Source organism: Burkholderia sp. S171 (assembly GCF_009766085.1).
Lineage (GTDB): Bacteria > Pseudomonadota > Gammaproteobacteria > Burkholderiales > Burkholderiaceae > Caballeronia.
This window is the reverse complement of sequence record NZ_LMUF01000016.1, coordinates 1-56,917: the sequence shown is the minus strand read 5'-3', so window position 1 is coordinate 56,917 and position 56,917 is coordinate 1. Positions and strand designations below refer to the sequence as shown.

Below are 56,917 nucleotides of genomic sequence, written 5' to 3'. Positions count from 1 at the left end.
CACTTACGATCTGACGTTCGCGGTCGGCCGGACCTTGTCGCGTCTTAATCCGGACATGACTTTCTCGTACGTGACGGGAGCGGGAACCGATACCACCGAGCGCGGAAGCAGCATGTGGGCGCGCATAAAAGGCCGCACGGAAAACGCGCTGCTGCGCATGCCGTTCAAAGCCGCCTATATGTATCGTCCCGGCATGATCCAGCCGATGGACGGCATTCGCTCGAAGACTGCCGTGTATCAGATGGCAATCTCTGTGCTGCGCCCCTTGTTCCCCGTGATGCGGCGCGCGTTCCCGAACGCTATTACAACGACCAGCCAGTTGGGGCGGGCGATGATCGCCGTGGCCAAGGAAGGCGCCGCGTCGCGCGTGCTGGAGACGCGGGACATTACCCGGTACTAGGATGGACAATCGGTCGAGCCCAGGCATTCACGCCGAAGGCCCAAACGACAAATCAATTACCGCGCAGCATCGCCCCAGCGGTATTCCACCGTGGCGTCGTCCAACTGCGCCTTGAGTTCGTCATTCAGCACGAGATCGATCGCAGCCAGTGTATCCGTGAGCTGGTCGGGCCGGCTCGCGCCAATAATGGCCGACGTAATCACCGGATTCGCCAGCACCCACGCGACCGATGTCTTCGTCAACGACTCACCGGTTGCGCTCACGATCTTCTTCAATTTTTCGATGGTTTCAAACTCGCGCTCATGCCAGTAGCGCTGGTGATACATCGCTCCCGCTCGGCCGACGGCCGCGGTAAACCGGCCCTCCGACGGCGCTGCATCGTGTTTATGTTTTCCCGTCAGCAAGCCCCCCGCGAGCGGGTTATACGGGATCACGGCCAGATGTTCGTCTGTCGAGAGTGGTAGCAATTCACGCTCGATCTGCCTGAACAGCAAGTTGTAACGCGGCTGGACGGACACGAAGCGCGCCACGCGCAAGAAATCGGAGCGGCCCAGCGCAGTGGCAAGCCGGTAGGCCAGGAAATTCGATACCCCCACGTAGCGTGCCTTGCCGTGACGCACGATGGTATCGAGTGCTTCCAGGGTTTCGTCGAGCGGCGTGTTGAGATCGTCGGAATGCAGTTGGTACAGGTCGACGTAATCGGTATTCAGACGTTTGAGCGATGCATCGATAGCGTCCAGCAAATGCTTGCGCGATGCCCCCTGATCCCACGCCGAAGGCCCCATCTTGCCGACCGCCTTGGTCGCCAGAATGAACTGGCTGCGGCGCGTGGGCGTGTCCTTCAACCAGCGGCCGACGATCTCCTCGGTGCGCCCGGCCACGTCTTCCGTGCTGCCGAGCGGATAGACGTCGGCGGTATCGATGAAATTGACTCCTGCCTCAGCCGCACGATCCATGATGCTGCGCGACACATCCTCTTCAGTCTGCAAACCGAAGGTCATCGTGCCAAGGCACAAACGCGAGACGTTCAAACCGGTACGGCCAAATTTACGATACTGCATGGCGAACTCCTTGGGCGGGTTGCGTGTTGAATATCCAGCCAGCTTAAACGTTCAGGCCGGAGCCTGCATTTGCGCGGCTGCGTACTATGAGGTCTATGAGGTTGCTGCGGCCTGCGGCGCCGGGCGCGGCGGCACGGCATCGAGGAAACGAAAAACAATGGCCGACGCCAGCGTCACCAGGCCCACGCAGACAAACGCGATCCGGAACGCAAGCGCTGCCGAGCCGAGGCTCTCCGAGAACACCGACACCAAACCACCGCCAATCGAGACGCCGAGGCCAATGGCCAGCATCTGCACCATCGAAAAGAGGCTGTTGCCGCTGCCCGCGTCCTTGATCGACAAGCCCTTGAGCGTGACGCTGTTCATCGCGGCGAACTGCATGGAATTGCACGCGCCGAATACGGCGAGGATCGCAATCTCGAGCGCGAGCGGCGTGCTCAACGAGAACGAAGCGAAGCCGACTATCGAGGCCCCGACAAGAATGGTGTTCCACAGCAGGAAGTTATCGTAGCCATAACGCTTCACGAGCGGCGAGATCCAGCCCTTTGCAACGGTGCCGGCGAACGCGGCGGGCAACATCATCAAGCCTGAGTGCAGCGGCGTATAACCGAGCTGCAATTGCATCAGCAGCGGCAGGAGAAACGGCACGGCGCTTGATCCGATCCGGCACAGCAGGTTGCCGATCAAGCCCACGCTGAAGTTCGGCTCGCTGAACAAGGACAGCTTAAAAAGCGGGTTGGCCCGGCGTTTTGCATACGGAATGTAAGCAAGCGCGGCGACCGCGGAGAGCACGAACAGTCCGCCCGACACCAGCAGTTTGTGCGTGTGCGCGGGACTGTCGAGCGCCATTGAAAACGCGACCATGCAGAGCGACAGCAACGCGCAGCCGATAAAGTCAAAAGGACCGGCCTCTGTAATGGCATCGTTGGGAAGAAAACGATGCACCGCGAACAAACCCACTGCGCCAATCGGCACGTTAATCAGGAAAATCCAGTGCCACGTAAACGATTCGACGAACCAGCCGCCGAGCGTCGGTCCGAGAATCGGGCCGACCTGGCCCGCAATTGAAATGACCGCCAGCGCGGAGACATACGCTTCGCCTGTCACGCTGCGCAGCACGGCCAGCCGGCCGATAGGCAGCAGCATGGAGCCGCCGATCCCCTGGATCACGCGAGCCACGATCAGTTGATTCAACGATTGCGCGTTTGCGCAGCACATCGAGCCGATGACGAACAACAGGATGGCGACGAAGTAGACGCGCCGGGTGCCGAAGCGGTCGGCGAGCCAGCCGGAGGCAGGCGTGAGGAGCGCCATGGTCAGCGTGTAGGCAACCACGATAGGCTGCATCGCGAGCGGTTGCGCGTGCAGGCTGCGCGCAATGGAGGGCAGGGCCGTATTGACGATGGTCGTGTCGAGGGCTTGCATGAAAAAGCCAACGGCCACGATCCACAAAAGCGCCGTGTGTGAGTTTTTTGAAGTCATCGATTGCAGCAGGAACAATGTCGCGCAGGTTTAACGCGATATGACGATTTTAAGACTCCCATTGGCAATCGGGAACCCCTCTAGCCGCATTGACTATCATCGATAAATCCGATCACAATGCGTCATGCTCAATCCAGTCTGGCTGAACACGTTCGCGACGGTGGCCGCGTCGCACAGTTTCACCGACGCCGGCCGCCAGCTCCGGCTCACGCAATCCAGCGTGAGCGAGCATATCCGGCGGCTGGAGGAACACGTCGGCCGCCGGCTGCTCGTGCGTGATACCCATTCGCTCGCGCTCACCGCCGACGGTGAAGCCATGCTGGTCCACGCACGCATGATCCTGGAAGCGATGACCCACGCCGAGTCGCAGTTCCGCTCGCCGCGCCTCAGAGGCCGCGTGCGCCTGGGTTCCTCCGACGACGTCGCGCTCGGCCCCTTGCCCAGCGTGCTCGCGGCGTTTCGCAGGACCCATCCGGATGTTGAGCTTGAGATTACCATCGGCATGACGGGGCGGCTTTACGAGCATCTGGACGCGGGGTCGATCGATTTGCTGATCGGCAAACGGCGCATCGGCGACCCGCGCGGCATTCCGCTGTTTTCCGGACAGCTCGAATGGCTCGGGCTGACGGGCACTGAGGTCGACCTGGAGCAACCTCTGCCATTGATTCTTGTCGCCGAACCGAGCGTGACGCGTGCCGTGGTGCTCGACTCGCTGGCCGCAGTCGGCGCGCGCTGGCAGGTGGTCTGCACGAGCAGTTCGTATGCAGGGTGCATCGCCGCTGCGCGCGGTGGGCTTGGGCTGACCGTGCGCTCCCATTTTCTCGCGGGAAGAGGACTTTCCCCGCCAGTGAATCGCGCTGCGCTGCCTGAATTGCCGAAGGTCGAGTTCATCGCGTTGGGGGCGAAGCATTTGAGCCGCCCGGCAGAGACGCTGCTGGAGATTTTGCAAAACAGCGATCTCCGAGGCGAATGGGCGGGCGAATAAGCTGGGGTCCAGGCATGACCCGTGCACGATGGGCTGACGCGGATGCGGCGGTATTTATCGGATCAATCGCATCGCAGCACAAAGATGCGGACCGTGCGTGCCGGTTGTGCAAACGCAACGAATTCAGACAATCGGATTTCTGCCAATAAGACACTTCTTATATATTGTGCGGCGAAATTGCGCGGCAAAGAACACGCAGTCAGTTTTCCGGTTCAACCCTGGCACAGCAGCTGATTGCCGTCAGGCACCGCAGCAATTCACCCATTAGGCGATGCCCCAAGCTACAACTCCTCTCTTGCGTGCCCTGTTGCTGTTCAGCGCCTTATTCGCATGCAGCACGCACGCGAACGCCGCGTCGTACGTCGTCAAGCATTGCGCCGAACTGGAAGGCCAGTCGGTGCCGGCATCGGTCATCGGCTTGCCTACTCGCGGCGCGACCATCCTGGACGCGTCGGTCGTAGCCGCCGCCGCGCCGAAAAACCGCAATGGCGAGTACTGCCGGCTTGTCGGCGTCATCAAGGCGCAACTGGACACCACGCCCGACATCCGCTTCGAGGTCAATTTGCCGGCGCGCTGGAACGGCCGTGCATTGCAGATGGGCGGCGGCGGCTACAACGGCGTGATCGTCAGCGGCACCGAGCCTACGGCTTTCGCGCCCTACGCCTCGCCGCTGTCGAATGGCTATGCAACCTTCGGCTCCGATTCCGGCCACGTAGGCAATTCCGGCCGCGCCGATTTCGCGATGAACGACGAAGCGGTGATCAACTTCGGCTACGGACATCTCAAGAAAACCCATGACGTGGCGCTTGCACTGATCATCATGGGCTACGGGCGCAAACCCGAGCAAACCTACTTTGCCGGCGGCTCGACGGGCGGGCGCGAAGCGTTCACCGTGATCGAACGATATCCCGACGACTACGACGGCGTGATCGCCAACGCACCGGCCATCAACTTCTCGGGCGTGCGGCTGATGGGCGTGAAAGTAGGGCAGGCGGCTTATGGGACGCCAGGGGGTGTCGTCGGGCCGGTCCAGCAAAAACGCGTGGTCGAGACCGTGCTTCACGAATGCGACGGGCTGGATGGCGTAATCGACGGCATTGTCTCGAATGTAGAAGCGTGCCGTGAGCACGAACCGCAGATCATCGCGCAACTGCAGTGTGTGAGCGGGCAACGGGCTTCGTTGCGGGACAGTTGTTTGTCGCAGGCGCAACTGGCGACGCTCGAGGTCCTGCGCGACGGCTTTACGTTGCCATATGAACTTGCTTATGGCGTCACGAAGTACTACGGCTACAACGTGTTTCAAGGCGTGGATTTCTCCAGCGGACTGGGGCTCGGAAGTTCACCGGTGCTCACGCAGCCTTTGCGATTCGATGTCGATGGTTATCTGTTCACGCAGGGCGACAGTTACATGAAGTACTTCGTCACGCACGACCTGCGCTTCAACACACTCGGTTTCGATGTCGATCATCCGGGAGTTTATAAGTCGCGCCTGATCGATTTGTCGGAGACGGTTGGGGCGATGAATCCCGACATATCGGAATTTATCGCCCATGGCGGCAAGCTGATCACCATGCACGGTCTCGCCGATGAAGTCATCAGCCCGAATCAGACCATCGCGTTTTATCACTCGCTGGTTGAGAAGTACGGGCAGAGTATTGTCGATTCGTTCATGCGGCTTTACATGGTGCCGGGATTCCAGCACGGCAACGGCGTCTTCATTCCGGCGTGGGATGAACTGGGCGCGCTCGACCGGTGGGTCACGGCGAACATCGCGCCGGAGACGCTGGTCGGGACGGACATAGCGAGCGCGACAAACGGCCGGACCCGGCCGCTGTGCCGGTATCCCGGTTACCCCAAGTATCTGGGCCACGGCAACGTCAACAATGCCTCAAGTTTTCGATGCGAGAACCCTTGAGCGGCGCTTGCGTGCAGTGCGCAGACTACGAGTGGCTTGGTGTGGCGTACGGCACCAGCTCTGACGCGATGATCATCGCCCCTGCATTGCCGGGGGGCGGCTCGCAGGTCACCGGCCGATAGATGAAGTCCCCGCGCTTGATGGACTTGCCGCTCAGGACGCACTCGCCGCCTTGTTTGGCCAATGCTACCCGCCACGTCTGATGCCCGTAATAGCCCGATAGCGGGTCGCACCATGAGACCGTGGCAGTGCGTGGTGTGGGGAGTTCGATCACGCTGACCATCAAGGCTGCGTGATCGGTCCAGATGGTTTTTGCGGGACGCCGCCGGGCCATTCGTGTTGCTTCGTCGGCGACTTGTTGAGCGCGTGCGTTATCGAGTAACGCAACGGTTCGGGACCATGCACTAGTGGGTTTCTCGAGCATCTCACCTTTCCTTTACAAGAAATTCCGGGCAGCCGGTTTCCCGGTGTCACGACGAGGCGATCACGTCATGCGGATTGCGCTTGGGCGCCAAGGCCATCGATTCATTTGGCCGTCCGCAGCAGGGTCGTTTTACCCAAACCATGCAAAGCCGACTGAGGCGGGCGGTAAAGCATGGCGTGACCTGGTTTGCGTGACTCAGTCGCAGAAGCGTCGCTGCGAAAAATATTCAACGAGTGATGAATTAGTGAGATAGTAGGGCATTCCCGTAGTCGATGTCAAACGCCGTGCGCACCGATGTGAGGGCGAGGCGCTTTTGCGTCGGTTAAACTTCCGGCTCGCTTTACCGCATTGGAATTCGGATCGAACCATGACAGTTTCAACCACACGCCCGGCGCAAGCCGCCAAGGAGAAACGCTCGCGCGGACGGCCCGCCTGCAGCGCGATTGCCGGCTCCGACACGTTGCTTAAAAGCGCGCGGCAAGCGTTCGCCAAGCGCGGTTTCGAGTCGACCAGCGTGCGGGAAATCGCACGGGACTCGGGCGTGGATCCCGCGCTCATCTCACATCACTTTGGTTCGAAAGAGGCGTTGTGGATCGCGGTCGTCAACCAGATTGCACAGCACGCCGCACCCATGATCGATGCGACAGGGAAACTGCGTACTGCCGACCTGACGAAACGTCAGCGGGTAGAGCAGGCGCTGAGCCTGTTCATTGATAAGGTGTTCAGCGAGCCGGATGTCGGGATGTTTTTCTCGACAACGGCAACGGAGCAGGGCGAGCGGCTGGATGTGCTGATGGACCGCCTTCTGCGCCCTTATCACGACGTGTTTGTCCCATTGCTCGCCGACGCAATCGATTCAGGTGAACTTGCCCCCAACGACCCGGATCTATTGTTCGCGATGCTAACTAATGGAGTGGGGAAGACCGTTTCTTATAGTCATCTCCTGTCGATTTTCTCTCCGCTTCCGAACGATCCCGTAAAGTTCAAGCAGGCCGTGCTTGCGACCGCGCTCAGTATGCTTTAGGCGGTACGGATAAGTGCGGGCCCTGAATACCTTTAAGCTGCGGGGGTTTCTACGGCTTTTCTTGCGGGGAAATTCTAGTTTGACCGGTCGGTCCGGTTGCGTCGGCTGCTTCCGCGAGGATCCACTGACGGAACAATTCGGTCGCGGGCGACATCCGCTTCGATTTCGACCACGTCAGCCAGTAGCTGCCCGTTTTGACTTCCGTATCGAAAGGGCGAAAGAGCAGTTCCGCCTGCAGTTCCCGGGCAAACATCACCGGCGGAGCCAGGGCAATCCCGGCTCCTTGTACGGCAGCTTCCACCATCAAGCGTGACGAGTCAAAAACCGGGCCATTGACCGGCCATGGATCAAGTCCGGCGGCGCTGAACCAGCCGGTCCATTCATCGGTACGATACGAACGAAGCAGGGTTTCTTTTGCAAGATCACACGGTGTGGCAAGCCTTCTCGCAATATCCGACGCGCAGAGCACAGTCAATGGCGCATCGAGCAACATGACGTTGTGCGTCGTGGGCCAGGCTCCGTCGCCGAAGCAAATTGCAAAATCCAATCCCTCTGCTGCCAGGTCGACCAGATTGTTATGGGTTAGCAACCGCAACTCCACAAAGGGATGTGTCTCCCGAAACGATTTGAGCCGTGGCAGCAACCAGCCAACTGCGAAAGTCCCGACAACGCCGATCGTCAGCACTTCGTGAAAATGTCCGCCCTCGAATTGCTTGAGTACGCCCTCGATGCGACCGAATGCATCGGTCAATACTGGAAGTAGCGCGCGGCTTTCGTCGGTCATGCCAAGTCCACGCGGCAACCGTTTGAACAGGGTGGTTCCGAGCCGTTCTTCGAGCATCCGAACCTGCTGGCTCACGGCAGCCTGCGTTACGTTGAGTTCGAGCGCCGCGCGCGTGAAGCTAAGGTGTCGTGCCGACGATTCGAATGCGCGCAGGGCGTTCAACGGAAGATGTGGACGAATGGAGGCCATGACATAAGTTTTTCTTTACCCAAGCAGAAATTATGCTCGCTTGTAGGCGACTCGCAAAGAGGCGATATTCTCCTCGCCGCTGGATGTTTTCATCCGTGAAGTTGTGGAAACCAGGCGATGGCGTATTGCTAAATCTTGGATAACTCGCAGCAAAACGCTGGGTGCCAGTTCGACTTTTACCTGAAGGAACAAGCGTGAAATCGCGTCTCTCCGTCCCCGTGTTTCTTGGCGCCTTGATTGCAATGCAATTTGCCACGGCCGCCTATGCGATACCCCTCGCAAAGGAGACGCAGGTGCTGGAAAGAGTCGAGGTAAACGGAACGAATCGCGAGATGGGCATGGGGGTGTCCGAGTTTCCACCCGACGCCGAAAAACCCCGACACTTGGCGACTGGACCCGAGGTCTGCTATGTGATGAGGGGCGAGATAATCTTGCAGGTAGATGGCCAGCCAGTGAAAGTTATCCGCGCGGGAGGAAGCTTCCAGATCCCGGCTAATGCAGTTCACGTCACCAAGGCAGGGCGCGCAGGCGCAACCGTCATCGCAACCTGGGTTTCCACACCCGGGAAACCGTTTAACGTCAGCGCGCCGCGGTAATTGGTATTGCGCGACTCAGCCTTGTCGCAAAGTCATTTGGACCTACATTCATACTCATTCAAACCATTAGCCCAAGGAGATTGCATGCGTTGCAGTTTTTTTAAGAGCCTGTTGATTTCGACTTTGGGGTGTTCTTGTTTTATCGCCTCGAGTACCTATGGCGAAAGCAACAGCACACGGAAGGATATTTCCGACGTGATGGACAGCGTAATACGTCCCTTGATGCAGGAATATGCAATCCCAGGCATGGCGGTCGCGGTCATCGTCAATGGAGAGAGCTACTTTTATAACTACGGTGTCACGTCACTGAAAACTCGGCAACCGGTTACAAATAAAACGCTTTTCGAGATTGGATCAGCCAGCAAAACATTTACGGCGACGTTAGCTTCTTATGCTCAGGTCAAGGGCAACCTTTCATTGTCCGACAGCGCCAGCAAATATTTGCCGTCCCTGCGCGGTAGCAGTTTTGACAACGTTAAGCTCTTGAATCTCGGAACGCATACTGCCGGCGGCCTGCCGTTGCAGGTGCCTGACGCCATTCGCAATGACGATCAGCTGATGAGTTATTTCAGGCAGTGGCAACCCTCTTATGCTGCTGGCACATACAGGGTCTACTCGAACCCAAGTATTGGCATGCTCGGCATGATCGCAGCGCGGAGCATGAATGAGCCTTTTGATGACGCGATTGAAAAGAAATTATTCCCGATGCTTGGAATGACGCACAGCTATATCAATGTGCCGTCGGATCAGATGAAGGACTACGCGCAAGGCTATACGAAGCAGGGCGCTCCGATCAGATTAAGCGCGGGGGCTCTGTCTTCGGAAGCCTATGGAATTAAATCGAGCACGACGGACATGATTCGGTTTATTGCAGCCAACATGCGGATGGTCAAGATTGACAGCGAGTTGCAACGCGCGATCAATGACACCCATATCGGATATTTCAAGGCGGGAGAAATGACGCAAGACCTTATATGGGAGCAATACCCGTATCCCGTGGAACTGAAAAAGCTTCTGGCGGGTAATTCGGACGCGATGGCTTATCAGGCGACTAAGGTGGTTGAAATAAACCCTCCGTTGCAGCCGCAAGCAAATGCGCTGATCAACAAGACCGGATCGACGAATGGCTTCGCAACTTACGTCGCTTTCGTTCCCGGTCAGAAAATAGGGATCGTCATGCTTGCAAACAAGAACTATCCCGTCGCTCAACGGGTGACCGCTGCGCATCAGGTATTGACGCAGCTTGGTGGGCGGCTTGGTCCGCAGGACTGATCGGTTTCGACGTAATTTGGGCGAGCATCTTTTCACCGGCGCGTGGGAAAGCTGGACGTGCTTGCTGTGCGGGTTCTGAGTCGCCCGAGATTCTGGAACCGTGTTCTGTCCAGCAGATGATCTTTCAGCGGTTATCGGGAACGAGCTTCGTTCGTTGAGGGATGATTCGGGCCGTTAAGCGGATCCGCCTGGGGTGTCCGCGTAGCCGCGCAAGGGCGCATCCGTTTCCCGAGAGGACTTCCAAAAACGGTAGCACCAATGGCCCGGCTTACCAGGGCCGAGGTGGGAAGTTATCGAACGATGGCATTGGAAGCAGATTTTCCGGATGGTCATTTTCTAATTTGACATAACATAAATTATCAACTTTTCTGTTGTAGCAGCTAAGTAGTAATGTCCGCTTCTAGCCAGATTCAAATGTCCGCTTTCGGGCGGCCTAAGCTTACCCGGCGTCGATTCCCGCGGCGCCGGAGGCTGCGATGGCTGCGACGGACAGAATCACCATGACGATGCGTGAGTTGGACCGGTTCAAGGTCATTCAATCGGTGGTCGACGGGCTGCTCAAGCCGTGGCGTGCGGCCGAGCGGCTGTCGTTGACCACGCGTCAGGTTCGACGCCTCGCGGCGCGCCTGCGCGAGCAAGGACCGCCTGGGCTGATCTCGGGCCGATGTGCCAAGCCGAGTAATCACCGGATCGATGCCGGGCTCGCCGTGCGAGCTGTGGCGATCATCAAGGAGCGGTACGCCGATTTCGGTCCGACCCTGGCGTGCGAGAAACTGCGCGAGTGCCACCACCTGAAGCTGGCCAAGGAGACGGTCAGGCGCTTGATGATCGACGCAGGCCTATGGACGCCTCGCCGACAACGTCCGCCCAAGATCCACCAGCCGAGGAACCGGCGTTCGTGCCTGGGCGAGCTGATCCAGATCGACGGCAGCGATCACCGCTGGTTTGAAGAACGCGCACCGGCGTGCACTTTACTCGTGTTTATTGACGATGCGACCAGCCGGCTGATGACTTTGCACTTCACCGCGACCGAGTCGACCTTCAGTTATTTTGAAGCGACGCGGCGCTATATCGAGCAGCATGGCAAGCCCATGGCGCTCTACAGCGACAAGGCCAGCGTGTTCTCGGCCAATCACCGTAAAAGCACTGCAGACAAGGGAATAACGCAGTTCGGCCGGGCCTTATACGAACTCAATGTCGACACCTTTTGCGCCAACAGCAGTCAGGCCAAGGGGCGCGTCGAGCGTGCCAACCTGACCTTGCAGGATCGCTTGGTCAAGGAATTGCGGCTGCGCGGAATCGACACGCAGGAGGCGGCGAATGCGTATGCGCCCCACTTCATCGCAGACTTCAACAACCGGTTTGGCAAGGTACCGAAGAGCGACTACAACGCACATCGGCCCCTGCGCAGCGACGAGGATCTGGATTCAGTTTTAACGTCTCGCGCATCGCGCTGCGTGTCGAACACACTGACTGTGCAATACGATCGGGTGCTCTACCTGCTCGATGATTCGCCCGTGGCACGAGCGCTGATTCACCACTATTTGGACGTGTACGAGTACCCGGATGGGCGCATCGAAATCGTGGCCAATGGCACTGCCCTGACCTATCGCCAGTACGATCGGCTCTCGGATGTAGACCAAGGTGCCGAGATTGATAACAAGCACCTTGGACACATCCTCGCGCTGTCTCGACAGGTGCAAACAGAGCGCGACAACCGGCGCATCTCGGGTTCGCCCTCCCGGACCAATCAGGGCGAACCGGTGAGGCCGAAGATGCGGGCCAACAATACGCGCAAGCAACGCGAACTCAAGCAGATTGACCTGAACGCGATGATCTTGAGGACCGCCGAAATGCAGGCAGCCGCGGTGGGGAAACTGCCTTCTACAGAGATAGTTCTCAACCCAAAACCGGACATTTCAACTTAGCCCAACGGCGGACATCTGTATCTGGCCTCGACATATGCATTCAGATAATTCAAAATTGAACACCTCCAGAAACCCCGGCCGGACGCCCATTCGCTCCGTGTCCCTAGTCTCTGAGGCGAGCCTCATGCCATGATGACGGCTTGAAGACATATGTGACCCATCGGCCGAAGGAGCTCAACGTGATAGACGACAATGCCTTGGCGAACGGCCATCCCGAACAGGCACCTGAATCGCTGCAAACACTTGCCGAATACCTGGAGCGGTCACTCGATAAAGCGACGAGCATCGTAATGATGCGACATACGGCAGGCGTTTGTACCGTGTATTTGGGTGATCCCGCGGGTTCACGCGAAGACCTGATGCAGGTTGGCGCGATTGCAATCACGCTCGCAAACGACATACTTGAATCGACCTCTTCGGGAGCGAATCAATTGCCAATCGGCGGCCAGGTCTATCGTTTCGTCCGTAGTTTTACGCAAATCGGGGATACGGCGGCGGTTGTCTTCTCAACGGATTAGGCCGTGGTTCATCGCTATCGGGATGGACCTGGCGGGTTCACGTTCCAGGAGGACTGGTGCATCCGAGACACTATTCGGCATTGCTGCTGTCCATGGCAGCGTTTGGTTCAACCAGCGCATCGGCGAGCGATATTCAATGTGCCACCACGCGCCAACCGGCTGAGCGCGTCATATGCGACCACGCCATCCTGAACAACGAGTACGACGAAATCGTCGCTCAGCAGCAAACTTTGCTGAGCGCCGGGAAGCTGTCGCCGGATCAGCTCGCCAAGTGGCGGCAATCTCGCAACGCGTGCAGGGATGTCCATTGCATTGACACCGTATTTGCTCAGTGGAAGGCGGTGGCCAAGTCTGGCGAAGCCATTTCTCGCGAGCCGCCAGCTTCGGCGGTGACGGCTTCCGCTACCGATATGGCTCCCGTCGGACCCGCTTCGGACGCGGTTCCCGTCCCTGCATCTCAGGCTTCCCCGACATCGGATGCGTCCCTCGTGCGGCAAGGCAGCGCCGCCGGGGTAGCGCTCCCGCAGTTGATTGCGCCGCAGGCATCGTCACCTGCGGTCGCGTCGGCCGCAGCTTCAGGGACGAATGCTACCCATAGCACCAGCGCGTTGAGCGTCGGCGCACTTCTCGCAGTTGGACTTATCGCGCTTATGGTACGTCGAAAAAGAAGCCATCGACGCACCGGCGAATCACCCAGAAATGTCCGCAGCAACGACGAGCCTTGAACAGACCTCCCTGAAGTGCATGAGCGAGGCAATGTTATGTTGCGATAGCAGCGCTCGTCGCGGTGTGCGATTGCGCGGGACATCGCGTCCCTCAGTTAAGCGTCTTTGCGCGGCGCTCGGAGAAGATGCGCGATGCTGATCCCCACCATCTTATGGGCGTCGGAACCCGATGCGCTCGTTTCGGTCGAGTTGATGCGGGCCGGCGCGCCCTTACCCTCTGCCAAACATAAGTTCCGTACACCGAAGTGCGCTTTGAGAGCCGTTCGGACAAAGTGGGCGCGACTCAAAATAAGCGACACATCTTCGCGTGGAAGCCGTTACCCCTCCTCCCGACGCCTGTTCCTTCGCATCAAATAACTATCCATGATCCAGCCATTCGCCTCGCGCGCTTGCGCACGAATCCGTTCGATATCCCCAACCACATCCTTGAGTTTTCCTGCCACCAGAATCTCGTCCGGTGTGCCGATATAAGCACCCCAGTAAATGTCGATGTCCTGGTCGGCGAAACGCTTGTAAGCGCCTGCGGCGTCCAGCATGACCACCACGCTATCGACGTTGTTCGGAAAACCTTCGGCTATCCGTCTTCCTGTCGTGATCTCGATCGATTCCCCAATGCGATTCAACGGTATCTTGTGTTGTGCCGCCAGAGCCTGGATGCTGCTGATCCCCGGAATCACTTCATATTCGAGATCGTGACCGCCCTTCTTGATGATCGCGTCAATGATCCGGATTGTGCTGTCGTAAAGCGTCGGGTCGCCCCAGGTGAGGAACGCCCCGCATTCGCCATCGGACATCTCTTCGGATATCAGTCGTTCAAAGACGACCTCTTTGTCATCATTAAGACGCTTGACGCTTTCCCGATATCCGGCAGCGTCTTGTACTCGATCAGGACTGCTAGCTTCAGCGAAACGGTAGTCATTGCCCTTGATGAAACGACGGCAAATGTCCTTGCGCAACGCGATCAGCTTTCCCTTGGCAATGCCCTTGTCCATCACGAAGAAGACATCGACTTCGTTGAGCGCGTTGACCGCCTGTATCGTCACATAGTCGGGGTTGCCGGCGCCAATACCAATGATCAGAATGCGCTTCATAAACGGGACTCGCGAGGGTCATGACAACAAGCAATTAGAAAGTGTAAGCGACCTTGCCGAATGCCGTCCGGCCCAACGTGTTGTACCCGTATGCCGTGACGTACTGCCGGTTAAAAAGGTTGGACAGATTGGCGGACACGGTGAGATGCGAATTGACCTTGTACGCGGCACGCAAGCCAACGGTAGTGTACGAAGGCAAGTACGTCGCGTTGAACTGATCATCGTAGGTCGATCCTCCGTAAAGCAAGGAAACGCCCGTGCTCAGCGCGTGCAAGTGGAACTCGTCCCACGTGTGATCGATGTTCAGGGACCGCGCTGGACTTGCACCAGCTTCCACGAGTCGTATGCGCGCATTTTACTTCTGAAATCACGGCTAACACTAGTAAGTCCGAGTTTCAACTATCTGTCGATGCGCGCCCGGTAGCATGAAATGCGTGTGCCTTGTTTATCGCGCCCCGTAGCGCCCTCCTTCATTTCGCTTACTGTCTCCGCAAATGAAGAGCGCGGAGATGACGAGGCTCGATGCCGCATCTCCGGGTTCGCTTCGCGATGCGAGAGCCCACGGATCCGGAAGGCTAGTCAATGAACCAGGACCGTGCTGTCGGGTGACCAACTCAGCGTCACTTGCGAGCCGACCGGAATCAGGTCTTCGCCAGAGTTTTGCACATGGACCTTGAGCCGCTGCCCGCACCAGTCGAGCATATAGGTTGTATTCACACCGGCAAAGACGTGATGGGCAACCTCTGCCGTCAGCCGGTTATGCGCGCTCGGAGCGGCCTCGCCTGTTGCACGTTGAAGCGCGATTTTCTCCGGACGCACCGCACACTTCGTCTGGTTGGATACTGCTGAGCCCGATCCGAAACGAATCAGGCTGCCATCGTCAATGCGCATGCCGCCGGTTTCAAGTCGACCATTGAGAATGTTGGCATCGCCGAGAAACGTGGCGGCGAACTCGCTCGCTGGTTGATCATAGAGCTCGCGTGCAGTGCCCTCTTGAATCAATTTTCCATCGCGCAGGATACCTACACGATCACTCAGCGTTAGCGCTTCTTCCTGATCGTGCGTGACGAAGACGGTCGTGATCGCGACATCGCGCTGGATCCGGCGCAATTCAACCTGCATGTCCACACGCAACGATTTGTCCAGCGCGCTCAGTGGCTCGTCGAGCAGCAACACGCGCGGACGTGTCACGATAGCCCGAGCCAGTGCGACGCGCTGGCGTTGGCCTCCCGACAACTGATTGATCCGGCGTGCGTGCAGGCTGCCGAGTTGCACGAGGTCCAGCACCTCGCCCACACGCCGCTTGATCTCGGTCTTATCCACATGCCTCACGGACAGCCCGAATGCGACGTTGTCGACCACGTTCATATTCGGGAACAACGCATAGTTCTGGAACACCATGCCAATCTCCCGCCGCTCCACGGGCAAGCGTTCGACCGGCTGGTCGTCAATGCGAATCTGTCCGCTATCCGGGAACACAAAGCCGGCAATCATACGCAGGAGCGTCGTCTTGCCGCTGCCGGACGGTCCGAGCAAGCCATAGAGGCCGCCCTCCGCGAAACGGATGGAGACGTCATCCAGTGCGCGTGATTCGCCATATTGCTTCGATACCTTGATTACGTTGACTTCGGCCATTATTGCTCTCCACCAAATCGATACAGCCGTGACACGATCAACATCGTGCCCATCGACACGACAATGATGATGGTTGAAATTGCGTTGATCTCGGGCGTAAAACCCTTGCGGATTGCGCTATATATTTCCACCGGTAGCGTGGTCTCGCCCGGGTCAGACAGGAAGTACGACACCACGAACTGGTCGAACGAAACAGCGAATGCAAACAAGGCCCCCGCCACCACGCCCGGCGCAATCGCAGGCAAGGTCACGCGCCACGTGATCTGCCAGCCGCTCGCGCCAAGCGATCGGGCGGCCAGTTCCAGTTCCGGTGAGAACGTACGCAAGCGCGCACCGACCACGATGATCACGTAGGGCAACGCGAGCGCCACGTGACCGAGCATGATGGCGTGCAAGCCGCGCCCAATACCAATCGCAAAGAAGAAGATCAGCATCGCGGTGCCCGTGATCAGCCACGGGATCGCCATCGGCGGGAACAGCATGGCTTGCAGGAAACGCTTGCCCGCGAAGTCGTATCGAAAGAAAGCCAGCGACGCCATCACGCCGAGAATGGTGGATAACAACGTGGTCCACAGCGCGATCCCGATGCTCCTGAATGCTGCCGCCTTCAACACACCGTCTTCGGCGAGCGCCTGATACCAGTGCGTGGTGAAATGAAATGGCAATTCGTAGAGCGGTGACGCGTTAGCCGACATCAACGCCATGACCAGAATCGGCAGATATAAGAAGCCGATCATGACCACGACATACCCGTAGCCGATCGCGCCAAGCGCTGCACCCACGCTCCACGTCCTTCGACGCGGGGTATGCGGCGCGCTGGAGACGTCCGGGGAGTCCAGCTCGATTGACCCGATGGTGTTGTCCTGTTTCATTTGTCCTTCCTCCGCGAGAGCCGCATGCCGGCGAACAGGATTGCCAGCACGAGGGCCAGCAGCGTGAACGACAATGCAGCGCCAAGCGGCCAGTTGAATACGGCGACGAACTGGTCCTCGATGACCGTGCCAATGAACGTGCCCTTGCGCCCGCCGAGCAACCTGGGCTCCATGAACGCCCCCACCACCGGCACGAAGGTCAGTACGGCACCAGCAAGCATTCCGGGCATGGCGAGAGGCAGGATCAGCCGGCGCAGGATGGTCAGGCGTCCCGCGCCCATTGAACGGGCTGCTTCGATCAGGGAGTCGTCAATCGCCTGCAAGCTCAAATAGGCGGTCAGCACCGAATACGGCAAGTAGGAATGCACCAGTCCAATCACGATCGCCGGATAAGAGAACATCAGGTCAGTGTTGACCGTCCACGGCCACAGATGATTAAGCACCCAGTCCACCAGTCCGCCGCTGCGCAGCACCATATTCCAGGAGAATATCCGCACGAGCCCGTTGCTCCAGAACGGCAGGATGATCAGCAGGAACAGCGCTTCACGCGTGCGTCCGCGTATTACTTTCGCGAGCATGTAGGCGCACGGAAAACCGAGCACGGTGCAGATCAACGTGACCTGGGCGCTGAGTCCAAGTGAACGCACCATCAACTTCCGATACAGCGGTTCATCGAAGAACGTCAGGTAGTTCTGGAACGTCAGCGACCAGGTGCCGCCGCTCGTCGGCACGTCGGACATGAAGCTGTAGAACAACATGACCGATAAAGGCAGGAACACCGCCAGCAGGAGCCACACGTAAGCGGGCCCGGCCAGCGTCATGGCGCGAACCAGCGGTCGGCCTTGCGGCGAACTGAGGACAAATTTCATGGCACTTCCTTGACGTCGTCAGTCGGCCTGGGCCTTGATTTCCTGCCACAACTGCAGGTAGGCCTTACGCCTGTCGTCGGTGATCGGCTCCTGGAACTGGATCCGCGACTGCACCGCCGGATTCGCCAGCACCGCACGGTTGAACGCATTGGATGGCAACGCTGCAACCGCCTTCAGGTTCGCCGATACCGGTGCGCCGACACGGGAATCCCACTGCGTGTAGAAGCCAGGATCGATCATGGTGTTGATGAAGGCTTTCGCGCCCGCGACGTTATGCGCGCCCTTGGGAATTGACAGCGAATCCAGCCAGCCGATCGCCCCTTCCTTCGGGATCACGAACGTGACCGGAAGGTTGAATTTGTTGCGGGCACGTGCGGCTGATCCGCTCCAATACGTAGAGATATAAAACACCCCCGACGCCACGTACTGGTTCCAGTCGTTCTCTGAACTCCAGAACGTTTTCAGTTGACCTGTCAGTGCCTTGAGCTTGTCCTTCACGGCATCGAGATTCTTGATGTCGTTGATATTCTGGCCCGTCGCGAGCGCTGCGAACTGGACCGCTTCAATTGCGTCGTCACGCATGCCGACATGGCCTTTGTACGCCGGGTCCCACAGCGCCTGGATGGTGTCCGGAACAGGGTGGATCTTTGTGTCGTTGACGGCAAACGATGTCACGCCCCACACCCACGGAATGCCGTAGCTCTGGCCGCCGATCTCGAGCAAATGCGAATGGCGCATCTTGGGATTCAGATCCGCGACGTTCGACATCCCCGTTACATCGATAGGCTGCAGCAGGTTTTGTTCGCGTGCTTGCTGGTTGAACGCACTGTTGACCATCACCACGTCGTACGCGCCCGGGTTGGTGCGCAGCTTGGTGAGCATTTCCTGCTCGGAATTGAAGAAGTCGTTGACCACGTGATACCCGGTCTTCGCTTCGAATTCCTTGAGCGCCCAAGGCTCGTCCGTGCCATATCCCTTCCAGTTCAGCACGTGAATATCTTCGGCGTGCGCGGCGAACGAAGCCAGGGAGGCCGTTGCCATCACGCACGTCAATGCCCGTTTAAATATTTTATCGATCAATGCCATTTCATGGACTCCCGACAATCATGTTGAACTCAAGCAGCACAGGCTGCGGCAGTAACTAGTTAATACAACTTAGTGAATAATCAAACGCGAGGACCTTTCCAATTCAGTTGCCACTGCCCTGCCCGCTGCTGAGCTAGCGCGTATGCAAACGGCCGCATAGACCCGCGCAAAGTTGCCCCTGCTCGGCCGCCTCAGGCATTTTCAAAATTCCAGGTGCAATCCAAAATAGTCGGGGTCGAGCAGACTGACGACGTATTCGACCGGGTTGCCGTTCTTGTCGCGTGTGAGACGACGGGTGCGCAGGAACGACGTGCCCGGAGGATGTTTCAGGATGTCGGCGTTGGCTTGATCGAGCCCGATCACCTCCGCCCATTCTTCGCCGTGATCCGCGGCCATTCCGTATTCAATCAAGGTCTGGTTCAGCGAACCGCCGATCAGCCCTTGCAACGGCAGATCCGCCAACCGGTCGGAAAACGGAATCCGGCTCAGTTCGAGCGAGATCGGCCGTTCCGAGTCCGCCAACAAGCGTTGTCGGTCCACTGCGATAAATGCAGGCTGTTCCAGCGACAATTCAGCGGCGAGCTTTTCATCCTGGATCATCCTGATTTGCAACAACCGGGTTTGAGCGCCGCCGTCCGCCGTTTCAAGCGCCTTTGACCAGCCGAGTGCACTATCCAGCGTCTGGCCGTTGTAGGTGACAAACGAACCCACGCCTACCTTGCGGGTGATCAGGCCCGTGTTCATCAGTTCCTCGAGACCTTTGCGAATCGTGTTTCGGCTGACCGAGAACCGCTGCACCAACTCACTCTCACTTTCCAGCAACACGCCGTACGGCAAACGCCCGGTCAAAATCTCGTCCTGGATCGCCGCGGCGACCATTTCCGCTTTCGAGGCGCCCACATTGTTCAAACGTTTTTTCATCGCAGCGCCCCCAATCGTGTTGACCTTTCTTTTAAGCGAACATGTATGAACATGTTTGTACACGTTGGGCCAACAATAAGATCTAGAATTTATGGAACATGCCAATCGAGATGCCATGAGGATTGGCGCCTGGATAGGCCAGCGGCAAGCCCGGATTCGCCGATCCCGCCAGCGTATAAGCGGCCTGGTTGTGGTTGGTCAGATAGGAAACCGTGCCATATACGCTGGTCGTTTTAGAGAGATCATATTGAGCCATTGCGGCAATTTGATTCGCATTATCGGCGGCGGCAGTTTTATCATGTAATGCGGTATAGCCTAATGCGACAAATACGGTAGGCGTGAATTGATATTTACCGGAAATACCATAAACGTCGACATTCAGATTAATGTCCGTCCATCTGCTGGCGGCATAGCCGGCATAAATCGTTGCCTTCTGGATGGTGTAGGACGCTCCAGCCTCAACGGCGGTATCGGTTGAGGAATTACTCGAGTTTTTCACAGCCTGCCACGCCACGGCAGCGGCGATCGGCCCGCTGTTGTACTGGAGGTCGGCCTGATAGCTGGAACCCGCGGAGCGCAATCCGCCGGCATCGCCAAAACCGGCATATACACCCGCCTGCAAGCCTGCTATGACCGGTGACTGGTACGACACGGTATTACTCGTGCGCACAACGTAGGTCATCATGTTACTGAACCCGGACGCCTGAGTCGCTGCCCCGAATGCATCCAGATAACCCTGGTCGTAAAAGACTGGTGAGTTTTGACGGCCCAGTCGCACTTCACCCCAATTACCCGAAAAACCCACCCACGCCTGCCGGTTAAACATCAGGCCCGCGGATGCGAATGTGCCGTCGTTCGGATTAAAGCCGTTCTCGAGCTGGAAATTGACCTTGTTGCCGTCGCCGATATCCTCGGAGCCTTTTAATCCAAACCGGCTGGCCCACTCGGAACTTGATCCGACAGCAGCGGTGTAGTGATTGCCAGTATTAACGTACTGAAAGAATTCATCCACGATACCGTAAAGCGTCACGCCAGAATCCGCGTGAGCATAACTACACGACAACAACGCTGCACACGCAGCGTATCGACCCAGCTTCATATACCCCCCGGTTGTAAAAATAGCGGACGTGCTACAGCAGTGAACAAGCTGACCTACCTATCCGTTACAAAAAGTACATGTATGAACAGGATCAAAATGTAGGTTGCCATTTTTTCGCAGTCAAGCGATTTGCGTGTAGGGGAAAATGCTTAGATGACGGTGGGGACAGGGTTGCGTATGAGGGTTGGCCGGGCGCGCATTCGCCACCGCGCGGTCAAACCGGTCCTCTGGTAACGTATCCGACCAACGCGCCTCCGCTGATGAGCTCACCGCATGAAGACAATCCCCCTGTCGGCCGCCCGTACGCTGCATTTGATAGCCCAAGGACTGCTTGCGCCGCCGCGCCGCAAGGCGACAAAAACGGACGTGCTTGGCGCAATTCGCAGCATGGCGCAGTTGCAGATCGATACCATCCACGTGGTCGCTCGTAGTCCTTACCTTGTTCTATTCAGCCGGCTTGGTGACTATCAACCGCAATGGCTCGACGAACATCTGGCCGAGGGTTCCCTGTTCGAATACTGGTCACACGAAGCCTGCCTTGTGCCGATAGAAGACTACGGGCTGTTGCGGCATCGAATGCTTGATCCTGTCGGGATGGGCTGGAAATATGCGGCAGACTGGCATGCGAAACATCGCGACGACATCGAGCGGCTGCTCGAACGCATTCGATCGACCGGCCCCATTCGCTCGGCGGACTTCGCCCGCGAAGGCGGCAATGGCAGCGGCTGGTGGGATTGGAAACCCGAGAAACGTCATCTGGAAGTGTTGTTCGCGACCGGCGAACTGATGGTCGCGGAACGACGCAATTTTCATCGGATCTACGATGTGACCGAGCGCGTGCTGCCGGACTGGAATGACGCGCGCGACCTGCCGCCTGCCGAAGCGGTCCCGCAAGAACTGCTCAAGCGGGCTTGCCGTGCGCTCGGCATCGTCCGTGCCGACTGGGTCGCGGACTATTACCGCATGCCCCGCCGTCCCTACGCCTCCGCGCTACATGAACTGGCCGATGCCGGTGAGCTGATATCCGTGCGAGTCGATGACTGGAAGACGGATGCGTTCGTGCACCGTGACCTGGCGGACAAGCTGGACGATGTGGTCGCCGGTCGCCTGGCTTCCACGGTGACCACGGTGCTGTCGCCGTTCGATCCGGTGGTATGGGACCGCAAGCGCGCGAGCACGTTGTTCGGGTTCGACTACGCGATCGAGTGCTATACGCCCGCTGCAAAACGCAAATACGGTTACTTCGCACTCCCTATCTTGCATCGTGGCCGCCTGATTGGACGGGTCGATGCAAAAGCCCATCGCACGCAAGGGATCTTCGAACTCAAGTCGTTGCATATCGAACCGGGCGTGCGGGTGGGCACAGGCTTGACGTCCGACCTGCGAAAGGCGTTGCAGCGTTGTGCGGACTGGCATAAAACGCCGCAGCTAGCAGCCGGCGCGGGCGTTCCGGCAACGCTCGCTGCTGCATTGACCGGCGTGTCGTGAACTTTCGGACCAACATGCCGGATGTAATAGGGTTATCTCCACCCTGCAGGCCACGTCCCAGACAACGCCCAAGATTAGGGAGTGTCAGCGTCAAGCGAGCGTCGCGGTGGCACGCATCGTCAGGTACCCGTCATGGTCTTTTGCCCATAGCTCGACAGTGCGACCGTCATCCGTCCGTTTGCCGCATACGGTGAACGGGTTGGGCGCAAAGGTCGGGCGCAGCGCGCGGAAGGCAAAGCTCACGATATTCGCGTCGGGCAGCTCGCGGCGCACCAGATCGACGAGAAAAGTGGCAATCAACGGGCCATGCACGATCAACCCCGGATACCCCTCCTCCTGCGTGACGTACGGGTGATCGTAGTGAATCCGGTGACCGTTGAAGGTCAGCGCTGAGTAGCGGAACAGCAGCACGGGATCGGTCGGTATCTCGCGACTGAAGGTCTCGTCTATGGGCGCCCTGGCTGGCTCTTTCTTCGGCGTGCTGGACGCATCGGGAGCGGGCTCGTCACGGTACACAATGTCGTGCTCCTCCTCGATTCTGAGCATGCCGGTCACCTCAATTTCATGCTGCACGGTCACGAAAACGAGCCGCCCGGTACGGCCCGTCTTGTCTTCGATATTCACAATCGTCGACGTGCGTGTCGCCTGTTCGCCCACCACCAGCGGCGCGTGAAAAGTCAGGCGTCCACCCGCCCACATCCGGCGCGGCAACGGCACCGGCGGCAGGAAGCCACCGCGTTTCGGGTGACCGTCGGGACCAGTTTCAGACAATGGCGCAATCGGTAAAAAATAGAGCCAGTGCCATAACGGCGGCACGTTTTTCGACTCTGGTTCGCGGTTCAGCGTAGCGGCCATGGCCGCCAGCGGGAACGCGGTAATCAAGTCGTGGACAACTTGCGTCTTGTCCAGCCAGTCGTCAAATCTTTTAGTCGCTTCAGGCACGATGGCTTCTCCCGTTGTACATGGCAGTGGGGTCCACTATGAACTCGTCTTCTCGATTCGCGAAGTACTGCCCGATCGAGCCGCGTCCGGATGCCCAAACGCACGGGCACATAGCCGGCCCCAGCCGATCAACGAGACAATCACGCCACACGTCTACCTTCAAGGAAGGTAGCACGGGGCACCGGCAAGCGGCCCGCCATGGCGACCCGCACGAAATCGGCCCTGAGTCCCAGGCCAATTGCGCCACGATCCGTCAAACCCGCCGCCTTGGCCGGCGCCAACGATATCGTGCGAATGGCCTGCGGCAGCGACCAGCCGGCCTTATCGACGAGTTCGAACGTGGCCGTCAGCAAACTCGACGGCACGTAGTCCGACGACAAGATGTCGAGCAGCCCCGCACGTGCCATCTCAAGCGCAGATACATTGCCCGAATGCGAGCCGCCGCGCACGACGTTCGGCGCACCCATGATGGTCGCAATCCCATGGTCCCTCGCCGCTTGCGCTGCGGCCAGCGTCGTCGGAAATTCGGCAAGGGCCACGCCGTCATCCACCGCTTCCAGCACGTGTTCGACAGAAGTGTCGTCGTGACTCGCGAGCGGCAGACCCAGCGTTTTGCAACGCGCAACGATCTCGCTGCGATGAACCCGCGCGTACCGATGCTGGTCATCCGTCAATTCGTTGAGCACCGTGCTGGCGTGTTCGTCGGTCCATTTGCCGTGACGCTCCTGATACCGGCGCCACTGGACGGGATCGTGCCATTGGCGCTGGCCCGGCGTATGGTCCATCACGGAGACGAGGCGCAACAGCGGGTGCGAAACCAGCCCCTCGAATACGTCGAGCACGTCCGCTGCCGCCACTTCGCATCGCAGATGCAGGAAGTGATCGACGCGCAGCATGCCGGTTCCCGCCAGCCGCTCGATCGAGCGCGCGCAGTTGGTCTGTATCTCCTTGCCGCGTACGCCCACGCCCCCGCGCGAGCCGATACCGAGTGCATCGAACACCGTTGTGATGCCGGCCGTTGCCACCTGGGCGTCGTGCACGAGGATAGCGGCGTCGTGATTCCACAACACGCCCGGACGCGGCGCGATATGCTTTTCGATGTTGTCGGTATGCAGCTCGACAAGCCCTGGCAACAGGTAGTCGCCGTCCCAGTCTTCGGCTTCAGCAACCGAAGTCGTGCCGGGCGCCACCTCGGTGATGCGGCCGCCGGCAACGCGTACTACGCCTGTGAACTCTTCATCGCGAGTGACGATACGCGCGTTTTTGATCAACATGTCTGCAAGGTTTCCGTATTCGTTGCCGCCGTTGCCGCCGTTGCCGCCTGTCCGGCGGGTGCGTTGAGTTGGATCACGCGAGTGGCCACACGTTCACGCGTGTCCTCGTCATGAAAAATACCGACGATTGCCGCGCCCCGCTCGCGTGCCTCTACGATGAGATCCGCCACCACCTGCCGGTTCTCGGCATCGAGCGAAGCGGTCGGTTCATCGAGCAGCAGCAGCGGCTGTTCAGCAATCAGCCCGCGCGCAATATTGATGCGTTGTTGTTCACCGCCGGAGAACGTGGCCGGCGCCAGCGTCCACAAACGCCGCGCCACGTTGAGGCGTGCAAGCAGCGCGCCAGCGCGGTCCCGCGCTTCTTCTTCATTCATGCCGCGAGAGACCAGCGGTTCGCTGACAAGATCAAGCGACGACACGCGCGGGATAGCGCGCAAAAACTGGCTCACATAGCCCATGGTCGTACGGCGCAAGCGAATCACATCGTGCGGCAACGCGTCGGAGAGCGACAGGTATTGCGCCGTGCGACTGTCATCGCGGATGGCAACCGTGCCACGCGTGAGCAGGTAGTTGCCGTACATGCAGCGCAGCAACGTGCTCTTGCCGGCGCCCGAAGGCCCTGACAACACGACACACTCGCCGCGTTCGACATCGAGCGACACACCACCCAGCGCAGCGATGCGCACACCACCTTGCTGATGCAGCGTAAAGGTCTTCTCGACCCCTCGCGCGCGCAGCATCAGTGCCGCGCGCTCAGCAAATGCAAGCTCATTGGAAAGATCGGCATTGGCATTCATTCTCTTACCTCAAACTGGCAGCACGGACGCAACCAACGTCTGTGTATAGGGATGTTGCGGGTCATCGAGCACCTGGTCGGTCAGTCCGCTCTCCACTACCCGGCCGTCCTTCATCACCATCAAACGATGCGCGAGCAAACGTGCAACACCAATATCATGCGTGACAATCAGGGCAGCAAGATGAAGCTTGGCTGTCAGCGTACGCAGCAGGTCCAGCAGCCGCGCCTGCACCGAGACATCCAGCCCCGCTGTAGGCTCGTCCATGAACACAAGGCGTGGCTTCGTCACGAGATTGCGTGCAATCTGAAGCCGCTGCTGCATGCCGCCTGAAAACGCGGAAGGCAACTCGTCGATACGCGCGGCATCCAGTTCGACCTGGTTCATCCAGTCAGAGGCTTTTTCGCGCAGGCGTCCGTAGTGACGCGCCCCGTTCGCCATCAACGGCTCGCCGATATTCGCTCCGGCCGACACGCCGTGACGCAGTCCGTCACGTGCATTCTGATGCACAAAACCCCAGTCGGTACGCGCGAGCATCCTGCGGCGCGGCATGGGCAGCGCGAACAGATCGAGCAGTTCGTGATCCACGGATCGATAGTGCAACGCGCCGTCATTCACGGGCGTACGCAGCGCAAGCGCGTTCAGCAACGTGGATTTTCCTGAGCCGGATTCGCCGACGATGCAAAGGACTTCGCCCGGATAGATATCGATGTCCACATCAACACAGCCACTGCGGCCGTCATAACGCTTCGTGAGTCCACGGCCGGTGAGCAGCGGAAGTGCGGGTGTCGAAAAATTCATACGTCCTCCTGAGCTGCGCGACGTTCCTGGCAGTAGTCGCTGTCCGAACACACGAACATGCGCGCGCCGGCGTCGTCCACAATCATTTCGTCGAGGAAACTCTCCCGCGAACCGCACAAAGCGCACTCATGATCCCAGTGCTGAATGGTGAACGGATGATCCTCGAAGTCGAGACTCCGTACCTTTGTATAAGGCGGGATCGCGTAGATGCGGCGCTCCCGGCCGGCGCCGAAAAGTTGCAGTGCGGGGTTCATGTGCATCTTCGGGTTATCGAACTTGGGAATCGGCGACGGTGATGTGAGATAACGATCGTTCACGAGCACCGGGTAATCGTAGGTCGTCGCAATGCTGCCATGCTGCACGATGTCCTCGTAATACTTCACGTTGATCAGCCCGTAGTCGGCCAGCGCATGGAGCTTGCGCGACTCAGTCACCCGAGGTTCGAGCCGGAACAGCGGCTCGGGCATTGGCACCTGGTACACCAGGATCTGCGCGTCGGTCAGCGGCGTTTCAGGAATCCGGTGGCGGGTCTGAATAATGGACGCGTCCACCGTGCGCGTGGTTGTCGCAACGCCCGCCGTGCGCGCAAAGAAGCGGCGGATGTTCACTGCGTTGGTGGTTTCGTCGGAGCCCTGATCGATCACCTTCAGTGTGTCGCTGCGTCCGATGATCGCGGACGTCACCTGCAGGCCGCCCGTTCCCCAGCCATACGGCAAAGGCATTTCCCGCGATGCAAACGGCACTTGATGACCCGGTATGGCCACAGCTTTCAGCAGCGCGCGACGGATCATGCGTTTGGTTTGTTCATCGAGGTAGGCGAAGTTATAGCCTTCAGCCATGGCACTTTCTTCGATACGCGCATTCATGCGGCGTTCTCCTCGCTGGGCTCTGGTTGCGCTTCATGCGCTTCATGCGTTTGATCCGCCGCTTGGGTTCCCTGTTCGCGTTGCGCTTCTTTTTCGATGCCCGCACGCAGGCGTCGCAGCAACTCGAGTTCGGACTGGAAGTCGACGTAGTGCGGCAATTTCAGATGCTGCACGAAGCCCGATGCTTCCACATTGTCGCTGTGGTAGAGCACGAATTCCGCATCTTGCGTCGGTGACGAAACGGTCTCGCCCAGTTCTTGCGCGCGCAGTGCACGGTCGACGAGCGCCATGGCCATGGCCTTGCGTTCTGAGTGGCCAAACGCGAGGCCATACCCTTGCGTGAACGTGGGCGGCACATCGCCGCTCCCCGCGAACTGGTTAATCATCTGGCACTCGGTGATGTCGATATCGCCGATCTCCACCGCGAATCCCAACTCTTCAAGTTCCAGTTCGACGGCGACTTCGCCGTAACGAATCTCGCCAGCAAACGGATGCGAGTTCGCATAACCACGCTGCGTGGCGTAGCCGACAGCCAGCAGGAAACCCTCATCGGCACGAGCGAGATTTTGCAAACGGACCGGGCGCGCGACGGGAAACATCAGGGGCTCACGCGAGAGATCGCCGGGTTCCGGTGCATCCGCCTGCTGCTTTTCCTGCTCGATCAACCCTTCCTTGTCGAGCAGCGCAAGTACCCGCGGCATGGCTTCCTGCTGCGGTGCTGACGTACTCGCCGCGGTGACGTTGGCCGTGCGCGGGCCGCCTTCGGCGAGCAAGCTGAAATCGAGCAAACGCTGAGTGTAATCGTACGTGCCGCCGAGCATCTGCCCGCCCGGAATGTCCTTGAACGCAGCCGATATGCGCCGCTCCGCCAGCATGGCTTCCGTGTCGAGCGGCACCGTATAACCGAACCGAGGCAGCGTCGTGCGATACGCCCGCAGCAGGAAAATGGCTTCCACAAGATCCCCCGCTGCCTGCTTGATCGCGAGCGCGGCCAGCTCTTCATCGTAGACCGAGCCTTCGGTCATCACGCGGGCAACCGCCAGCCCAAGCTGCTCGCGAATCTGGTCGACACTGAGTTCCGCGACCGCTTCATCACCGCGCCGGTTGGCGCTAAGCAAGTCCCACGAACGCTCGATCGCGCGTTCTCCGCCTTTGACTGCAACGTACATCAGACCACCTCCACGCGCGTTGTACGCGGCAGGCCGATCACCGACCCGCCGTGCACAAAATAACAGTCGATACCGCAAGGAAACTGGCTCGCCAGCAACGCGCGTTCATTCCAGAACGAATTGGGTACGCCGTTGATATGGACCGATTGCGAATCGCGGATACCGGGGCCGCGCCAAGTCATCGGCGTGCCGTCCGTGAGGGAATCCACGCGGATGAACAACATGGCGGCGTTCTCCGGTGTCTCAGGATCGCCGAGCGAAAATGCATCGATCGGCGGCATCGATTCGGCATCATGCAGGTAGGCGAAAACCGCTTGCGCGTGATCATGCGTCAGCGGTGCGCCGGTATGAAAACGCAGCGCGTCGCTCAAGCCGCGATGCTCATGCTGCAGCAGCACGGGCGTCGAATAGTCGGCCAGTGCAAGCAGCGCAGCGAACGCGGCCATAGGCACGTGGGCTGCAGCCGTGCTGCCGTCCTGATCCAGGTCGGGTAGCACGGCATCGATCGAGACGATCTTGCCGGGCCGGGACAGCGCGTCGAGCAGCGCGCGGAACACGCCCTGCGAATCGTGGACGGTGTCGTTGAAGCCGGGGGTCAGGGTCGCGAGGTCGATGCCCGCGGCGTCCGCGCCCTGCAGGTTGCTTGAAAGATTGTCAGGTAACATCAGTCGCCCCTCACCATCGTAAAGAATTCCACCTTGGTACCCGCGGCGCGGGCCTGTTTCTGCGCCCGGTTTTCTGCGATGCGCGCAGCGAGCGGCGCGAGCAAGTGCTCATGCATCCGGGCTTCGAAAGCAGGTGTCTGCAGCAACGCGTCCGCGAGTGCGGCGAGCGTCGCGCGCTCCTTGTCCCGCCCCATGTGCACCGCGATACCCACCGCCGCACGCCCCTCGCGAACCCTCAAGCGCAGCGTCGCGCGCGTCACCGTCACTTCACCCAGGTTGAACGCATCCCCGCTGCCGCCCACCCGTCCGCGCACCATCGCGAGACCGATATCGGGGGCACGCAGCCAGTCGAACTCAGGCGGCGACGCACCGTCCAGCGCCGTATCAAGCGCGTCCTTCATGCAAGCTCGCGGCGTACGCGCCAAAATGGCCAGCCACTCCCGCCGTGTCGCGGGACCGGAAGGCGCGGGCGGCGCGGGCGGCGCGGGCGGCGCGGGAGTCTGCGCAGATGTACTCATGGTCTTACCTCGTCAAGAAAGGGCGCGATGAGCCGAACCGCGTCCGTGATTTCGTCGTCCTGTCCAGCCTGAACGGTACTAGAGTAGTCATCCGGTCGTCTAGACGTTTGTTCAACCGGATAATAATTCTTGTCTAGTGCCCTGCTTTCACATTTCCGCCATCGGCTGCGCACTACAATGCCGAAAACGATATTCAAACCGACGGGAATGACAGCGACATGACATCTAACGAAACTGGTACGCCGGGCCTAGCCGTGGAGCGCGGTGCGGGTGTTGCGGTATGGCGTCAGATCGAACAGATTCTTTCGGCGGAGATCACGGCGAAGAGCTTCGGCGAAGACGGCCGCCTGCCTAGCGAGGCCGAACTCGCCCGGCGTTTCGACGTCAATCGGCACACGGTACGGCGGGCGATGCTGCGGTTGGCCGCCACGGGACTGGTGAGCGTCGAACAAGGCCGTGGCACGTTCGTACAACCGGGCGCAATTGACTATCAGATCGGGCGGCGCACGCGCTTTACCGAGAACCTGCGGCGCAATAACCAGGCATCGGTGGGACTGGTGCTCTCAAGCGCGAAAGTAAAAGCTGATCCGGTCGCCGCGAAAGCACTCTCTATCCGGGCCGGGACTTTCGTGTACGAGATCGAGACGCGGCATGATTCCGACGATGTGCCGCTGACCTATGCGCGCAGCTGGTTTCCCGCCATGCGCTTCGCCGACCTTCCTGGCGTGCTGGCTGGCGTGCAAGGCGTCAGCGCGGCGCTGGTGGAATTCGGCGTAGTCGATTACACGCGCAAATGGAGCCGTATCGGCTGCGTCCTGCCTAGCTCGGAAGTCGCGCGGCGCTTGCAGATCAATCGCGCGCAACCGGTGATGTGGGTTGAAAGCGTAGACGTCGACGAAGCCGGTGTGCCCATTAAATACGGCATTACCCACTTCGCCGCCGACCGGGTGCAATTGCTGGTCGAGGACGGCATATGAGTAGCGAAGCGAGCGGCGAAGCGAACGACAACATCTTGAATGCCTGGACACCTGGCTCGCGCATCGCGCTGTACTACGCACCACCAGCGTCTTCTGCGTGGTGGCACGCGGGCTGCGAATGGCTTGGCCGCGATGCAGAGAGCGGACGCTTAATCGAATCACCCGAGGAAACCGCCATCACCGCACTCGGGCAGACCGTTGCCGTGCTGACCGGTTCACCGCGCCGGTATGGGTGGCACGGAACGCTCGTCGCGCCTTTTCATACCGCCGAAGGTGTGACGCCGCAGCAGGTTTTATCGGAGGCTCGCGAGTGGGCGAGCCGCATCACTCAATTCGATGCTCCCTTGTCGGTGGTCGAGATGGGCCGCTTCGTCGCGTTGCGGGCCACGCATCCGGATGACGACGAATCCATCCGCCGGGTGGCGGCCAGCGCGTTGTACGCGCTCACCTCGCTGCGTGCGCGTCCCTGTGCAGAAGATGCCGAACGCCGCCTGGCGTCAGGCTTGAGCGAGCGGCAGCAAACCCTGTTGCATGAATGGGGCTACCCCTATGTGCTCGATGAATTCCGCTTCCACATGACACTCTCCGATGCACTCGATGCGCCTTCAGTGCGTGCGGCAATTGTCTCGCTGTGGCAAACCCGCGCTGAAACGCTCGGACCGCTTCCCTTCCACGGGGCAGCGCTTTTTGTTCAACCGCACCCGGGCGCGCCGTTCACTCTATGGCAGCGCCTGCCCTTTGCGAATGCGCACTCGGAGGCCCTTGAATGAGCATCGAAACCGGTCGATTGATCTACGTAATGGGGCCGTCGGGCGCCGGCAAGGACTCGTTGCTCGGCTTCGTTCGTGAACGCATTGGCGCGCAGGTGATGTTCGCGCATCGCTACATCACGCGACCCGTTTCGGACGGCGAGAATCACGTCGCCCTGAGCGATGAGGAATTCGCCGCGCGCCTGGCCAGCGGCGTTTTTTCGATGCATTGGGAAAGTCTCGGACTGCACTATGGCATCGGCGTCGAGATCGATGCATGGCTCGCACGCGGGTTGCCGGTCGTGGTCAACGGGTCGCGCCAACATGCGCCGGCTGCGCTCGAACGCTATCCGTTCACGCAGTTCGTCCACATTCACGCAAGCCCCATGGTTCTGGCCGCCCGGCTTGAGCGGCGCGGCCGCGAAGATTCCCGGCAGATGGAAGCGCGGCTTGCACGGCGCCCGGCTTTGTCACTTCCAGAACAGGCCCGGCTCATCACCATCGACAATTCGGGGCTGCTTTCCGAAGCCGGCCAGCAGCTACTGGCCGCAATCAATCCGCAGCAGCTTTAAAGTGTTGGCCGGCCGAGCATTGACCGGCCAACGCATTCAGATCACGCGCTTAAATCACGCATTCAGATCACACGCTCACGGAGCCACGCGGACGCCAGATCGATCAGCGTAACAATCACGATAACCATCAGCAGTATGGCTGAGGTCTGGGCATAGTTGAACGAGCGGATCGCTTCGTACAACACAACACCAATCCCGCCCGCGCCGACCATGCCGACCACCATCGCCGAGCGTACGTTCGACTCGAACCGGTACAACGCGTACGAGATCCACAACGGCAGGACCTGGGGCAGCACGCCGTAAAGGACTTCATCAAGACTGCTTGCACCCGTTGCACGAACGCCTTCTGCCGGCCGTGCATCGATCGCTTCGACTGCTTCAGCAAACAGCTTGGCCAGCACGCCGGTTGTATGCACCCAAAGCGCGAGCACGCCCGAGAATGGCCCCAGTCCCACCGCGACAATGAACAGCATCGCGAAGACCATCTCGTTGATCGCGCGGCATGAGTCCATCAGGCGGCGTACCGGCTGCACGATCCACATAGGCGCGATGTTGTAGGCCGACAGCAAACCGCACGGCACAGCGCACACCAGTGCGAGCGCCGTGCCCCATACCGCCACTGCCAAGGTGACGATCATCTCGTGCACATAGGTGCGCCAGTCGGAGAAGTCCGGCGGAAAAAAGTCCTTGCCGAACTGCAGCATGTTGCCGGAATCGCTGAAGAGATCAAGCGGACGCATGTCAGCGCTATGCCAGGACAGCCCAAGCACTGCCACCGCCACTAACCATCCGAACATGGACAACCAGCTCCGCTTTGGCTGCCCCAGTTCGAGCTTCAGTGGCAGCGGACCGCTCCGCGCGCTGCCGAGGGAATAGGCGTCGGCGTTGTGCTTCACTTCGCCGCCACGCTATCCAGTTGCGACAGCTTCTGGTCGAGCGCCGCGATCTGCGATTTCTTGTCCGAGTCGGACATGTGTTCGTCGTTCTGGACCTGCTGCTTTTTCTGGAACAAGGCCATTTGACGGATCGGTATGAGTTGAGCGTCGGTGGAATCCGCAAAACCCGACAAGCCCGTGATCCCTGCCATGATCGCCTGTTCGCGCGGATCGCTCTGCGCATAGTGATCGAAGAAGTTACGCAACTTGTCCTTCGTCGCCTGCGGCAGGTCACGACGCCATACCAGCGGGTCCGACGGAATCAGCGGCGACTTCCACAAAACGCGCACCTGCTTGAGCAACTCGGGATGATTTTGCCTTAGCGTCTCGACCATGTCGGTGTTGTTGGTCGCGATGTCGACACGGTTGTTTACCACAGCCAGCATGTTCGCTTCATGGCTGGACGGAAGCACGCTCTTGAAGTCATTGCGCACCGAGATGCCGTTCTTAGCAAACAGGTAATACGACGGCACGAGCGTGCCCGACGTCGAGTTCGGATCGCCGAAACCGAGGTTGATGTCGTGCGTGTTTTTCAGCACCTGGTCAACCGTCTTCCACTTGCTGTTCACGTTCGTGATCAGCAGCGAGTAATAACCCGCTTCGCCGCTTTTGTACTTTACCTTCGCGAACACTTCGCCGTTGCCGCGGTCGACCGCTTCAATGGCAGACGCATTGCCGAAGTAGCCGATCTGCACCTTGTTAAAACGCATGCCTTCGATAATGCCCGCATAGTCGGTCGCGAAGAATGGCTTGACGTCGAGGCCGGTCTGCTTATTGAGGTCGTCGATCAGCGGTTGCCAGCGTTGCTTGAGCGCGGACGAATTGTCGGTCGAGATAATGCCGAGGTTGAGCGTTTCGGCGCGCACCATCTGCGTGACAAAACACGCAGCAAGGGCCACACCGGCCAGAAGAAAACGGGCTGATTTCATCGAATGAGTCCAGGTTGAAGAGGGTTCAAAGCAGGTGTTCAAAAAACAAATCAGGAGCTGGCAGCGGATGCCGAAGCGAACGCGGCCGAGCGGGCCGACGCACCTTCGGGGCGCGCGGCGGCACGGTCGACTGCACGTTCGGCTTGCTTCTCCACGTCGCGCAGCGTGCTTTCCGTGTCGGTCAGCAGTTCTTCGGCTGCAGCGCCATACAGGTCGCGCAAAAGGGATGGCGTGAGGCTGGCTGACGGGCCGTCGTAGACCACGCGGCCGTCGCGCAGCGCAACGGTACGCGCGCAATATTTCATCGCTACATCGATCTGATGCAAGGACACCACTACGGTCAAACCGTGATCCTCGTTCAGCGACTGAAGCAGCTCCATGACACGTCGCGACGACTCGGGGTCCAGCGATGCAATGGGTTCATCGGCGAGGACAATGCGGGCTCGCTGCACCAGCGCACGCGCCAACGCGGCGCGCTGTTGCTGACCGCCGGACAGCGTGCTCGCGCGCTCGTTGATGTGGTCGCCAATACCCATTGCGCTCAGCGACGCCATCGCGAGCTCATGCTCCACCCGCGGAAACCGGCCGATAAGACGCCGCCACAGCGGCACCCGCGACAACGCGCCGAGCAGCACATTAGTGCGCACGGTGAGACGCCCGACGAGATTGAACTGCTGAAAGACAAACGCGACATCGCGGCGAATTCGACGAACCTCGCGCGCGACCTTGCCGTTTTGCTGGATAGGCCGGCCGAGCAGCGTGACATGCGACGGCGCGGGGTCCGATGCCGTAAAGCCGGCGATGTGCCGCAAAAGCGTGGACTTCCCTGAACCCGACGCACCGATCAGCGCGATCATTTCTCCTTCACCGACTTTCAGGTCGATGGAGTCGAGCGCCTTGCGCCCGTTGTTGAACGTCTTGCAGAGACGTTCAATGTGAATTGCATCCATGGTGTCCTCACAATCGCGTGTCAAAGCTTGGCAGCGTCGAAACGGATTCTAGGAACGCAACATGACGTCACGGTGACGCTTGCAAGACGTCTAGATGAATACACGAGTTGGAACCGGCCGAAACAGTAACAACATTGCGGTGAATGGCATGATCGTGCGTGCATTGACGGATAACCACCGTGCGCGAATCGGTGAGCTGTCCGCTGCGGGCGTGGGCGGCAAACGCGCGACTGAACTAAAACCGTGTTTATTGACGATGCCGCGAGTTTCTACAAATAACAGCATGTTGTGCGACGCACAATTCAACGAACAAACCCATGCCATCCCATTTACTGGATAACGACACTTAAGTCGCCGTTGCGGATGCCGATTGATATGCTTTTGTATTGTCTGCAATACCAGACAGCCGCGGTATAGGATTTCCGGCAGCAACTGCATTGCGCGCGAATCCTCTTCTCGCTTCCAAAACATGGCCGGACCCAATAGCCCGCCCCCCTTATTTCCCAAAAACAATACGGTTGAATAAACATTCACTTGAGCCCGGCCGCGCCAAGTAAGACAATCTCATTCATCCGACTATTGTCGGATCATGTGAAGCTTCGTAACTCCGGTAGTTCAAACAATTCGGCCCGGCACAGCCGACAGCCATCATCAATTAATGAGGCTGCTAAAACTTACCCCGAGAACATGCTCACCTCCTTGCTCCCGCCCACGATCACACCCGCGCTTCGACTCTGTTTCCACCGCCGCTCAATGGATCAGCAACGGCCGCTATCAACGGTCACCATGGCCTTTACCGTGGTGGCATTTCTTATTTTTGTCATTGCCCGAGCCCACGTAACGGGGACCGACCTTCCGCTCTGGCCGCGCCTGACATGTGCTCTCGCCATGCTGTTGCTAGTCGCGGCCATCCCCAAGGCGCCGTCCACTTTCATATTCGGCCTGATCGGCGTGCTTTATGTCGTCGTTCTGCAGATCGGGATTGTGATCAATGTCGAGGGCGTGGAAAAGCCGCTCTTCTGGATGCTGCCGGCCGGCATGGTCATCCCTATTTGTGCGGCGCCGCTGTGGCTGACGCCCCGGCATTTCGTCCTGGGAACGATTGCGTTCTATCTGGCCGGGCTGCCCTTCGTCATGGCCGTGCCCTTCACGCACGACGACTACGTCTTATGCGCAATGTGGGTGGCAATCGGCATCCCGACCGCGACCACGTTTCATTTTGGGTTCTATTGGTTCCGGCTCAATCACTTCCTGCTCGAAGAGAAACTACGGGCGCTCGCGGCAACCGATCCCTTGACCCAACTTCTGAACCGGCGCGCTTTTTTCGAGCAGGCGGAACAGATGCTGGGCGAGACGAAAGGAGACGATGAAGTCGTCAGTGCGATCTTCCTGGACATCGATCGCTTCAAGTCCCTGAACGACCAGTACGGCCACGCGAGAGGCGACGAGGCGCTGATGGACGTCACCAAGGTCCTGAACGACGCCGTGCCCGCGCACGCCGTGGTAGGACGGCTGGGGGGCGAGGAGTTCGCGGTCCTTATCAAGGCGCCCGCTCCAGATCGCGCGACCGGACTGGCCGACACGCTGCGCATCCTCATTGCATCGATACTTCGACCCGACGGCTTTCTCACCGCCAGCTTCGGCGTGGCGCATCGCCGCCCGAACGAGAACGCCATCGAGCTGCTGGACCGTGCCGATGAAGCGCTATTGCGCGCGAAACACGCGGGCCATAACCGGGTGTTCGTCGAGCAAGCGCGACGGGTCGAGCGTGTGCGCGCCACCGCGCTCGATGAAGACACTGACACACGGGTCGACGAGGAACCGGTCGTTGTCACCCGCTGGGGCGCGTTCGACCTGTTCACCCACTACCAGCCGGTGTACAGTTTGTCGCATCAGAAGCAGGTCGGTTTTGAAGCCCTGCTTCGCGGCTTCGACCGGCATGGCACGCCGCTGCAACCCGACAAGCTGTTCGCCCCGCAATCAAATTCCGGTATCAACGACCTGGATGCACTGACCCACCATCTGCATCTCGCGAACGCCCGCAAGCGCCTGCCGCTCGACTGCTGGCTCTTCCTGAACGTCGCGCCCTCCACGTTCATCCAGCCGGGTTATGAGCAGACGCTCGCGGCGATCGTCTTCGAAGCGGGACTCGATCCCCGTGGCGTGGTGCTGGAGATCCTCGAGTCCGAGGGCGTGGACGTGGAGGAGCTGGCGCTGGCCGCGTGGCGGTATCGCGGCTGCGGTTTCCTGATTGCAGTCGATGACTTCGGCACGGGCCACTCCAACCTCGACCGCCTGCTGCGGATCCAGCCCGACTTCGTCAAGCTCGATGGCGCGCTGATCCGCGCGAAGAGCCGTGCCTCGGATCAGCCTCTGCTCCCGACCATTGTTTCGCTGCTGCATCGGGCGGACATGCTGGTCGTGGTTGAAGGGATCGAGACGACCGAGGAGCTCATCCTGGCGGTGGAATCAAATGTCGATTTCGCGCAAGGGTTCTTGTTGGGCAGACCGAGTGCCACGCTGCCATCGCCGGCAGCGGTCACGCGGCGTATCGACCATGCATTCGATGTGATTGCCGAAGGCCGGGCCGTGCGCACCGCCCGCTTCGAAGCGCAGTTGGCGCCGTATCTCGCCATGCTCAATACTGCGGCGGCGGCGTTGACGGACGGCGCCAGTGTGGAAGACGCCATCGCGCCCATGGCGAAGCTGGAACTGTGCAAACGCGGCTTTGTTCTCGACGATACCGGGCGCATTCTGGGGCAGGAAATTACGGGCCGCGCGGGATCGAGCGCAGACTTCCGGCTTGGGCCGTTATTCGCGTCGCAGTCGGGGCGATGGGATCATCGGCCGTATTACTGGAAGGCAGTGGCGAATATGGGAACGGCAGTGTTCTGCCAACCGTATTTATCGCTGACCAGCGGGCGCGCGTCGGTCGGCGTGACGATTGCGTTCACGTGCAACGAGCGGGTGATGGTGGTCGGTAGCGAACTGGACTGGACATCGCCTCATCTGGCGTGGCCCACGGTGGAATGATGGTTAAGAACGATGACTAAGAACGATGCATGGCTATTTCAGGTCAGGATCACCGTCTCACCGGAGACCGCCGCGATCTTGCGCAGAGATCCAGAGGGCGCGTCCCCTGCGCTACGTGATTTACTGCGTCGGCATAACGCCTCGTTGACATGCCAGTTCGACGCGTTTTCTGATTACGTCAATGAAGCAGAACGACTCGGCCCGGAAAAGTATCCGCTTTACCAATGGACCAGGGAAACGATCGAGAACCCTGAGAAAAAAGCGAAGTATCTGAAGTCTTTCACTGTCTATGTAGATAGTGAGGAGCTCTACCCGGGAGAGACCGCCGACCTGCTGCGAGCTGAATTGTCGGCGCTGGCAGGTATCGCGGGAATCGAACGGGTCGTCAAGATTGACAGTAACCCCGCAAACAACCCGCAACCGCCTAAGCGCGTGCAATAGCGCACCACCCTATGAATGACGCTCCTCAACCGCATCGAGTGCGAGACCTCCTTACTTCCTATTTCTGGAGTGGCGATGTTATCCGCAGCCGAAGCGTGAGCGACATCGCGCTGACGGGCACAGTCGACGTACCCATGCCCCCTGCACGTCTGCTCGCAGATTGGGAAAGGGAGATAGCGTCGCGCCTGGTCCTGGAGCCTGGGGACGTCGAGGTAATGCCTTTGGCGCGAGCGCTAGTACGCTGGCCGGATTACAAGCTTTGCGTGCAAGCGGTATCCGATTGGACCTGCGAGCTTGGACTGCCTGACGTGCTTGCCTCCAGTGACGTAGCGCTCATGGCCTGCCGTGGTGCGAGGTACCACCACGATGGCGCGCAATATGGCGGTGCGGCCTTTTGCAATCTCTTCATGAGCGAGGACAAGGGTCTGGACTTGCATTTTCCCTCTACAGGTTATCGAATCCCTCTGACCCGGGGTACCGCTGTGATATTCGATACCGGCCAGCCTCATGGCGTCATTCAACGCGGCAGCACCGGCTTTAATGTGGCCGACTTCGGACCTGACCAGGATTGCACCCAAATCTTTCTGACCTGGGAGCTTCCCATTGAAGATGCCCATGTTGGGAAAGCACTTGAGGTTACTTTTGACATCGACCGTTCAATCTCGCTGCAACTGGATGAAGAGCAAGTCTGGGTGAACGGTGCACGGGCCATTGTGTGCCCGGATTCTGGTCAGTGGCGTCCGGTCGACTAATCCTCAGGGCACCACGGTAGTGTTGTCCCCGGGCGAATGCTGCGAGCGCCGTTGGACCAACGCTAACAACCGTAGAGAATTCATTGCGAGCCCTCTACCGTTGACATCGTTTAAAAAAACACAGATCATAAAGTCATGAAACATATCAGCGTACAGTTCCCGCCAGTTTTCTACACCGGTTCTCCAGCGGTGGGTTAGCGCGCGTCCGTATGCTGCTCAAACAAACCGCCTCTGAGGCGGTTTTTTTTTGCCCTTTTTTGCCCTTGTTTTGATCCTTCACCTAGCCAGGTCAGTCATGAACAAAATGAAGAGGAACGCCATTTCTCCGACGCGAGCGGAGAACTATGCCGAGTGGTATCAACAAGTGATTGATGCCGCGGAACTCGCAGAAAACTCCCCTGTTCGTGGCTGCATGGTCATCAAGCCGTGGGGGCTTGCGCTCTGGGAAAACATGCAGCGAGAGCTTGACGATATGTTCAAGGAAACGGGGCATCGCAATGCCTATTTCCCGCTGCTTATTCCCAAGTCGCTGCTTGAGAAAGAGGCCGAACATGTCGATGGCTTCGCGAAGGAATGTGCCGTCGTTACGCACCACAGACTGATCCACTCAGCAGATGGTTCGCTGATTCCCGATCCCTCGGCCGAACTTGAGGAGCCGCTGGTCATTCGCCCCACCTCCGAAACGATCATCGGCGTCATGTTTGCGAAATGGATTCAGAGCTATCGCGATCTGCCTTTATTGATCAATCAATGGGCCAATGTATTCCGTTGGGAAATGCGCACGCGCCTGTTTTTACGGACCAGCGAATTCCTGTGGCAGGAAGGACATACCGCGCATGAGACGGAGTCCGAAGCACGCGAAGAGGCCACCCGGATGCTCGATATCTACACGCGCTTTGTCGAAGACTATCTGGCAATACCGGTTATCCGCGGCGTAAAAAGCGACAGCGAACGCTTTCCTGGCGCCATCGATACCTACGCCATTGAAGCGATGATGGGTGATGGCAAGGCGCTGCAAGCCGGGACATCGCATTTCCTTGGCCAGAATTTTGCCAAGGCGGCCGGCATCGAGTTTCAGGGACGTGAACGAGGTAGCAGGCAATTTGCCTGGACCACGTCCTGGGGCGCATCCACCCGATTGATCGGTGCGTTGATCATGGTGCATGGCGACGATGACGGTATTGTCCTGCCGCCGCGTATTGCCCCGGCTCAAGTGGTTATTTTGCCGATACATCGGTCCGACGACACGAGAGCAGCGGTAGACGAGTATGTCGACCTGATCGCCAGCCGATTGCGTTCCATGCATTTCGCCGACAGAAGGGTTCGCGTCGAGATCGATCGCAGGGAATCAGGAGGCGGTCAAAAACAATGGGAGTGGATCAAAAAGGGCGTTCCTATCCGACTCGAAATCGGGCTCAGAGATAAGGACAGTGGCTCTGTCACGTTGTCGCGACGCGATCGTGACGCGTCCGAAAAAATCTCAGTTTTGCTCGCGGATCTTCCGGAAACCGTCATGTCATTGTTAGACGAGATCCAGCGCGGATGCTTTGAGCGCGCCCAACAGTTTCGGTCCGAACATACGCGCACGATTTCAGACAAAGGCGAGTTTGAAAAATTTTTTAAACCGCGAGCCGAACAGCAAACCGATACCCTTGGCGGTTTCGCCTTAGCTGCCTGGTGTGGCGATAAGACTTGCGAGAGTCAGGTGAAAGTGGATCTGAACGTGACGATCCGATGCCTACCGTTCGATCAGTCACACGAAGACACCGGCGCGGGATGTGTCGTCTGCGGCAAACCCAGAAGCATCGTTGCGCTCTTTGCTAAAAATTACTGATCTCAATCTTAGCTATGCTCACCATATCTATCGCAAGCGAAAGACCCCAACACCATGCCCAACCGTATGACATTTCGACTTGCAACAATTCATGTCGATATATGTCACGGCGCACGTCGCCCGTTCGCAAACCCCCGTCTGGCGGGCCTCCACTGCGGTGACACCGGGTGACATATCTTCGTTGATGATTAAATCTGCGCAGGCTCCTATAGTCCGCTCATCGCCACGCTGCAGTGCAGGAAGTGGCTCTGAACCGCCAAGGAGATAGTGTGAATATCCGCTCGTTCGTCCGCCCGACACTCGCCGCTTCCCCCACGTTCGCCGCGACCACAGAATCTGTACGGGGTGCCCTGCGCAAGCTCGTGCTTGCCGCAACCGTCGCCGTACTTGCCCTCGGCAGCGCCTCAGCTTTCGCCTGGTCGCAGCACGGCACCGCATACACATCGCACGGCACGTATAACGGCGCTCGATACGGCTCGTGTGGCGGCGGCAGCTGTTCGCATGCAGGAGGCGTCGCCGGCCCTTACGGTGGCTTCGCGACCAACACGGGTACGGTAACCCGCAACGCACCGGGCGAGTTTTCGAATTCGGGCACCGCGACCGGACGCTACGGCAATTCGGTGCAGCACGCAGGTGACACGAACTGCGCCAGCGGCACGTGCTCACACACCGGCACGCTCACCGGACCGGACGGCAAGACGGCGTCCACATCCGGCGACGTGACCAAAACCGCGCCGGGCCAGTATTCATCGTCCGGGTCGATCACTGGCTCGAACGGCAATACGGTCGACCATTCGGCATCGACGAATTGTGCCGGTAATTCGTGCTCCCGTTCAGGCACGGTGACCGGCTCGGACGGCGGGACCGTCTATCACTCAGGTACGGCGACGCGGGTTGCGCCGGGCGTCGTTACGACCTCTGCCAGCGCGACCGGTACATACGGCAACACAGTGACAACAAGTGGAGTGGTTACCACCACGGGCGTCATCACGACGGGCGGCACGACGGTCGTCGTCGCACCCAAGCCGGTGGTCGTTGCTGCTCCGGTCGTCTACGTGCCACCGCCTCCGGTCGTGTATGTGCCGCCTCCCCCGGTCATCTACGCATCGCCCCCGCCGCCGGCCGTGTACGTTGCACCGCGCGTCGTCTACATGACGCCTGTGCCGCGCCCCGCGGTGTGGATACCGGGTCACTGGGTCGGGAACGTCTGGGTAGCAGCGCACTGGGCATGAGCGATTGCGAAATCGGAAAAGCCTGACGGGAAGTTGCAACGCAAAGCAGGCGTCCTGTTACTTCCCTGTAGACGTCGGCTGGGCAGGCAGAATTAAATGCGCGGGCGCAGCGTGTGCCTTGTGACGCGCGGCAAAGTAATACAGCACCGCCGGCACCACGAGCCCGACGATCCACGAAATGTCCGCGCCGTCGAGCTTGTCCACCATTGGGCCGGTATAGAACGCGCTCGAAATAAAGGGGAATTGCACGAGCACCCCGATTGCATACACCGTGATACCGGTCACGTTCCAGCGACCGTAGCGGCCATCCGGATCGTAAAGCGCGGGGACGTCGTAACGATCCTTGGTAATGAAGTAATAGTCGACCAGGTTGATCGCGCTCCACGGCGTAAAGAACGCGAGCAGGAACAAGATGAACGACGAGAACTCCTTCAGGAATGCGTGACGACCGGCGAGCGCGAGGCCCATCGCAAGTCCAACCATCGCGACAATGTAGATCGCGCGGTTACGCGTCGACAGACGCTGCTCGCCGCGAAAGCCGCTGACCACCGTCGCGATCGACATCACGCTGCCGTACGCATTCAGCGTCGTGATCGTGATCTTGCCGAACGCGATAGCGAAGTAAAGCAGTGCGGCAATCGCCCCGCTCCCACCGAGGCTGACGACAAACGACACCTCGTGATGCGAGAACTGCTTGCCCGCGAGCGCGGCCGCGAACACACCGAACACCATCGCCACCTGCGCGCCGATTACCGAGCCAAGTCCGATGGCCCAAAACGTCTTGCGCGGCGACGTTGAAGAAGGCAGATAGCGAGAATAGTCGGCAACGTACGGGCCAAATGCGATCTGCCACGACGCGGATAGCGACATCGACAACAGGAAACTGCTCAACGTGAAGTGACGGTTCGCCAGCAACGAGCCGATATCGTGACCCGTCAGCAACCGCGCAAACATGTACACGAACGCCAGCACGCCGATCACGCTGGCGACGCGGCCAATCGCGTGGATCACACGGTATCCGAACACCGTAAAGCCGACGATCACCAGCGTGAACACGACAATGCCGACCGCGTCGTCCACGTGCAATAGTTGCGCGACTGCCTGCCCCGCGAGCACCGAGCCGCTCGCCGAGAAGCCGACGTACATCAGGCACACCAGCGCAATGGGAATCACCGCACCGTACACGCCGAACTGCACGCGGCTCGATATCATTTGCGGCAGCCCGAGTTGCGGCCCCTGCGCTCCGTGCAACGCCATCACGCCACCGCCCATCAACTGACCGACCATCAGACCGATCAAGGACCAGAACACGTCGCCGCCGAGCACGACCGCAAGCGCGCCCGTGACGATCGCGGTGATCTGCAAGTTTGCTGCCAGCCATAGCGTGAACTGGCTGGCAAGGCCGCCATGACGCTCGGCGTCGGGGATGTAGTCGATGGTGCGGCGTTCGGCAATGGCGCCGCTCTGTGCGCCGCGCTGTGATGCAGACATGGATTCCCTCGAGTCAGTGGCGTCGCGTGAACCGCGTGTCGCCCGCTTCTTTCAATACGTCGTCGCGCAGTACGGCAGTACGCCTGCGCGACGGCCTGAATCGCAAACGCCGCCGGGCGGCCATTCACGATTCAATGCGACTGTATGGGAATCAATATGTATAGACAAGTACGCTACTGTGAATGTTTACCCCTAACCGAGATTTTAAAAAACTTGGTCATCTCAGGCTTAAACACCTTTAATTCAGCAGTTTATGGTTAATTTACTTTGACGGACACGTGACTTGTATCGATGGATATTTTTATATATGTATAGACAAGATGTAAGGTAGCCAACTTCGTTTTAGTTGGCTATCGCTCCCTCATCAAGCGACCGCCTTCAGCTGGAACAGCGCCACTGCATCATTCAACTGACGGCTCTGTTCTTCCAATGACACCGCAGCCGCGGACGCCTCTTCCACCAGCGCCGAGTTCTGCTGCGTCATCTCTTCCATCTGCGCCACCGTCACGTTGACCTGCTCGATACCCGTGGTCTGCTCGCCCGATGCCAGGCTGATCTCCGCCATGATCGCGCTCACGCGCCTGACGGCCTCCACGACTTCCACCATGGTCGCGCCTGCATGAGCCACGAGCTGACTGCCGTCCTTCACGCTCAACGTTGACGTACCGATCAATTCCTTGATCTCCTTCGCCGCCGATGCCGAGCGTTGCGCCAAGCTTCGCACTTCGCTTGCAACGACCGCGAAACCGCGCCCCTGCTCGCCTGCCCGCGCGGCTTCCACCGCCGCATTCAGCGCGAGGATGTTGGTCTGGAACGCAATCCCTTCAATCACGCTGACAATGCCCACGATCTTGTCGGAGCTGCCCGAGATCGCGTTCATGGTCGCGACCACGCGGTTCACCACATCCCCGCCGCGCAACGCGATGTCGGATGCGCCCGCAGCAAGTTCGCTGGCGTTGCGCGCGTTGTCGGCGTTCTGCCTGACGGTGGCGGTCAACTGCTCCATGCTCGATGCAGCTTCCTGAAGCGAGGCAGCCTGTTGCTCCGTACGCGCCGACAGATCGAGATTGCCGCCCGAGATGGCATGGGCGTCACGCACGATTGTCTCCGCGCTCGAACGCACTTTGCGCACCGTCTGCGCAAGCCCGTCCTGCATGCCCTTCAACGCATTGAGCATGTAGCCCATCTCGTTGTTGCGCTGGACCGTCACGGTGCTGGTCAGGTCACCGGCCGAGATCCGGCCGAAATAATCGACGGCCATGTCGATCGGCCGCACGATCGCCCGGGTCAATATCCGCTGCGCGAAGAAACCAATGACGAGGGCGACAACCGCTGCGGCGCCGAGCGTCCAGAGCATGGCTTCAAAACGTGCGTCGGTGGTGTCGAAGCGTGCTTTCTGGCGCTCGACCTGGAAGTTTTCCAGAGCGGTCAGCGCACCTTGATAATCGGAGAAAAGCGTGGGCGGTGCTTCCCGCTGAGTGGTAAGGAAATCCACCAGATTGTCCTGATCGAGCTCGGTTAGCGCTTTCTGGAACACTTGGGCCAGCAGTTGCTCGCGCCGCGACTGCATAGCGTCGATGAGCGCCTTCTCCGCCGGCATCGGCTCGTGAAGCTTCCGAAAGGCTTCCAGTTCCTTGTTGCTCTCGTTAAGAAGCGCGTGCTGGCGAGCAATTTCGCGCTCAGCGGGCTTGCCGGCGCTGATCAACTGCTCGACTTCGCCAAACCCGGCACGCAGCAATAGCAGGCGCTCCGAGCTTGTTTTAAGGTGCAGCACTGAAGCGGTATCGTCGCGATACATCTCCCTGAGAGCCGAATTGCTGCCGTACAAGCCCAGGATGCCCACCACGATTACCGCGAGGAGCAAGACGGTGTAAATGGCGATCGTCGCGACCAGGCCGCCGCGAATAGTCATGTGTTTGCGCATAAGGGCTAGTCCCCACTGCGTCGCTATAGTACGCGGCGCAACAGGTCTGTATCCTCCGGATATCTGGGGCGAACCGTGAAGGGAACCACTGGAATCAAGCGTCGATTGATCAGATAACGGCAGCGCGAGATGCGAAGATTTATTGGAAGGCGACGCGGATGTGGCGTATAGCGACATCGGTGCGCGTTCCTGGTGCGTACGTGGTGTGGCGGCGGACGTTAGTTGGGAAATCCCGTTTTTTCGACGATCGACATTGACGTACTTGGCCCCCTCCTTCGCCCGGTTGTTGGCCCGGTTGTTCGCCTCTACGGCACTTTTTTTAAAGCATGGATGTATGACTGATTCGACCTTCAAGCGTTTTTCCGAACCCGAGATTGCCGCGGTCTACCGCGCGATCCACGAACGCCGCGACATGCGGCATTTCACTAACGCCCCCGTTGCCGCCGATCAAATGGCGCGGTTGATCGACGCCGCGCACCATGCGCCGAGCGTCGGTTTCATGCAGCCGTGGCGCTTCGTCCGGGTGACGGACCGGAACCTGCGGACGGCGCTGCACGACATCGTGGAAACCGAGCGGCGCGTTACTGCAGACGCGCTCAGCGAGCGTAGCGATGAATTCATGCGGCTCAAGGTCCAGGGCATCCTGGACTGCGGCGAAATCGTGGTCGTCGGTTTGATGGAGAATCGCGAGCGTCACATTTTCGGCCGCCGGACGCTGCCGGAAATGGACCTGGCATCGGTCGCGTGCGCTATCCAGAACATCTGGCTGGCCGCACGCGCCGAAGGGCTCGGGATGGGCTGGGTGTCGCTGTTCGACGTCGGCGCAGTTCAACGGCTGCTGCATATGCCTGCGGACGCGAAGCCGGTCGCCATTCTGTGCATCGGACATGTAGAGCATTTCTACGACGAACCGATGCTGCAGGCAGAAGGTTGGGCCAAGCGCGTAGCCGTATCGAATTGCGTCGAAGAGAACCGTTGGCCCGAGACGCTTCCGCATTCGGATGCTTGAGCCCGATGCATGAGCCGGATGCTTGACGCAGTTTCGCGTCCCCCTAGACCTCCGCCAATTTGAAGAGCGCGACAGCCGCGTTCATCTGCGCCGCCTGCGTTTCCAGCGACGCCGCTGCGGCAGCGGCCTCCTCGACCAGCGCTGCGTTTTGCTGCGTCACCTGGTCCATCTGCGCGATCGCCACGTTGACCTGTTCGATACCAGTGGTCTGCTCCTCGGACGCCACCGTGATCTCCCGCATGATGTCCGTGACCCTGCCCACCGCGACAATGATGTCGCTCATCGCGCTGCCCGCGTTCCTGACCAGCACCGAGCCATTGCCAACGCGCTCCACCGACGTGGTGATCAATTCACGAATCTCCTTCGCGGCGCCGGCCGAACGTTGTGCCAACGCGCGCACTTCGCTTGCCACCACGGCGAAACCACGCCCTTGTTCACCCGCCCGCGCCGCTTCAACCGCTGCGTTCAGAGCGAGAATATTGGTCTGGAACGCAATCCCTTCGATCACCCCGATGATCTCCGAAATTTGCTTCGAACTACTATTGATACCGTCCATGGTCGACACCACGTCGGCTACGACCTGACCGCCGTGACTGGCGGTTGTCGATGCGGTTTGCGCGAGACCGCTCGCTTGCCGCGCGCTATCGGCGTTCTGGCGCACCGTGCTTGTCAATTGACCGATACTCGCTGACGTTTCCTGCAACGAAGCGGCTTGTTCTTCGGTCCGCTGCGACAAGTCGATGTTCCCCGACGCGATCTCACGAGTCCCCACGGCCATCTGTTCCGTGCCGTCGCGTACGCCGCCGACTATCGTGCTCAAGCCTTGTTGCATTGTCGATAACCCGTCAATCAGGCGGCCGATTTCATCGTGCCGGCGCGCAGTGAGACGGGTTGCCAGGTTGCCTCCGGCAATCTCCGTGCAGGCATCCACGGCTGCCCGCAACGGCACGATCACGATCCGCTCCAACGCGACACGCGAGAAGAACGCCAGCACGAGCCCGGCCGCCAGCAGCGTCGAGGCGATCCAGGTAACCGTGGTGGTGCGTCGCTGCGAGGCTTCAAACCGTGTCTTGCCGTGCTCGAACTCCATGGCAACCAGCGGCTGCAGCGCGGCATCGTAGGCCTTGAATGCGTCCTTGATCTGGTTCTCGTTGAACTCGCGGATATCGCTCGCGCGCTTGGATTCCAGCGCCTCCACGGCCGGCAACAATGTCTGCTGGACGAGTTGCTCGCGTGCGGTGTTCGCCGTCTGCATGAGCGTTTGCTCTTCGTGGCCGCTTGCAAGTACTGCAAACGCTTTCCATGCTGCGTTCGCGCCATCGATCGCACCTTGAGCGTCACGCAGCAACGCCGCGGACTCCGCGCTGCCAGCGCGTGGGTCGTAGTCCTGCAACGCCGTGCGCGCGATCAGCAAGCGGATCGTGTCCTTGGCAAGCAGGTCGAGACTGCCGGTGTCTTGCATGTAGAGCCCGCGCATGGATGCGTCGGCGGTTCGCGCCGCGTAGATGCTGTAGCCGCCCGTGGCAGCCAACATGATGGCAAATGCCGCCACCAGAATACTGAGCCATGCCTTGATGCTTACCGCTGTTTTCATCGAATCTCCATACGATGCGCCGCTTCGCGCGAGGACATCGGCCCGTGCCGACCCTCTCCTTACGGCGGTTGGGCGGATAAGTTTAGGCGGGCAGGCGGGAGGAAAAATTTGCAGCGAGGTGGCGCAAAGCCTTGTTTTATAAGGCTCTGGCGGGAGTTGCGCAGCACCGGGGCGCGATTCGGCAAATACCGGGTATACGCGCGGACACACGTTTTGGGCCTCGTAAGACAGCGAACCTGTCATTTGCCCAACCGCGCGCCCTCCAGCCACGCTCGCTCCTCGCGGCGTATTGATCGTGTGGGCGTGCAAATCGCAGGTAGGTGTGCACGACGTCCCGAGCAGGCGGATTGCGGGATGAACACGCCTGGCTGGTCTACGAAGAACAGCGCGTATCGTAGGAAATACACCTGAGCGGCCCCTCAACCCGCCAATGCACTTGCAGTTCCGAAAACCCGCGATGTAATATGACGTCTGATAACGTATGAGATTGCCGAAATATAGATTACCCAGATATTTCGGCGTCCAATTCAAGACGTCAAGCCAGAGGAAACCTAGCCATGACATCGTCTACGCCTTACCAGCCCTTGCCCAACACCTTTCGTCAGTCGGTCTTGAAGAGCGAAACCCAGATCGGATGCTGGGCGTCGCTCGGCAGCCCGATCACGACCGAACTGCTCGGCATACTCGGCTTCGACTGGATCCTGCTAGACGCCGAGCACGCCCCCAACGACGTCCTTACCCTTATCCCCCAACTGATGGCGCTCAAGGACAGCCGCAGCGCCCCGGTGGTGAGGCCGCCGGCTAATGACAGCGTGGTAATCAAGCGGCTGCTTGATAGCGGCTTCTTCAACTTTCTGATCCCTTTCGTCGACAGCGCCGCTGACGCCGCCCGCGCCGTCGCCGCGACCCGTTATCCGCCCCAAGGAATTCGCGGGGTATCGGTGGGACATCGCGGCAACCGCTACGGAACCGTAAGCGACTACTTAAGCACCGCGAACGACAACATTTGCGTCGTGGTGCAGATCGAAAGCCGGAAAGCGGTTGAAGCGATCGATGGGATCCTTGCCGTCGAAGGCGTTGACGCCGTGTTCCTCGGCCCGTCGGATCTGGCGGCATCGTATGGACACCTCGGCAATCCCAATCATCCCGACGTGCAGCAGGCCATCGCACACGTCTTCGAGCGCGCCCGCGCTGCAGGCAAAGCGAGCGGCACGCTTGCACCCGTGCAGGCCGATGCGGAACGGTATCTGTCGATGGGCTGCCAGGTGATCGCGGTTTGCGCCGACATGGGCCTGCTCAGGAATGCGGCGCAAGCCGTACAAAAACATTTCATGCAGAAGTAGCAAGATAAAAGCAGGACGAAGCCGGACGCTAGCCGTTCGCACCCAGACAACTTGTGGAGATAGACATGCAAAAAGCAGGCTTCATCGGTCTTGGCATCATGGGCAAACCCATGGCCGAGAACCTCATCAAGAACGGCGTGGCGCTCGCCGCGTTCACGCGTAGCGGCGTGCCGGACACGCTGACCCAAGCCGGCGCGGTTGCGTGCGACAGCCCGGCTGCGGTCGCCGGGCAAGCCGACGTGATCTTCGTCATGGTGCCGGACACGCCGGACGTGGAACGTGTGCTGTTCGGCGAGAACGGCGTGGTCGCCGCGCTGCGTGAAGGTCAGGTCGTGGTGGACATGAGCTCGATCTCGCCTATCGCCACCCGCGAGTTCGCAGCGAAAGTGCGCGAACGCGGCGCGGACTATCTGGACGCACCGGTCTCCGGTGGCGAAGTCGGCGCCAAGGCCGCGTCGCTCACGATCATGGTCGGCGGCTCGCAAGCCACCTTCGACAGCGTCAAACCGCTCTTCGACATGATGGGCAAAAACGTCTCACTGATCGGCGAAGTCGGCGCGGGACAGGTCTGCAAGCTGGCGAACCAGGTGATTGTCGCAGCGACCATCGAAGCGGTCGGCGAAGCGTTGTTGCTGGCGTCCAAAGCCGGCGTTGACGCAGAGAAAGTGCGTACCGCATTGATGGGCGGTTTCGCGTCGTCGCGCATTCTGGAAGTGCACGGCGAACGCATGACCAAACGCACGTTCAATCCGGGCTTTCGCATTGAATTGCATCAGAAGGATTTGAACCTCGCGCTCTCGACGGCGCAGGCGCTTGGGGTGTCGCTGCCGAATACCGCGACGTGCCAGGCGCTGTTCAACGCTTGCGCGGCGCATGGCGGCAAGGCATGGGATCACTCCGGCATGGTCCGCGCGTTGGAGTATCTGGCCAACCACGAGATCGGTCAGACGCCGGCGGCCTGATTCTCCGGCCCGCCAAACGAGTTGACGAAATTAAAGGGCATCACGATGTTAATCGCGATGCCCTTTTTAACGTCACGCGGGTTTAGCGCTTCGCTTATCCCTTCGTCACGCTCGCGGGCAAATCGCGGCCGTGATACTTCTTGTAGATCGTGTTGAGCGCGCCATTTTTCTGGTTCGTGCTCACCCAGTTATTGACCCACTCCTTGAGCTTCGGCTCGTCCTTGTTCATCGCAATGCCCAGGTCGAAATCTTTCTGCGGGAACTTCAGTTCCAGATTGCGATTAGGCGCGCGCTTGACCATCTCGGCCAGGTTCGACGGCGTGCTGGAGAAGATATCAACCTGCCCCGTCACCACCGATGTAATCAGCGTCGCATCGTCTTCATAACGCTGAATCTGCGCACCCTTCGCCATTTGCGTCGTGATGGTGTCGTTGACAGTGGCGCGCGTGAGGCCGATCGTCTTGCCGTTCAGGTCATCGTAATTCTTGACGTTCTCATTTTTCGTTCCGCCTACGATGATCGTGATGACCGCATAGGGAATCGAGAAGTCGACGACCTTCGCGCGCTCAGGCGTGATCGAGAGATCCGCGATCACGAGATCTGCACGCTTGGCCTGCAAGGTCGGCACGCGCGCGGCATTCGTGATCTGCACGAGTTCGAGTTTCACACCGAGGTCTTTCGCCAACGCCACGGCCGTGTCTACATCGGAACCCGCAGGCTGAAGGTTCGCATCGGCGTAGCTGAACAGCGGCGTGCCCATCGCGATCGCCACGCGGATCTTGCCTGCCTTCTTGATGTCGTCGAGCTGGTCGGCCATCGCGCTGTGCGCTACGCCCGCGAGCAACAAAGCGGCCACGCAGCCGCGCATGATGAATCGATTAGTCTTCAAATCAGTCTCCATTTTTATGGTCGGTTCAAAATTTATTCGGGCGTTGTCTGCAAGCTAAAAGCTATAAGCCGTTGTTCAGGAACGTACGCAACTCGGGTGTCTTGGGCGCGTCGAGCATGTCGCCGCTACCCACTTCCCACACCTTCCCCTGGTGCATGTAAATGATCCGGTCCGCCATGCGCTTGGCGAACGCCATCTCGTGCGTGACTAGCAACATCGTCATGCCGTCCTTCGCCAGATCCTCCATCACGCGCAGCACTTCGCCGGTCAATTGCGGATCGAGCGCGGACGTCACTTCATCGAATAGCATGACCTTCGGCGACATCGCAAGCGACCGCGCAATCGCCACACGCTGCTGCTGCCCACCCGAAAGCTGCTCCGGGTACGCATCGGCTTTTTGCGCGAGGCCGACCTGATCAAGTACCTTCATTGCCACGCGGCGCGCTTCATCACGTCCGAGTTTTTTCACGTGGCGCAGCGCCAGCATGATGTTTTCTTCCACGGTCAAATGCGCAAACAGGTTGTAGCTTTGAAATACGATGCCGACTTCACGGCGCAACTGATGCAGGTCCACCTTCGGGTCATCGACACGAATGCCGCATACCTCGATCGTCCCGCGGTCGATGGTTTCCAGGCGATCGATACACCGCAGCGCCGTGCTCTTTCCTGAACCGCTCGCGCCGATCACGGCGATCATTTCGCCCTTGGCCACTTCCAGTGACACGCCCTTGAGCACCTGGTTCGAGCCGAAACTCTTATAGACGTCCCCGAGCTTAACGATTGCCGACATTGAGCTTTTTCTCCATCGATTGGCTCCAGCGCGAGAGCGGATAACACAGCACGAAATAGAAGACCCCGACCAGCCCGAACACGAGGAACGGCTGAAAAATCGAGTTGTTGATGATCTGGCCGGCGCGGGTCAATTCAACGAAACCGATCACCGAAGCAAGCGACGTCATCTTGATGACCTGCACCAGGAAACCCACCGTTGGCGGCAGCGCGAGACGCAGCGCCTGCGGAATGATCACGAGGCGCAAGGTCTGCCAGCGCGTCAATGACAGGCATTCAGCGGCCTCCCATTGGGGCTTTGGCATGGCGTCTATGCAGCCGCGCCAGATGTCGCCAAGATACGCGCTCGTGTAGACCATCAGCGCAAGTCCGGCCGCGACCAGCGCCGGCACTTGAAAGCCATACACGGACAAACCGAAGTAGACGATGAACAGCAGGATCAGCAACGGAATGCCCTGAATGGCTTCGATATAAACCATCGCCGGACGGCTGAGCCAGCGACGCGGCGAGATGCGCGCCAGCATCACGCCGAAGCCGCCGATACTGCCCAGCACAAAAGCGAGCGCCGAGAGCACCAGCGTCCACCAGATCGAGTGGACGAGATAAAACAGATGTGCCGTAGTGAAACCGCCGGTCATGCTGCACCTCCGGGAATCACGGTATCGATTCGCCCCTGGTCCGGCACCGGCTTGCCAGCCCGCTCCGCGGCCTGGCGCATGACCCGCCGCCGCTTGAACGCGACCTCGCCCACGGCCCACGCAATCAGCTTGATCAGCAGCGACAACGCGAGATACAGCAGCGCCACGACAATGTACGTTTCGAGCGAGCGGAAGGTATCGGATTGCACGGTGTTCGCCGTTGCCGTGAGCTCTTCCGCCGAGATTTGCGACGCTATGGCCGAGGCCTGCATCATCAGCAGGAACTGGCTGGTCAGCGCGGGATAAACCTTTTCGATGGATGGCTGAAGCATCACATGCCAGCCGATCCGCCAGCGCGACAACCCCAGGCATTCGGCTGCCTCGATCTGCCCGCGCGGCACCGATTCAAGGCCTGCACGAATGATCTCGGCCGCGTAAGCGCCGATGTTGATCACCATCGCGAGCGTGGCGGCGGCGAACGTCGGCATGCGCACACCGAAGCTGGCCAGCCCGAAGTACAGCAGGAAGATCTGCACAAGAAAAGGCGTATTGCGCACGGCCTCGATATAGATCGAGCAGAGCCGCGATAGAAGCCGGTTCCGGCCGCGCTTCGCAAATGCGACCAGCGTACCCAGGATCACACCGAAAAACACCGCCACGGTCGTCATCTTCAACGTCAGCCAGGCGCCTTTCAGGAAGACGGGCCAGTACGGAAGCAGCGGGCTGAAATCGAGAGAGAAAGTCATCGCAGCAATGTCTAGGTTGTTACGGCAGGGTGTCCGTTTTCGTTGCCACACCGGACGCGCGACGCCGCCCGTTACTGGGGCAGCGGGCCTGTTCGAACGTTATTCAAACGGCCCGATTGTGGTGAACGCCCCGCCCTGCAGCACGGCAACGGCACTGCCGGGCTCAGGCGCCGGCTGCGCGTCGATCTTCGCCCGGAACGGCTCCGACGAATCACGTGGCACGAATCCGAGCTTCGATGCAAACCGGTTATCCCACCATGTAACTACGTTGTCTGACATCCCGTAGACGACTGTATGACCGACATCCGGCGTGAAGAGGCTGCGCTGCAGGAGTTCGAGCAGGTCGTCGTAGCTGAGCCAGCTCGCCATCATCCGGCGATCCTTAGGCTCGGGAAACGCAGAGCCGATACGAATGCTCACCGTCTCGATGCCGTATCGATCGAAGTAGAACTGCGCCACGTCTTCACCGAACGATTTGGACAGGCCGTAGTAGCCGTCGGGACGTCGCAGCGCATGCGCGTCGATCTTCTCGTCCTGCCGATAAAACCCGGTCACGTGATTAGAGCTGGCGAAGATGACACGCTTGACGCCATGCCGGCGGGCGCCTTCGTAGAGGTTGTAAACCCCCTTGATATTGGCCTCCAGCACTTCCTCGAAGGGCCGTTCCACCGATACCCCGCCGAGGTGGATGACCGCGTCGCAACCCGCAACCAGCGCGTCGACTGCCTGCTTATCCGAGAGATCGCACGGGATGACTTCCTCATGCGCCGCCGCGTCCGAGGGCAGCGCGCCGGCGAGATCCGAGACCCTGATCTTGTCTGCAAATGCGGCCACGCGCGAGCGAATTACCTTGCCGACGCCGCCGGCGGCGCCGGTCAGCAACAGGCGTTTGAACGGAACTGTGTGTTCTTGATTGGCCATTTAAGCCTGTCTCCGATAAGCGCGGCTACCGGGAGCTTGCACGCTCCTTTCGGTTGGATTGCCGCTTGATTCAGCTTTTATTGTACGTTGTCATATGACTATAGCGTGCATATAATCATTCGCACATCCGTTTGTCAACTTTGGTGAAACATTATCCCAACCGAGGTAGCCGTGCAGAGACCGACTCGTGCTGTCTTCGAAACCCCGGCCTACCCCCATGTACGCCGTAGCCTGACGACCGAACTGGTCGATGCATTACGCCAGCAGATCGAAACGGCTGAACTCAAAGTGGGCGCCCGGCTCGCGACCGAAGCGGAAATGGTGCAGCGCTACAACGTGAGCCGCACGGTCGTACGCGAGGCGTTGTCGAAGCTACAGGCAGCAGGACTCGTGGAGACACGGCATGGCATTGGCACCTTCATTTGCGAGGCGCCGAGCAGAGGTCTTTTTCGACTTGATCCTGCGGACGTGGCCGGTTCCATCGACGCCCTCTCCGTGCTCGAGCTGCGCATCAGCCTCGAAACAGAGAGCGCGGGACTGGCTGCGGCGCGATGCGACAAAGCGCGGATTGCTGCCATGCGACACGCGCTGAGCGACTTCGAGCGCAACCTGGGTGAAGCGAACGGGACCATATCGCCCGATATCCGCTTTCACCTCGAGATCGCGCAGGCAACCGGCAATCGCTATTTCGTGGACATCATGACGCATCTCGGCACCCACATGATCCCGCGCACCCGCCTCACCGCCACGCAGATTCCGCCCGCCCAGTACGCGGACTATCTGACGCGCGTGAACCGCGAACATGAACAGATCTGCGATGCCATCGAGCGTGGTGATGCCGACTCGGCCCGCACCGCCATGCGGTTGCATTTGATCAACAGCCGCGAACGTCTGCGGCGCGCGCAAGAAGGCGTTTGAGCGCCGTGCGGGCGTATCTTTAACTGCGTATGCGTTTCGCCGGAGCGGTAACCGACGCGCGGTTCGTGACCGTTACAGGGAACTCGCGATAGATCGTGTACGCCGTGCCGTAACACGCGTTGAGCAACCATCGGACGGCGTTCTGCGTGAGATCGGCGGTCGGGATGTGGACCGAGGTCAGGCCCGGCGCGGAGAACGCGGCCGAATAGTCGTCGTCGTAACCGATTACCGACATATCGTCCGGCACCGAGATGCCCGCTTGCTGTAGACACGACATGGCGCCAATTGCCATGGTGTCGTTGGCGCAGAACAGCCCGGTAAACTTTTTCTTCGACGCCAGCAGTTGCTGCACGGAGTCGTATCCGCCGTCCGGCGAGAAGTCCGATTCAATCAACTGAACCTCGGTCTGATCGATGCCGTTGCGCGCGAGTTCCTCGAAGAATCCTGCGATCCGCGCATGGTTGTCGTACGCCTGGAAAGGCCCTGAAATCACGGCCATTTTCTTGTGTTTGTGCGCAAGCAGCGTCTGCGCCGCCAGCGCCCCGCCCCGATAATGATCCGCGCAAAACGACGCCTCCGGCATCTGCGCGAAGTCGCGGTTGAGGAACACCATTTTCGGATGCATGTGGTGCAACTTGACGAGATCGTCGTCGTGCAAGTCGTGGCTTGTCACCACTACGCCATCGCAATCGCGCCCGATCAGGAACTGCACTGCTTCAATCGCCTGGTCGCGTGGCGAGTCGTCGCCGCAGCCCGTTGCCACCACCACATGGCGATGCACCTTGCGTAATTCCGTATCGGTCTGCTTGAGGATAGTGCCGTAGTACGGGCCGAAGAACGTCGGCACGAAGATGCCGATCATGCCGAGCGATTGCGTCGATAGCGCTCGCCCAAGCGACGATGGCCTGAAATTCAATTCGGCGATCGCTGCCTGCACGCGCGCGAGTGCATCGGCGGAAACGGGTCCGCGGCCGGAGATAGCCCGCGATGCGGTGGACATGCCTACGCCGGCGAGTACCGCGACGTCCTTCAGGGTTGCCACTGGTTCTGTTACTCCGTGAATGGAAGGTTTATTTTGACGAGGAAAGGGGTTTTCGTTCGCACTATTTAGCTGTTTTTTGGGGGGGCGGTCCGGGTATTTATGCTGGGGGGTTAGCGGGTGGGTTTGGTGCTGGGGCGTTGGTTTTGGGGTTAGCGGTTGGAGTCAATGCCGGGGTGGTGCTTTCAGTGTTAGTGGTCTGCATGAGTCGGATTTTCTCTTTATCACTGTTAGCCACTGTGCGTGGCGGCACGTCATTTCTTTGTCCAAAGCGACAAAGAAACGAAGCAAAGAAAACGCTTTAACCGCTCTACCCTAAGTGTCCACAGCGTGCAGTTTTCATTCATAGGTGCCCCAAAAGCACGGTGCTCGCCAGAGCCACGGATGTGTGAACCCCTCCTTCTCCGAACACAGGTTCTGACACGCTTCGCCACCAGTGATTGAACCTGCCCAAGGTGCACCCCGCGCTATCCGCGTGAACCAACCACCAAATCTGTACGCATGACGAACCACATCGCCAACCAATCCACCGACTTAACTGACCCAACCGACGAAGCAAGGATGCCGCAAGGATGCGTGAGCCATATTCCACGAAAACGACCATGTCCACGCAGCCAACTCACCCCAAAAAATGAGCCGTGAATATATGTTCAGCCATATGGCCCACCAAACTAGCCACGCAGACCACGCAGCCGGTTCAGTCGACCTACAAAGAAACGAAGCGGCATATGCACGTGGGGCCGTGCTGCTTCCTTGGCAAGCATGCTTGCCCGAGAGCACTGGTGGCGAAGCGTGTCTATGTCGGGATTCGCGAGAAGGAGGGTTTCAAACATCCTCCGTTCTGGCGAGCACCGTGC

General features: G+C 59.5%; 54 protein-coding genes and 1 pseudogene (1 of these 55 cut by a window edge). 23 read left to right on the top strand and 32 right to left on the bottom strand.

Annotation, left to right across the window (positions count from 1 at the left end):
* On the top strand, window positions 1-400 hold the 3' portion of the coding sequence (locus tag GSQ93_RS10065; protein ID WP_158935510.1) for an NAD-dependent epimerase/dehydratase family protein. It extends 260 nt beyond the left edge of the window; the window shows 400 of its 660 coding nt (coding positions 261-660); the start codon falls outside the window, past its left edge; the stop codon is at window positions 398-400.
* A gap of 56 nt (window positions 401-456) precedes the next feature.
* Here GSQ93_RS10065 and GSQ93_RS10060 read toward each other — a convergent pair whose 3' ends face one another.
* The gene (locus GSQ93_RS10060; protein ID WP_158935509.1) at window positions 457-1,461 is read right to left on the bottom strand and encodes an aldo/keto reductase; all 1,005 of its coding nucleotides are present in this window, start codon (window positions 1,459-1,461) and stop codon (window positions 457-459) included.
* Window positions 1,462-1,554: 93 nt separating this feature from the next.
* Window positions 1,555-2,943 (bottom strand): DHA2 family efflux MFS transporter permease subunit, encoded by a 1,389-nt coding sequence (locus tag GSQ93_RS10055; RefSeq protein WP_158935508.1) that lies wholly within the window; start codon window positions 2,941-2,943, stop codon window positions 1,555-1,557.
* 124 nt (window positions 2,944-3,067) lie between these two features.
* On the opposite strand from GSQ93_RS10055, the gene GSQ93_RS10050 reads away from it, so the two are divergent.
* The gene (locus tag GSQ93_RS10050) at window positions 3,068-3,928 is read left to right on the top strand and encodes a LysR family transcriptional regulator (protein WP_158935507.1); all 861 of its coding nucleotides are present in this window, start codon (window positions 3,068-3,070) and stop codon (window positions 3,926-3,928) included.
* A gap of 271 nt (window positions 3,929-4,199) precedes the next feature.
* Window positions 4,200-5,843, top strand: coding sequence for a tannase/feruloyl esterase family alpha/beta hydrolase (locus GSQ93_RS10045; protein WP_158935506.1), 1,644 nt, complete (start codon window positions 4,200-4,202; stop codon window positions 5,841-5,843).
* Window positions 5,844-5,868: 25 nt separating this feature from the next.
* Here GSQ93_RS10045 and GSQ93_RS10040 read toward each other — a convergent pair whose 3' ends face one another.
* Window positions 5,869-6,267: a DUF3331 domain-containing protein gene (locus tag GSQ93_RS10040; protein WP_158935505.1), complete on the bottom strand. Its 399-nt coding sequence runs from the start codon at window positions 6,265-6,267 to the stop codon at window positions 5,869-5,871.
* 367 nt (window positions 6,268-6,634) lie between these two features.
* On the opposite strand from GSQ93_RS10040, the gene GSQ93_RS10035 reads away from it, so the two are divergent.
* Window positions 6,635-7,291 carry a TetR/AcrR family transcriptional regulator gene (locus tag GSQ93_RS10035; RefSeq protein ID WP_158935504.1) on the top strand — a complete coding sequence of 219 codons (657 nt, stop codon included), beginning with the start codon at window positions 6,635-6,637 and terminating at the stop codon, window positions 7,289-7,291.
* 49 nt (window positions 7,292-7,340) lie between these two features.
* On the opposite strand, the gene GSQ93_RS10030 is transcribed toward GSQ93_RS10035, so the two are convergent.
* Entirely contained in the window at window positions 7,341-8,264 is a 924-nt protein-coding gene (locus tag GSQ93_RS10030) for a LysR family transcriptional regulator (RefSeq protein ID WP_158935503.1), read from the bottom strand.
* 194 nt (window positions 8,265-8,458) lie between these two features.
* Here GSQ93_RS10030 and GSQ93_RS10025 point away from each other — a divergent pair, with 194 nt between their 5' ends.
* The 5 genes from GSQ93_RS10025 to GSQ93_RS10005 all read left to right on the top strand — a co-directional run bounded on the left by GSQ93_RS10025 (window position 8,459) and on the right by GSQ93_RS10005 (window position 13,303).
* Window positions 8,459-8,860, top strand: a complete 402-nt coding sequence (locus GSQ93_RS10025) for a cupin domain-containing protein (RefSeq protein WP_254073828.1) — start codon at window positions 8,459-8,461, stop codon at window positions 8,858-8,860.
* 141 nt (window positions 8,861-9,001) lie between these two features.
* Complete coding sequence (gene ampC / locus GSQ93_RS10020) at window positions 9,002-10,132, top strand: class C beta-lactamase (RefSeq protein ID WP_301952057.1); 1,131 nt, start codon at window positions 9,002-9,004, stop codon at window positions 10,130-10,132.
* Window positions 10,133-10,608: 476 nt separating this feature from the next.
* Window positions 10,609-12,060 carry an ISNCY family transposase gene (locus tag GSQ93_RS10015; protein ID WP_254073827.1) on the top strand — a complete coding sequence of 484 codons (1,452 nt, stop codon included), beginning with the start codon at window positions 10,609-10,611 and terminating at the stop codon, window positions 12,058-12,060.
* Between the two features lie 179 nt (window positions 12,061-12,239).
* Window positions 12,240-12,578, top strand: coding sequence for a hypothetical protein (locus GSQ93_RS10010; protein WP_158935501.1), 339 nt, complete (start codon window positions 12,240-12,242; stop codon window positions 12,576-12,578).
* A gap of 56 nt (window positions 12,579-12,634) precedes the next feature.
* Window positions 12,635-13,303, top strand: a complete 669-nt coding sequence (locus tag GSQ93_RS10005; RefSeq protein ID WP_367889747.1) for a hypothetical protein — start codon at window positions 12,635-12,637, stop codon at window positions 13,301-13,303.
* Between the two features lie 317 nt (window positions 13,304-13,620).
* Here the strand turns inward: GSQ93_RS10005 and cobF are convergent, their stop codons facing one another.
* The 8 genes and pseudogenes from cobF to GSQ93_RS09965 all read right to left on the bottom strand — a co-directional run bounded on the left by cobF (window position 13,621) and on the right by GSQ93_RS09965 (window position 20,876).
* Window positions 13,621-14,394 (bottom strand): precorrin-6A synthase (deacetylating), encoded by a 774-nt coding sequence (gene cobF / locus GSQ93_RS10000; RefSeq protein WP_158935500.1) that lies wholly within the window; start codon window positions 14,392-14,394, stop codon window positions 13,621-13,623.
* A gap of 34 nt (window positions 14,395-14,428) precedes the next feature.
* Window positions 14,429-14,704 (bottom strand): annotated as a pseudogene (locus GSQ93_RS09995) (TonB-dependent receptor); the annotation flags it as partial.
* Window positions 14,705-14,973: 269 nt separating this feature from the next.
* Complete coding sequence (locus GSQ93_RS09990) at window positions 14,974-16,029, bottom strand: ABC transporter ATP-binding protein (protein WP_158935499.1); 1,056 nt, start codon at window positions 16,027-16,029, stop codon at window positions 14,974-14,976.
* Window positions 16,029-16,901, bottom strand: coding sequence for an ABC transporter permease (locus GSQ93_RS09985; RefSeq protein ID WP_158935498.1), 873 nt, complete (start codon window positions 16,899-16,901; stop codon window positions 16,029-16,031). Before GSQ93_RS09985 ends, GSQ93_RS09990 begins: the two co-directional genes overlap by 1 nt.
* A complete protein-coding gene (locus tag GSQ93_RS09980) occupies window positions 16,898-17,770 on the bottom strand; it encodes an ABC transporter permease (protein WP_158935497.1) in 873 nt (290 codons plus the stop codon). The genes GSQ93_RS09985 and GSQ93_RS09980 overlap by 4 nt, the downstream gene beginning before the upstream one ends.
* 18 nt (window positions 17,771-17,788) lie before the next feature.
* Entirely contained in the window at window positions 17,789-18,856 is a 1,068-nt protein-coding gene (locus GSQ93_RS09975; protein ID WP_216857597.1) for a PotD/PotF family extracellular solute-binding protein, read from the bottom strand.
* 201 nt (window positions 18,857-19,057) lie between these two features.
* Window positions 19,058-19,777, bottom strand: coding sequence for a GntR family transcriptional regulator (locus GSQ93_RS09970; protein ID WP_158935496.1), 720 nt, complete (start codon window positions 19,775-19,777; stop codon window positions 19,058-19,060).
* Between the two features lie 82 nt (window positions 19,778-19,859).
* On the bottom strand, window positions 19,860-20,876 hold the full coding sequence (locus GSQ93_RS09965; RefSeq protein ID WP_158935495.1) for a porin: 1,017 nt from the start codon (window positions 20,874-20,876) through the stop codon (window positions 19,860-19,862).
* A gap of 273 nt (window positions 20,877-21,149) precedes the next feature.
* Here GSQ93_RS09965 and GSQ93_RS09960 point away from each other — a divergent pair, with 273 nt between their 5' ends.
* On the top strand, window positions 21,150-22,364 hold the full coding sequence (locus tag GSQ93_RS09960; RefSeq protein WP_158935494.1) for a winged helix-turn-helix domain-containing protein: 1,215 nt from the start codon (window positions 21,150-21,152) through the stop codon (window positions 22,362-22,364).
* A 90-nt stretch (window positions 22,365-22,454) separates the two neighbouring features.
* Here GSQ93_RS09960 and GSQ93_RS09955 read toward each other — a convergent pair whose 3' ends face one another.
* The 8 genes from GSQ93_RS09955 to phnG form a co-directional block, all read right to left on the bottom strand.
* The gene (locus tag GSQ93_RS09955; RefSeq protein ID WP_158935493.1) at window positions 22,455-23,306 is read right to left on the bottom strand and encodes a MaoC family dehydratase N-terminal domain-containing protein; all 852 of its coding nucleotides are present in this window, start codon (window positions 23,304-23,306) and stop codon (window positions 22,455-22,457) included.
* Between the two features lie 140 nt (window positions 23,307-23,446).
* Window positions 23,447-24,580 (bottom strand): alpha-D-ribose 1-methylphosphonate 5-triphosphate diphosphatase, encoded by a 1,134-nt coding sequence (locus tag GSQ93_RS09950; protein WP_158935492.1) that lies wholly within the window; start codon window positions 24,578-24,580, stop codon window positions 23,447-23,449.
* On the bottom strand, window positions 24,574-25,377 hold the full coding sequence (gene phnL, locus GSQ93_RS09945; RefSeq protein ID WP_158935491.1) for a phosphonate C-P lyase system protein PhnL: 804 nt from the start codon (window positions 25,375-25,377) through the stop codon (window positions 24,574-24,576). The genes GSQ93_RS09950 and phnL overlap by 7 nt, the downstream gene beginning before the upstream one ends.
* Before the next feature lie 9 nt (window positions 25,378-25,386).
* Window positions 25,387-26,175 (bottom strand): phosphonate C-P lyase system protein PhnK, encoded by a 789-nt coding sequence (phnK, locus tag GSQ93_RS09940; RefSeq protein ID WP_158935490.1) that lies wholly within the window; start codon window positions 26,173-26,175, stop codon window positions 25,387-25,389.
* Window positions 26,172-27,041 (bottom strand): alpha-D-ribose 1-methylphosphonate 5-phosphate C-P-lyase PhnJ, encoded by an 870-nt coding sequence (locus GSQ93_RS09935; RefSeq protein ID WP_158935489.1) that lies wholly within the window; start codon window positions 27,039-27,041, stop codon window positions 26,172-26,174. Before GSQ93_RS09935 ends, phnK begins: the two co-directional genes overlap by 4 nt.
* Complete coding sequence (locus GSQ93_RS09930; RefSeq protein WP_158935488.1) at window positions 27,038-28,210, bottom strand: carbon-phosphorus lyase complex subunit PhnI; 1,173 nt, start codon at window positions 28,208-28,210, stop codon at window positions 27,038-27,040. Before GSQ93_RS09930 ends, GSQ93_RS09935 begins: the two co-directional genes overlap by 4 nt.
* Window positions 28,210-28,875 carry a phosphonate C-P lyase system protein PhnH gene (gene phnH / locus GSQ93_RS09925; RefSeq protein ID WP_158935487.1) on the bottom strand — a complete coding sequence of 222 codons (666 nt, stop codon included), beginning with the start codon at window positions 28,873-28,875 and terminating at the stop codon, window positions 28,210-28,212. The genes GSQ93_RS09930 and phnH overlap by 1 nt, the downstream gene beginning before the upstream one ends.
* The gene (gene phnG, locus GSQ93_RS09920) at window positions 28,875-29,393 is read right to left on the bottom strand and encodes a phosphonate C-P lyase system protein PhnG (protein WP_158935486.1); all 519 of its coding nucleotides are present in this window, start codon (window positions 29,391-29,393) and stop codon (window positions 28,875-28,877) included. Before phnG ends, phnH begins: the two co-directional genes overlap by 1 nt.
* A 218-nt stretch (window positions 29,394-29,611) precedes the next feature.
* Between phnG and phnF the strand changes: the two genes are divergently transcribed.
* The 3 genes from phnF to phnN are packed head-to-tail and all read left to right on the top strand — an operon-like array spanning window position 29,612 to window position 31,691.
* Entirely contained in the window at window positions 29,612-30,370 is a 759-nt protein-coding gene (gene phnF, locus GSQ93_RS09915; RefSeq protein WP_158935485.1) for a phosphonate metabolism transcriptional regulator PhnF, read from the top strand.
* Window positions 30,367-31,140, top strand: a complete 774-nt coding sequence (locus GSQ93_RS09910) for a DUF1045 domain-containing protein (RefSeq protein WP_174254602.1) — start codon at window positions 30,367-30,369, stop codon at window positions 31,138-31,140. The genes phnF and GSQ93_RS09910 overlap by 4 nt, the downstream gene beginning before the upstream one ends.
* Window positions 31,137-31,691 carry a phosphonate metabolism protein/1,5-bisphosphokinase (PRPP-forming) PhnN gene (gene phnN / locus GSQ93_RS09905; protein ID WP_158935484.1) on the top strand — a complete coding sequence of 185 codons (555 nt, stop codon included), beginning with the start codon at window positions 31,137-31,139 and terminating at the stop codon, window positions 31,689-31,691. The genes GSQ93_RS09910 and phnN overlap by 4 nt, the downstream gene beginning before the upstream one ends.
* 62 nt (window positions 31,692-31,753) lie before the next feature.
* Here the strand turns inward: phnN and phnE are convergent, their stop codons facing one another.
* From phnE to phnC, 3 genes are read right to left on the bottom strand one after another with little or no spacing between them, the layout of a single operon-like run.
* The gene (phnE, locus tag GSQ93_RS09900; protein ID WP_301952056.1) at window positions 31,754-32,536 is read right to left on the bottom strand and encodes a phosphonate ABC transporter, permease protein PhnE; all 783 of its coding nucleotides are present in this window, start codon (window positions 32,534-32,536) and stop codon (window positions 31,754-31,756) included.
* Window positions 32,537-32,583: 47 nt separating this feature from the next.
* A complete protein-coding gene (phnD, locus tag GSQ93_RS09895; protein WP_158935483.1) occupies window positions 32,584-33,555 on the bottom strand; it encodes a phosphonate ABC transporter substrate-binding protein in 972 nt (323 codons plus the stop codon).
* A gap of 50 nt (window positions 33,556-33,605) precedes the next feature.
* Window positions 33,606-34,505, bottom strand: a complete 900-nt coding sequence (phnC, locus tag GSQ93_RS09890) for a phosphonate ABC transporter ATP-binding protein (protein WP_158935482.1) — start codon at window positions 34,503-34,505, stop codon at window positions 33,606-33,608.
* A gap of 753 nt (window positions 34,506-35,258) precedes the next feature.
* Between phnC and GSQ93_RS09885 the strand changes: the two genes are divergently transcribed.
* The 5 genes from GSQ93_RS09885 (at window position 35,259) to GSQ93_RS09865 (ending at window position 41,797) form a co-directional block, all read left to right on the top strand.
* Window positions 35,259-37,538 (top strand): bifunctional diguanylate cyclase/phosphodiesterase, encoded by a 2,280-nt coding sequence (locus tag GSQ93_RS09885; RefSeq protein ID WP_254073826.1) that lies wholly within the window; start codon window positions 35,259-35,261, stop codon window positions 37,536-37,538.
* A 12-nt stretch (window positions 37,539-37,550) separates the two neighbouring features.
* Window positions 37,551-37,979: a hypothetical protein gene (locus GSQ93_RS09880; protein ID WP_158935480.1), complete on the top strand. Its 429-nt coding sequence runs from the start codon at window positions 37,551-37,553 to the stop codon at window positions 37,977-37,979.
* A gap of 11 nt (window positions 37,980-37,990) precedes the next feature.
* Window positions 37,991-38,731, top strand: a complete 741-nt coding sequence (locus GSQ93_RS09875; protein WP_158935479.1) for a hypothetical protein — start codon at window positions 37,991-37,993, stop codon at window positions 38,729-38,731.
* Window positions 38,732-39,026: 295 nt separating this feature from the next.
* On the top strand, window positions 39,027-40,565 hold the full coding sequence (gene proS, locus GSQ93_RS09870) for a proline--tRNA ligase (protein ID WP_158935478.1): 1,539 nt from the start codon (window positions 39,027-39,029) through the stop codon (window positions 40,563-40,565).
* 350 nt (window positions 40,566-40,915) lie between these two features.
* Window positions 40,916-41,797, top strand: coding sequence for a hypothetical protein (locus GSQ93_RS09865; protein WP_254073829.1), 882 nt, complete (start codon window positions 40,916-40,918; stop codon window positions 41,795-41,797).
* Window positions 41,798-41,854: 57 nt separating this feature from the next.
* Here GSQ93_RS09865 and GSQ93_RS09860 read toward each other — a convergent pair whose 3' ends face one another.
* Both GSQ93_RS09860 and GSQ93_RS09855 read right to left on the bottom strand, forming a co-directional pair.
* Entirely contained in the window at window positions 41,855-43,288 is a 1,434-nt protein-coding gene (locus tag GSQ93_RS09860; protein ID WP_158935476.1) for a cytosine permease, read from the bottom strand.
* A 364-nt stretch (window positions 43,289-43,652) separates the two neighbouring features.
* Complete coding sequence (locus GSQ93_RS09855) at window positions 43,653-45,212, bottom strand: methyl-accepting chemotaxis protein (protein WP_158935475.1); 1,560 nt, start codon at window positions 45,210-45,212, stop codon at window positions 43,653-43,655.
* Window positions 45,213-45,546: 334 nt separating this feature from the next.
* Between GSQ93_RS09855 and bluB the strand changes: the two genes are divergently transcribed.
* Window positions 45,547-46,221, top strand: coding sequence for a 5,6-dimethylbenzimidazole synthase (bluB, locus tag GSQ93_RS09850; protein WP_158935474.1), 675 nt, complete (start codon window positions 45,547-45,549; stop codon window positions 46,219-46,221).
* A gap of 43 nt (window positions 46,222-46,264) precedes the next feature.
* Here bluB and GSQ93_RS09845 read toward each other — a convergent pair whose 3' ends face one another.
* Window positions 46,265-47,815: a methyl-accepting chemotaxis protein gene (locus GSQ93_RS09845; RefSeq protein WP_158935473.1), complete on the bottom strand. Its 1,551-nt coding sequence runs from the start codon at window positions 47,813-47,815 to the stop codon at window positions 46,265-46,267.
* A 557-nt stretch (window positions 47,816-48,372) separates the two neighbouring features.
* Between GSQ93_RS09845 and garL the strand changes: the two genes are divergently transcribed.
* Window positions 48,373-49,158 carry a 2-dehydro-3-deoxyglucarate aldolase gene (gene garL, locus GSQ93_RS09840; protein WP_158935472.1) on the top strand — a complete coding sequence of 262 codons (786 nt, stop codon included), beginning with the start codon at window positions 48,373-48,375 and terminating at the stop codon, window positions 49,156-49,158.
* Window positions 49,159-49,211: 53 nt separating this feature from the next.
* The gene (locus tag GSQ93_RS09835; RefSeq protein ID WP_367889746.1) at window positions 49,212-50,120 is read left to right on the top strand and encodes a 2-hydroxy-3-oxopropionate reductase; all 909 of its coding nucleotides are present in this window, start codon (window positions 49,212-49,214) and stop codon (window positions 50,118-50,120) included.
* A gap of 94 nt (window positions 50,121-50,214) precedes the next feature.
* Here GSQ93_RS09835 and GSQ93_RS09830 read toward each other — a convergent pair whose 3' ends face one another.
* The 5 genes from GSQ93_RS09830 to GSQ93_RS09810 form a co-directional block, all read right to left on the bottom strand.
* Window positions 50,215-50,988, bottom strand: a complete 774-nt coding sequence (locus GSQ93_RS09830; RefSeq protein WP_158935552.1) for a transporter substrate-binding domain-containing protein — start codon at window positions 50,986-50,988, stop codon at window positions 50,215-50,217.
* Between the two features lie 82 nt (window positions 50,989-51,070).
* Complete coding sequence (locus tag GSQ93_RS09825; protein WP_158935470.1) at window positions 51,071-51,799, bottom strand: amino acid ABC transporter ATP-binding protein; 729 nt, start codon at window positions 51,797-51,799, stop codon at window positions 51,071-51,073.
* On the bottom strand, window positions 51,783-52,436 hold the full coding sequence (locus tag GSQ93_RS09820) for an amino acid ABC transporter permease (RefSeq protein WP_158935469.1): 654 nt from the start codon (window positions 52,434-52,436) through the stop codon (window positions 51,783-51,785). Before GSQ93_RS09820 ends, GSQ93_RS09825 begins: the two co-directional genes overlap by 17 nt.
* The gene (locus tag GSQ93_RS09815; protein WP_158935468.1) at window positions 52,433-53,182 is read right to left on the bottom strand and encodes an amino acid ABC transporter permease; all 750 of its coding nucleotides are present in this window, start codon (window positions 53,180-53,182) and stop codon (window positions 52,433-52,435) included. The genes GSQ93_RS09820 and GSQ93_RS09815 overlap by 4 nt, the downstream gene beginning before the upstream one ends.
* A gap of 99 nt (window positions 53,183-53,281) precedes the next feature.
* On the bottom strand, window positions 53,282-54,103 hold the full coding sequence (locus GSQ93_RS09810; protein ID WP_158935467.1) for an NAD(P)-dependent oxidoreductase: 822 nt from the start codon (window positions 54,101-54,103) through the stop codon (window positions 53,282-53,284).
* 171 nt (window positions 54,104-54,274) lie between these two features.
* Between GSQ93_RS09810 and GSQ93_RS09805 the strand changes: the two genes are divergently transcribed.
* The gene (locus tag GSQ93_RS09805) at window positions 54,275-55,021 is read left to right on the top strand and encodes a FadR/GntR family transcriptional regulator (protein WP_174254601.1); all 747 of its coding nucleotides are present in this window, start codon (window positions 54,275-54,277) and stop codon (window positions 55,019-55,021) included.
* Between the two features lie 19 nt (window positions 55,022-55,040).
* Here GSQ93_RS09805 and GSQ93_RS09800 read toward each other — a convergent pair whose 3' ends face one another.
* Complete coding sequence (locus tag GSQ93_RS09800; protein ID WP_158935466.1) at window positions 55,041-56,063, bottom strand: substrate-binding domain-containing protein; 1,023 nt, start codon at window positions 56,061-56,063, stop codon at window positions 55,041-55,043.
* A gap of 635 nt (window positions 56,064-56,698) precedes the next feature.
* Between GSQ93_RS09800 and GSQ93_RS37745 the strand changes: the two genes are divergently transcribed.
* A partial coding sequence (locus GSQ93_RS37745; RefSeq protein WP_216857596.1) for a hypothetical protein occupies window positions 56,699-56,917 on the top strand: 219 nt, incomplete at its 3' end.

Excerpts from the sequence above, each read along its gene's own strand:
- GSQ93_RS10060 (WP_158935509.1), bottom strand. The coding sequence starts at position 1,461 with ATGCAGTATCGTAAATTTGGCCGTACCGGTTTGAACGTCTCGCGTTTG.
- GSQ93_RS10055 (WP_158935508.1), bottom strand. The coding sequence starts at position 2,943 with ATGACTTCAAAAAACTCACACACGGCGCTTTTGTGGATCGTGGCCGTT.
- GSQ93_RS10050 (WP_158935507.1), top strand. The coding sequence starts at position 3,068 with ATGCTCAATCCAGTCTGGCTGAACACGTTCGCGACGGTGGCCGCGTCG.
- GSQ93_RS10045 (WP_158935506.1), top strand. The coding sequence starts at position 4,200 with ATGCCCCAAGCTACAACTCCTCTCTTGCGTGCCCTGTTGCTGTTCAGC.
- GSQ93_RS10040 (WP_158935505.1), bottom strand. The coding sequence starts at position 6,267 with ATGCTCGAGAAACCCACTAGTGCATGGTCCCGAACCGTTGCGTTACTC.
- GSQ93_RS10035 (WP_158935504.1), top strand. The coding sequence starts at position 6,635 with ATGACAGTTTCAACCACACGCCCGGCGCAAGCCGCCAAGGAGAAACGC.
- GSQ93_RS10030 (WP_158935503.1), bottom strand. The coding sequence starts at position 8,264 with ATGGCCTCCATTCGTCCACATCTTCCGTTGAACGCCCTGCGCGCATTC.
- GSQ93_RS10015 (WP_254073827.1), top strand. The coding sequence starts at position 10,609 with ATGGCTGCGACGGACAGAATCACCATGACGATGCGTGAGTTGGACCGG.
- cobF (WP_158935500.1), bottom strand. The coding sequence starts at position 14,394 with ATGAAGCGCATTCTGATCATTGGTATTGGCGCCGGCAACCCCGACTAT.
- GSQ93_RS09990 (WP_158935499.1), bottom strand. The coding sequence starts at position 16,029 with ATGGCCGAAGTCAACGTAATCAAGGTATCGAAGCAATATGGCGAATCA.
- GSQ93_RS09985 (WP_158935498.1), bottom strand. The coding sequence starts at position 16,901 with ATGAAACAGGACAACACCATCGGGTCAATCGAGCTGGACTCCCCGGAC.
- GSQ93_RS09980 (WP_158935497.1), bottom strand. The coding sequence starts at position 17,770 with ATGAAATTTGTCCTCAGTTCGCCGCAAGGCCGACCGCTGGTTCGCGCC.
- GSQ93_RS09975 (WP_216857597.1), bottom strand. The coding sequence starts at position 18,856 with ATGGCATTGATCGATAAAATATTTAAACGGGCATTGACGTGCGTGATG.
- GSQ93_RS09970 (WP_158935496.1), bottom strand. The coding sequence starts at position 19,777 with ATGAAAAAACGTTTGAACAATGTGGGCGCCTCGAAAGCGGAAATGGTC.
- GSQ93_RS09965 (WP_158935495.1), bottom strand. The coding sequence starts at position 20,876 with ATGAAGCTGGGTCGATACGCTGCGTGTGCAGCGTTGTTGTCGTGTAGT.
- GSQ93_RS09960 (WP_158935494.1), top strand. The coding sequence starts at position 21,150 with ATGAAGACAATCCCCCTGTCGGCCGCCCGTACGCTGCATTTGATAGCC.
- GSQ93_RS09950 (WP_158935492.1), bottom strand. The coding sequence starts at position 24,580 with ATGTTGATCAAAAACGCGCGTATCGTCACTCGCGATGAAGAGTTCACA.
- phnL (WP_158935491.1), bottom strand. The coding sequence starts at position 25,377 with ATGAATGCCAATGCCGATCTTTCCAATGAGCTTGCATTTGCTGAGCGC.
- phnK (WP_158935490.1), bottom strand. The coding sequence starts at position 26,175 with ATGAATTTTTCGACACCCGCACTTCCGCTGCTCACCGGCCGTGGACTC.
- GSQ93_RS09935 (WP_158935489.1), bottom strand. The coding sequence starts at position 27,041 with ATGAATGCGCGTATCGAAGAAAGTGCCATGGCTGAAGGCTATAACTTC.
- GSQ93_RS09930 (WP_158935488.1), bottom strand. The coding sequence starts at position 28,210 with ATGTACGTTGCAGTCAAAGGCGGAGAACGCGCGATCGAGCGTTCGTGG.
- phnH (WP_158935487.1), bottom strand. The coding sequence starts at position 28,875 with ATGTTACCTGACAATCTTTCAAGCAACCTGCAGGGCGCGGACGCCGCG.
- phnG (WP_158935486.1), bottom strand. The coding sequence starts at position 29,393 with ATGAGTACATCTGCGCAGACTCCCGCGCCGCCCGCGCCGCCCGCGCCG.
- phnF (WP_158935485.1), top strand. The coding sequence starts at position 29,612 with ATGACATCTAACGAAACTGGTACGCCGGGCCTAGCCGTGGAGCGCGGT.
- GSQ93_RS09910 (WP_174254602.1), top strand. The coding sequence starts at position 30,367 with ATGAGTAGCGAAGCGAGCGGCGAAGCGAACGACAACATCTTGAATGCC.
- phnN (WP_158935484.1), top strand. The coding sequence starts at position 31,137 with ATGAGCATCGAAACCGGTCGATTGATCTACGTAATGGGGCCGTCGGGC.
- phnD (WP_158935483.1), bottom strand. The coding sequence starts at position 33,555 with ATGAAATCAGCCCGTTTTCTTCTGGCCGGTGTGGCCCTTGCTGCGTGT.
- phnC (WP_158935482.1), bottom strand. The coding sequence starts at position 34,505 with ATGGATGCAATTCACATTGAACGTCTCTGCAAGACGTTCAACAACGGG.
- GSQ93_RS09885 (WP_254073826.1), top strand. The coding sequence starts at position 35,259 with ATGGATCAGCAACGGCCGCTATCAACGGTCACCATGGCCTTTACCGTG.
- GSQ93_RS09880 (WP_158935480.1), top strand. The coding sequence starts at position 37,551 with ATGACTAAGAACGATGCATGGCTATTTCAGGTCAGGATCACCGTCTCA.
- GSQ93_RS09875 (WP_158935479.1), top strand. The coding sequence starts at position 37,991 with ATGAATGACGCTCCTCAACCGCATCGAGTGCGAGACCTCCTTACTTCC.
- proS (WP_158935478.1), top strand. The coding sequence starts at position 39,027 with ATGAACAAAATGAAGAGGAACGCCATTTCTCCGACGCGAGCGGAGAAC.
- GSQ93_RS09860 (WP_158935476.1), bottom strand. The coding sequence starts at position 43,288 with ATGTCTGCATCACAGCGCGGCGCACAGAGCGGCGCCATTGCCGAACGC.
- GSQ93_RS09855 (WP_158935475.1), bottom strand. The coding sequence starts at position 45,212 with ATGCGCAAACACATGACTATTCGCGGCGGCCTGGTCGCGACGATCGCC.
- bluB (WP_158935474.1), top strand. The coding sequence starts at position 45,547 with ATGACTGATTCGACCTTCAAGCGTTTTTCCGAACCCGAGATTGCCGCG.
- GSQ93_RS09845 (WP_158935473.1), bottom strand. The coding sequence starts at position 47,815 with ATGAAAACAGCGGTAAGCATCAAGGCATGGCTCAGTATTCTGGTGGCG.
- garL (WP_158935472.1), top strand. The coding sequence starts at position 48,373 with ATGACATCGTCTACGCCTTACCAGCCCTTGCCCAACACCTTTCGTCAG.
- GSQ93_RS09830 (WP_158935552.1), bottom strand. The coding sequence starts at position 50,988 with ATGCGCGGCTGCGTGGCCGCTTTGTTGCTCGCGGGCGTAGCGCACAGC.
- GSQ93_RS09825 (WP_158935470.1), bottom strand. The coding sequence starts at position 51,799 with ATGTCGGCAATCGTTAAGCTCGGGGACGTCTATAAGAGTTTCGGCTCG.
- GSQ93_RS09820 (WP_158935469.1), bottom strand. The coding sequence starts at position 52,436 with ATGACCGGCGGTTTCACTACGGCACATCTGTTTTATCTCGTCCACTCG.
- GSQ93_RS09815 (WP_158935468.1), bottom strand. The coding sequence starts at position 53,182 with ATGACTTTCTCTCTCGATTTCAGCCCGCTGCTTCCGTACTGGCCCGTC.
- GSQ93_RS09810 (WP_158935467.1), bottom strand. The coding sequence starts at position 54,103 with ATGGCCAATCAAGAACACACAGTTCCGTTCAAACGCCTGTTGCTGACC.